The organism is Mesorhizobium sp. M0862 (assembly GCF_040319795.1).
GTDB lineage: Bacteria > Pseudomonadota > Alphaproteobacteria > Rhizobiales > Rhizobiaceae > Mesorhizobium.
Map to the genome: position 1 here is coordinate 225,544 of NZ_JAMYOJ010000006.1, position 57,671 is coordinate 283,214.

Consider the following 57,671-nt stretch of genomic DNA (forward strand, 5'->3'; position numbering starts at 1 on the left):
CGCCCGGTACGGGGATCGTTATGCTGTCGACCGCGCCGGTTAGCTTGCCGGTGGTGGTGTCGAAGGTCAGGTTGGCCGTGGCCAGCGCGCCGCCCGTATAGGGGAAGGATGTGCCCGGCGTCGCCTGGGACTGGTCGAACACAGAGACCGACCAGGCGCCGGTGCCGGTGTTGGTGAAATAGACGTCGAGCAGCTTCTTGTTGCCGAGATTGTCGTAGGTGACCATCGAGGACTTCGACGTGTATTCGGCGGTCGGGCTGTTGGTGGAAGGCAGCGGACCGGCGGGCGGCGTGGCGCCAGCCGGCAGATTGGCGTTGAAATTGCCTGTGGTGCTGGGCGTCGCCGTCATTTCCTGGTCGGAGATCTGGACCGGAACCAGCCCTTCGAAGCCGTTGGCGGTGGCTGCCGGCGTGCCGTTGGCGTAGCTGTATGCCATCAACTGGTAGCCGGCGGCGTTGACCAGCCTGCCCTGAGCGTCGGGAACGAATGCGCCGGCGCGGGTGAGGAAAGGCGTTCCGCTGGGGTCCTGGACGACGAAGAAACCGTTGCCGTTGACCGCAAGGTCGGAAACCGAGGTCGTGTACTGCAGCACGCCCTGGGCGCTGATGGCCGAGCGGATGGTGGTGTTGACGCCGCCGGAATTATAGGCGCCGCCGACCTGCGGCATGATCAGCGTCGAAAACTCGGCCGAGGATCGCTTGTAGCCGGTGGTGTCGGAATTGGCGATGTTGTCGGCTGTCGCCGACAGGCGGTTGGCCTGGGCGTTCATGCCGGAAACGCCGGTCCGCATCATTCCGTAAAGGCTCATCGAAACGTCTCCTCAATGCCCAAGATCGTTGGGCCTATGTCTGTGGTCGCGAGGATATAATTTTTGTCTTGCGCGAGGCTGGCGCAGACCGGCATCAGAACACCAGCCGGTAGCCGAGGAAGCGCTTGGAATCTATCGGGTCCTGACCAAGCTTTTCGCGCAGTTTCTTGCGCAATTTGGAGATGTGGCTCTCGACGACGTTCTCCTCGACCTCTTCGTCGAAGATGCCGTAGATGGCGTTGAAGACCTGGGTCTTGGTGACGCGGCGTCCGCGGTTGCTCGCCAGATATTCGAGGATGCGGCGTTCGCGGCGCGGCAGAGGCAGCGGCTGGCCATCGATCTCGGGATCGCGGCCATCCATGAAGATGCGCATGGCGCCGATCTCGGTGTAGCTGACGTCCTCATGGGCGCGGCGGCGGATGGCGGTGATGCGGGCCAGGATCTCCCGGATGTGGACCGGCTTGCGGATGACGTCGTCGACACCGCTCTCGAACAGCCGCAGCGTATTCTCGAGCGAGTGCTGTTCGCTCAGCGCAATGACCGGAGCGCCGGTGCGGTCGCGGATCTGGCGTGGCGAGATGGCGCCTTCGCGGCAGTCGCCGATGAGGAAGGCTCGGACCGATCGCAAATCCGTGTCGGCGGCCGATGTCACCCACTCGCCGAATTCACCGGACGCGAAGCCTGCACAGGCGACGCCCTCACGATCGAAAAGTGAATTATAGCCTTCAGTTACGAGCTCACGCTCGTCAACGATTACAATCATCGGTCCCGCCTCCGAATCAGATCATCTGCCCCGTGGGAAGAGCCGTAACCGGTGCCGGGAATCCTGAACAACCATCATTTCTTGTAGCTATTTTCTTGGGAGTTATTTCGAGTTTCGAAATAACCGCAATCAGGAGGTTGTATCGTTGGTTGCCGAACGGGTGACGTAGCACGTCACCCGCCGGGCGTGGATTTGCAGCCGTTCGCAAGAGCTGATTCACCTAAGGATTGCAAAAGTTGCGGGCATTCGGGGTCCATTTGCCGAAGCCGGTGGCGACCATATTGGCGATGACGCGGCAGACATAGAATTTCTGCGCGGGATCATTGTCGGGGCCGGCGTGGTAGCGGGCGACGGCCATCGACCAGCTGACATGATGCGCATGCAGGCTGGCCAGGAAGCGTGCGGCATAGTCGACATTCTGGCGCGGGTCGAGCATGTCGTCGACGCTGCGGAAATGCGCGGCGTGATAGTGATGGTTGATCTGCATGCAGCCGAGATCGATGAGTGTCTTGCCCTCGCGCCGGGCTGCTTCGAAGGTGGCCAGGGCCTCGGTTCGGTTCCTTGGAAATACCGCTTTCCCCTCTATATTCAACGCGTTAGGTTGCAAGCTACCCTTCTTGCCGGTCTCGGTCAGCCCGACCGCATAGAGGATGCCGGCGGGCACGCCATAGCGGTCGGCGGCACGCAAAATCTCGGGCTCGCAAGGGTTGGTGGCGGCGGTGGCCGGCTTGGTGGCGAGGCTAGATAAACATATCGTCGCCAGCGCGCTCGCGAGCAGGCGCGCCAGCGCGGCCGAATTCCTGGGCATCGTCATTGCGGTTTCTTCCCGACTGCTGGCCGTCCGAACCCGTATTGTTGCCGCTCGAGTTTCCGGGCTGAAAAGCGGACTGGTCGCGGCCTTGCGGCATTGGATGCGAGTTCGCTGCATCGCTGCGGGCCGCTGCGTGAATCACTATCGAGGGTTGCAGGATGGTGACCTTGTCGACATCGAAGCCGAGCCCGCGCAACGACTTCACGATGGCGTCGCTATCGGTGGCGAGACGGCGGTAAGCCTCATGGGTTTCGGGCTTCAATTCTATCGAAAGTTGTTCTCCGGAAAGCCTGAGACTGGCGGTGACCATGCCGAGCTCTGCCGGGTGAAGCTCGATCTTCAATATATGTGTCGGAACGGCAACAGAACCGGCCGTCTGGGCGCTCGTCGACGGCGTCGAAACCGCTTGCCGCAGTCCGTTGTCCGAAGCCAGCACGTCGATAAGCGCCGAAGTCGTCTGGTTCATCGGGTTTTGCGCCGGGGCCGGGAAGCTCTGTTCGGCAACAATGTCGACGCGCGCAGCGAATGGCGGCTGTTTTCCCTGTGTGGACGATGCCGCGGAATGGGCTCCATCGACGGACTTCGCCGACGGCGCGGACCGTTTTGCCGCGGGTGCCGAAACGTCGCTTGCCGTCTGGTCCGCCGGTAGAGGAGGCGTCGGACCATCCTGGTGCGGCAGTTTGCCGGACTGGAGCCCGATCGCGGGCAGCTTTTGCCCCTGATCCTGTGCGGAAACGCTGGTACCGGGCTTGGCCCGTTCCGGTCGCGTCGTCGTGTCGAGTCTGTTGTCAATGCCGGACGCTGCGCGGTGTCTCTTCAGAGGCGACGTCTGTGCAGAAATGGCCTCGCCAGCGGGCGCCGGTTGCCCAGTCTGTCCATTCGTCGCGATGCCGTTCCCGCTTGTCCGGACCATTGAGAAATGCCTGATATCGTGCAACGCCAGCACCAGTGGCAAATGATCCTGCAGCGATCCTGCATCCGCGTCTCGTCCGGCCACCTCAGCGTCCTTGGATGGTTTGTCCGGGCCACTATCGGCATGTTCTTTTGCGGCCTTGCCGGCAGCGGATTTCGTCCCCGTTTTGCCAGACTGGGTGTGTGGGATTTCGCTTTTGCCGGGACCGGCAGGGCTGCGTTTGGCCCAATGCGGCTCGTGCGATGCGGCCTCAATTGCTCCCTGGCCTATCGGTGTCGGCGCATCGTCGTCGCCGCGCACCATGTCGCCGAAGCTTTTGTCGCCGCCCTTGGCGTTTGAGGCCGACTGCTTCGATCCGGCGTGCGCGGGAGCCGGCAGGGCCTGGCCAACATTGGTGGTCATTTCGGGGCTGCTCCAAGCATCTGGTCGATCAAATCGAGCTGGCGACGCGTCCTCGCCATGGCGGCGTCGGTGGGATCGGTAGGCTCTACTGCGGCGGGGGCCGGCACCGATGCCGGCACGACCGGAGCCGCATCGCTGGCCGAGGCGACTGCAGGCGTTTCCGCCGCCTTTGCCTCTGGCGTGCTTGGTGCCTGCGCGGCCGGTTCACTTGCCGCCTTCGGTCGGTCGGTTGCTGCCGGTTCACTCGATGTTGTGACGGCTGGCTGTTCCGGCATCGCGCCTTCGACCGGCGGCAGCTCTGGCTCGTCGGGTTTTTCCACTGCCGCGGTCTTAACCGGCTCCTGCCTGGCCGCGGCAGGTGCGGGCTTTTCGGCAGGCAACGGCGCCGGCGGGGCGATGACTTCACCCGCCACGGCCTGCGCGGCATCGAGCAGGTCGCGGTCGCTTTGCGAAAGCTGGTTGCGATCGATCTTGTCCAGCTTGGCGCGGACCTCGCCGATGGTGCCGGACGTTACCGTGGACAGGCTGGAATAGAGCTGGGCGCGCGGATCGTCCTGATTGTGGATGCCGTCGCGGCCCCGTTCAGCCCTGGCCGAGGCGAAGGCGGAGAGATCGGCAAAGCCGTCGATCGCGGCGCGGCGGGCGATGCGCAGATAGATCACCTTCTCGCGCTCGGGATCCATCATTGCGGTGATGTCGGCGAGCTTGTCCTGGCTGATTGCCATGTGCAGCGTGATGACGCCGGAGACGAATGCGTCGGCGAACTGGCTGGCATAGGGCGAATAGAGGTAGTCTTCGACATATTGGGTTGAGGCAAGCGCGAAACGCGCACCGTCGCCTTGCGCGGCGGCGATGCCGACCGAGCGGCGCAGCGCTGCTTCCTCGACCAGCGTGCCGGGGCTGAGCAGGCGAGCATCGTCGAGCAGCGCAAGCGCGCTGACCGGTTGCTCGGTGGCGAGAAGCGAGCCCTTGACCAGCGCCAGAAAGGCACCGACATCGGGGGGCAGGGTCATCGGATCGATCGGCTTCAGCGCCTCGATCGCAGCCGCCTGCCGGCCGTTCAGATAATCGACAATGCCCTTGGCGATGGTCAGGCTTTGCGGGTCGGTCTTGGCGCGCGACACCGCCGCCTCGACGGTGACGGGGTTGCCGCCACTCATGCCATAGACCAGCAAGGCGCGAAAATTCTTCGGGTCGCTGAAATCATCTGCGTCCGCCGCGCGCAGCCTTGTGTCGGCCATTTCGAGCAGCTTGGCCTGCATCGGCAGCGCGGCGTGATCGCCGGCGGCGATGCGGTCCTGCACAAGCTGCAGCGAGCGCACCAGCTGATAGGGCTGCAAGCCGTCCTCGGCGAAGGCCGATGGCGGATGGACAGCGCTCAGCAGCAGCAGCCCGACGGCGCGGCCGATGATCGCGGCGCGCCTCATCCGTCGGTCGCCATCAGGATTTCGATGCGGCGGTTCGCGGCCGCCATCGGGTCGGCTGCAATTTTCGGCTCGCGATCGGCGAAGCCGGCGACCTCGGTGATGCGGCGCTCGTCGACGCCGCCGCGCACCAGCATGTAATAGGCGGAATGGGCGCGCGCCGTGGACAGCCGCCAATTGTCGTAAGTGTCGCTGCGGAACGGCCGCGCGTCGGTGTGGCCGTTGATGCTGATCGTGCCTTTCTGCTCGTTGACGATGCGGCCGATCTTTTCCATCGCCAGCACCAGTTCACGCCTAGGCACCGCCGATCCGATCTCGAACATGCCGAAATCGAACTGGTCCGTGATCGAAATGACGACACCCTTGTCGGTGGCTTCGACGGAGACGCCATTATGCAATTTGTCGCCTGGCTTGAAGGCCTCGGCCAGTTCCTGCTTGACCTGCGCCGCGGCTCTAACAGTGGCGGCCGTCGGCGCCTTTTCCGCGGCTTCGGGTTTGGGTGCGGGTTGTGCTTCGGCAGCTTCGGCCTTTGCAATCTGGGCCTTCGCTGCTTCAGCCTTGGCCTCTGCCTTGGCTTCAGCCTTGGTCAGTGGCTTATCGGAAACGGATTTCGCCAGCGGCTCGAGCGGCGCCGCGGCCACTGGCGGCGCGGCCGGCACGGCCTTCACCTCCGCCACTTGCGTCTGTGCCGCCTTGTCACCCGGCTTCAGCGGATCGCCTTCGATCTTGCTGCGTTCGGCGGTGGCTTCGGCGCCTGGTGCAGCCACCTGCTGCGACCAGAAATCCGGCGCGAACGGGTCGCGGTAGGATTGGCCACCGGATGCGCCGGTAGCCGGGCCGGACGCCTGCGCGCCGCCATCGCCCTTCTCGCTGACATTTTGCATGACGCCGGTGTCGGTGGCGATTTCCGACAGCACCGCATAGGGATCGGCAAACAGATGCTCGTCGGAAAGATCGGTCTTCGGCGCCGATTCCTTCGATTGCTTCTTGTCCGAGGTGCCGGCGCCGCCGATGCCGTCCTGTCCCGCCTTGCTGGTCTTGTCCCGCGGGTCGTCCGCCGTCAGCCCGACCTTGCTCGGGCCATCGCCGAGGTCTTCGAGGCCCTTGCGGCTGGCGTTGCGATCGACCAGCTTGACCGGATTGAAGTAGCTGGCAACCGCCGCCTTGGTCTGCTCGTTGGCGGCGTTGATCAGCCACATGACGAGGAAGAAGCACATCATGGCGGTCATGAAATCGGCAAAGGCAATCTTCCAGACGCCGCCATGGTGGGCGTCGTCGTGGTCGTCGTGATTGCGCCGCACGATGATGATCTCGTGCCTGGGCTCAGCGGCGTCGGCAACGCTCATGACGTCCACTCGTTCATAAGAGGGCCCTCGCTCATGATAGGGCCTCGGACAAGGCGGCCGACCATTCGGCAATGCGGGTTTCGAACACCGCCTCGTCAATGGCGACGGTAAGGTCGAAGCCGGGTGCCTCGACGAAATCGAGATTGGCCGCGCGTGGGCCGAGCGAAGCCTTCAGCGTCTCGAACAATGACAGCGGTCCGCGCACGGCGATGCGCACCGCCTCGCTGTCGCCGACGGCTTCGCGGATCGTGCCGGCAAGGGCTTCCAGCGAACGCTTCTGCAGATCGTCGCTGACAAGGCCGCCAATGATGCGCGCAATGGTGGCGCCGACGAGGTCGCTGACCTTGGCCTCCATGATCTCGATACGGGCAGTCACGACCGCGCCGACATCGCCGCCGAAAGTTTCCAGAAAGGCCTTTGCTTCATCGGCGTTGGCCTGTCTCTGTGCCTCGAGCGCTGCCTGGTGGGCGATGGCAAGGCGGGCTTCAAGGGCGGCTTCGGCATCGATGACCGCTTCGGCGATCAGCGCGCCGATGTCGGCCTGCGGCGCCGACGTCTCCGGCCTTGGCTCGGCCATGGCCGCGAGCGAGGGCTGGCCGGCACGCTGGCTGCGTGCGCCGAAATCCGGCAAAAGGTCGAAAAGCGCTGCCGAGGCCATGGTCTATACCGCTGCTTCCTGGGCCGCCCATTTGCGCAGGATCTGCGCGGTGCGCTCCTCATTGATGTCGACCATGCGGGCAAGCCGCTCCTGCGGCGCCGGCCTGATCTTCTGACGAAGATCGTCGAGTGGAGTCGGGCCTGGGCGGCTGCCGGGCAAGGCAGCCGGCGCCGGTTCGGCGCCGGCGGCTTCGGGTGTCGGCAGTGAACGCTGGACGTCGTCGAAGCTCGGACCGGCAAGTGCCGGCGTCGGCCGCGCGCTCAGCGCGGTGGCCATTGGCCTCAGGCCGAAGAAGGCGACCAGGAACACCACGACGATGAACGCGCCGGCGTTGATCATCGTACCGGCATGGGTTCCGATCGACGCCATTATGCCCGGCTGTTCGACCGGCTCGCCGTCCAGCCCGTCGATGAACTCGACCGCCGAGACATCAATGATATCGCCGCGCTTGTCGTCGAAGCCGGTGGCCGAGGCCACCATCTTCTGGATGTCGGCAACGCGCTTGGCGATCTGCTCGGGCGTTGCGTCCTTGCCGAGGATGGTCATCAGCCGCTGCTGATTGACGACGACGGCGATCGACATCTTGGTAACGGAATAGCCGTTCGAGACTGTGGCGATCTTCTTGGAGTTGATCTCGTAATTGGTGATCTCCTCCTTGCGGTCGTTCGCCGATGACGTCTGCGGACCATCGGTGCTGGTCGCCTGGGTCTCGGGCAGGTTCTGCTCGACGGTGGCCGGGGTCGAGGCCTGCCTCTGATTGCTGTTTTCGTTGGCGCGCACCGACTGCACGGAACGCTCCACGCGCGACTCCGGATCGAAGATTGTCTCTTCGGTCTGGCGGGTGTCGGTATTGACGTCGGCTTTGACGCTGGCGCGGAAATTGTCGGGGCCGAGATAAGGCGTCAGCGCGCGGCGGATGTTGTCGCCGATCTGCGCCTCGACGGTCTGCTCGACGCCGAGCGTGCGGGCAGCACTTGTGTTGGAGGGATCGTCGCCGGCGGCGAGAAGGTTGCCGTTGGAATCGAGCACGGTAACCTTGTCGGCCGACAGGCCCGGCACGGCGGCGGCGACGAGATGGCGGATCGACATGGCGCTCTTTTCGGCGTCGATGCCGGAATAGCGGATGACCACCGAGGCGGAGGGTTGCTGTTCGTCGCGGCGGAAATTGGCGCGCTCGGACATGACGATGTGAACGCGGGCGGCCTTGATGCCGGATATCGACTGGATGGTGCGGGCGATCTCGCCTTCCAGCGCGCGCACGCGGGTGATCTGCTGCATGAAGGAGGTCAGCCCGAGAGAACCGACATTGTCGAACAGTTCGTAGCCGGCATTGGCGCTGGTCGGCAGGCCCTTTTCGGCAAGCAGCATGCGCGCCTGCGCGGTTGTGCCGGCCGGCACCAGCACGGAGGTGCCGTCGGAGCCGACGTCGAAGCCGATGCCGGCTTCGCCGAGCACCAGGCCGATCTGGTTCACGTCGGAGCGATCGAGCCCGACATAGAGCGTCTCATAGGCCGGGCGGTTGAGATAGACCGAGCCGATGCCGATGACGGCCATCACCAATGCGGCAATGCCGGCCAGCATGGCAAGGCGCCTGACGCCAAATGCCCTGAGATTCGAGATGATGCTCTGGATCTGTTGCGGCACGATTCAAGCGCTCCCAGCATGATATTCCGTGGGAACACTAGACCGCGAAGCTTGTGCGAAGATGATAGAGCATGTCGCCCGGAAGTGTGCAGCGGTTCCGGGTCAACGACATGCGTCAAAACACACCCATACAGGAAAGGGCCGCGCTGTTGGCGCGGCCTATTCAAGGAAGAGAAAGCCGGGTCAGGCTTACTGCTTGAACAGCGCCAGGATCGACTGCGAGTTGCCGTTGGCGATCGACAGCGACTGGATGCCGAGCTGCTGCTGGACCTGGAGGGCCTGCAGCCGCGTGGATTCCTTGTTCATGTCGGCGTCGACCAGCGCGCCGACGCCCTTGTCGATGGAGTCCGAGAGGTTCGACAGGAAGCTCTTCTGGGTGTCGATGCGCGACTTGGCGGCGCCGAGATAGGCGGCACCCGTGGACAGCTTGGCAAGCGCCGTTTCAACGGCGCCGAGTGCGGTGTCGATGGCCGCCGGGAGGACCTGGGTGGTGCTGGGATCGAAGAAGGTCGTCGCCAGCAGAGCGCCGACGATGCCGCCAGTGCCAGGAAGATCGAGAACCTGCGTGTCGGCCGCCTTGACGTCGATGGTGTCGATGGCGACGGTCGTGCCGGTGCGGTTATAGGACGCGACGATCTTCAGGTCGGAGGTCGCAGCAGCGTCGTTCTGCAGCAGGTTCGAGCCGGCATAGGAGGCGTTGGTGACCGACGACTTGATCTGGTCCTGGATGGCCTTGATTTCGGTCGCGATCTTCTGCTGGTCGTCCTTGCTGGCGCTGCGTGCAGTGACCAGCTTGGCCTTGATCAGGTCGACCTGGTCCTTGATGTCGGTGATGGCGGTGTAGGCGGTATCGACCTTGCCGGCGCCGAGGCCAAGCGCGTCCTGAACGGCCGAAAGCGCCTTGTTGTCGGACTTCATCGTGGTGGCGATCGACCAGTAGGCGGCGTTGTCGCTGGCGGTGGCGACGCGGTAGCCGGTCGAAATGCGTGACTGGGTGGTTTCAAGCTGCTTGTTGGTGTTGTTCAGGCTCTGCAGCGCGGTCAGAGCCGAAGCGTTCGTCATGATGCTAGCCAAGATATTTACCCCTTTTCAAACACTGGCGTGTCCCGAACACGCCGGATCAACTTCATCAAGGGGGTAGGCATAAGCCCATCGACCGTATGGTCTGCCCGCCATGGAATGGTTAACCATGACTACCGGGATATGGTTAACGGCCTGTTAAACCAAGCCATTCAGGGCGCTGGCCAAGAGCAAAAATCGGCAGCCATTCAGCAAGACAATCAACAGCCGCAAAAGAAATCGGGCCGCGCTGTTGGCGCGGCCCCACGGATGGTGTCAGTCGTAATGTCGAGAGATCAGCCGCGGAAGAGCGACAGGATCGACTGCGAGTTGCCGTTGGCGATCGACAGCGCCTGGATGCCGAGCTGCTGCTGGACCTGCAGGGCCTGCAGCCGCGTCGATTCCTTGTTCATGTCGGCGTCGACCAGCGCGCCGACGCCCTTGTCGATCGAGTCCGACAGGTTCGACAGGAAGCTCTTCTGGGTGTCAATGCGCGACTTGGCGGCGCCGAGCGAGGCAGCGCCGGTGGACAGCTTGGCAAGCGCGGTTTCAACAGTGCCGAGCGCGGTGTCGATGGCGGCGGGGGTAACCGCCGTGGTGCTCGGGTCGAAGAAGGCAGCGGCGAGCAGGCCGCCGACGATGCCGCCCGTGCCGGCGACATCGAGAACCTGCGTATCGGCTGCCTTGACGTCGATGGTGTCGATGGTGACGGTCGCGCCGGTACGGTTGTAAGCCGCAACGATCTTCAGGTCGGACGCAGCGGCAGCGTCGTTCTGCAGCAGGTTCGAGCCGGCGAAGTTGGCGTTGGCGACCGAGGACTTGATCTGCGCCTGGATGGCGTTGATTTCGGTCGCGATCTTCTGCTGGTCTTCCTTCGAGGCGCTACGGGCAGTGACCAGCTTGGTCTTGATCAGGTCGACCTGGTCCTTGACGTCGTTGATGGCGGTGTAGGCGGTGTCAACCTTGCCGGCGCCGAGGCCGAGGGCGTCCTGCACGGCCGAGTTGGCCTTGTTGTCGGACTTCATCGAGGTCGCGATCGACCAGTAAGCGGCGTTGTCGGAAGCGGTGGCAACGCGGTAGCCGGTCGAGATGCGGGCCTGCGTCTGCTCGAGGGATTTGTTGGTGTTGTTCAGGCTCTGCAGCGCGGTCAGCGCCGAGGCGTTCGTCATGATACTGGACATGGCTACTCGTACCTTGATTTTTACAGGGTGTTTTTGACATACCGGCTTTTCCGGTATGACGGAGCGGCATCATGCCAATGATCGTGAGACCCGATCACCCGCCATCTGCGAGCAATATGCGGGCAAGTCCCTACCAAAGGGCTAAACGGGACGGTTAACCGGAAATATATTGCATAAAACTTTAGCAAGGCGCCAACGGCGCGCGGACGGTCAGGTGAAGGAGCGCACCAGGCTGCCGACAAGCAGGTTCCAGCCGTCGATGAGGACGAAGAACAGGATCTTGAAGGGCAGCGAAACGACGGTCGGCGGCAGCATCATCATGCCCATGGCCATGGTGATGGTGGCGACGATCAGGTCGATGACGAGGAACGGCAGCACGATCAGGAAGCCGATCTCGAAGCCGCGGCGGATTTCGGAGATCATGAAGGCCGGCACCAGGATGCGCAGGTCGACGGTGTCCCTGGCAACGACCTGGCCGCGTTCGCGGGCGAGATCGGCGAACAGGTCGAAGTCCTTGTCGCGGACATTGTGCAGCATGAAGGTGCGGAACGGGTCCGAAATCTTTTCGAACGCCTCGGTCTGGCTGATCTGGTTGTCCATCAGCGGCTTGACGCCGGTGTTCCAGGCCTGGTCGAAGGTCGGCGCCATGACGTAGAAGGTCATGAACAGCGACAGCGAGATCAGGATCAGATTGGCCGGCGTCGACTGCAGGCCGATGCCGGCGCGCAGGATCGAGAAGGCGATGACGAAGCGGGTGAAGCTCGTCACCATGATCAACAGGCCCGGCGCCACCGACAGCACGGTGATCAGACCGAACATCTGGATGATATAGCCGACGGTGGCGCCGTCGGCCTTGCCGATGCCGCCGAGATCGAGCTGCTGGGCGGCGGCGACAGAGGTGGCGGCGACGACGATCGCGGCGGCGAGGACGAGTTTTCTCATTCGAGCAGCAATGTCCTGATCAGAACCTGTTTGGCATGGCCACCGCTGCGGATTGCGGCGCGCTCCTCGAGGTCGGCTTTCAAATGCTGGTAGCCGCTGGCGCCTTCGATCTGATGCATCTTCAGGGTGCGGACCATGGCAAGCAGGTCCTGGTGAATGCTTTCGGTAAGTTCCGGCGGCTGCGGCGCATCGTAGACCACCGACGCTTCCAGCCTTATCCAGGTGTCGGCAGGCGAAGCCAGATTGGTGGTGATCGGCGCCAGCTGGACAAGCGTCGGCCCGGTGCCGGGCGCATGTTCGGCCGCCTTGCTCGGTTGCTCGGCGTTGGACTGGTTCTCGGGCGCGGCGGGCACCGGCACCGGTCCCCCGACGCCCTTCAGATAGCCGCCGGACATCCAGCCCATGCCGATCGCGGCGCCCGTCATCGCCAGCAGCATCGCAAGCTGGATGACAAGCGACGGGCCCTTTTTTTGCTGAACCTGTTCGACATTTGCCACGGCGCCGTTCTCCAGTCCTAAAAGGGGAGGACTTGGTCGAGGATCTGCTGACCGTAAGCGGGCTGCTGGATTTCGCTGACGCGGCCGCGGCCGCCATAGGAGATGCGCGCCTCGGCGATGCGTTCATAAGAGATGGTGTTTTCAGCGCCGATATCGGATGGACGCACCATGCCGGCGATGGTCAGCACCCTGAGCTCGTAATTGACGCGCACCTCCTGTGAGCCCCGGATCATCAGATTGCCGTTGGGCAGGACTTCGGTGACGACGGCGGCGACGTTGAGCTCGAGGTTCTCCGAGCGCTTGATTTCGCCGTCCGCATTGGTTTCGGTGGTGGAGCTCAGCCCCGCGTCGCCCTTGCCGCTGGTGGTGGCACCTTCCCATCCGAGGTTGACGTCATAGCCGAGCTTCCGCCCGGCGGTGCGGCTGCGGTCGTTCTGGTTCTTGAAGTTGGCCTTGTCGTTGAGCTTGATCCTGACGGTGAGGATGTCGCCATCGCGCAGCGCGCGTGGGTCGGTGAACAACCGGCTCTGGCGATCATCCCACAGCGAGAATTTCTTCACTGGCGCGGGTGGCGTTTCGGGATAGGAGTAGGGCGCATTGACGCTGCCGGTAATGCCGGCGCCAACCGGCGACAGCGCCGGCTCCCTGCCGATCTCCCTGGGGTCGGAGGCGCAGCCGGCAAGTGAAGCGGTGGCGACCAGGGCTAGTATATGCGACTTCATGACGGGTCTACCCTTCGCGCCGCGCTGGCCATAATGCCGGTGAGCGTGGCTGCCGCCTTCTGGTCCATTTCGTTGAGAATGACGCCGGCCTTGCGCGAATCGAGTTTCATCAGGATGGCGGCGGCGAGATCGGTGTTGACCATGGCCAGGCGCTCGGCCGCGGCATCCGGTTTCATGCCGGCATAGATCTTGACGACGCCATCCTCGGCGCGGGCCAGGAAAACTTCACGCCGCTTCAGCCATTGCTCGTATTCGGCGCGCTTGTCGTCCAGCGCCTTCATGCGCTGGTCGATGCCAGCCTGCAACTGCTTCAACTCTTCGGCCTGCAGCGCGTAACGGCGGTCGCGGGCGGCGTCGGCGATGTTGGAGCAGAAGCGCTGGATCTCGCTTTCATCGGGCACCTTCTCGCGGACCAGCTGCTGCACTGCCGCCGGCTGTTGCCCGCCAGGAAGAACCTGCCGCACCGCTTCTTCCGCGCGAACAGTGCCGCCGGCAAGGACGGTGGCGGCGATGACGCAAGCTGCCAAGGCTGCGCTTCGGCGGTGCTGCTTTTGGGAAAAGAAATCGATCATCGGCATGGCCTATTGGAGAACCAGATCGGCCTGCAAAGCGCCGGCCGACTTGATGCCTTGCAAAATGGCAATGATGCCGTCCGGCTTGACGCCGAGACGGTTGAGGCCCGACACCAGCGTTTCGAGGTTCGGTCCGTCGAGCACATTGACGCGGGCGTCAGGCCGCGTGGCATCGATGGTGGTGAAGGGTTCCTCCGCTGTCACGCCCTTGGAGAACGGTTCCGGCTGGACGATCTTCGGCTGTTCGGTGATGCGCACGGTGAGCGTGCCGTGGCTGATCGCCACCCGCGAGATCTTGACCTCGTTGCCGATGACGATGGTGCCGGTGCGTTCGTCGATGACGACGCGTGCCGGCGTGTCGGTCTCGACCACCAAATTCTCGATCTCGGCGTAGAAGCGCGCCGCCGAAACATTCTTCGGCCGCCTGATCTGCACGGTACGTGCATCGCGCTCCGCCGCCACGCGCATGCCGAAGCGTTGCGAGGTGTAGCCGTTGATGGCGTCGGCGATGCGAACGGCAGTGGAGAAATCGGGGTTGCGCAATTGCAAGGTGAGCAGCGCCTGGTCCTCGAATTCGGCGCGCACCGTGCGCTCGACGATGGCGCCGTTGGGCACGCGGCCGGCCGTCGGCACGCCCTGCGTCAGCTTTTCGGCATCGCCTTGGGCAGTGAAGCCGGAAACGATGACCGAGCCTTGCCCGACAGCATAGATCTCGCCATCGGCCGCCTTCAGTGGCGTCATTATCAGCGTGCCGCCGGCAAGCGATGTGGCGTCGCCCATGGAGGAGACGTCGATGTCGATGCGGGCGCCCGACTGCACGTAAGGCGGCATGTTGGCGGTGACGATGACGGCGGCGACGTTCTTGGCCCGCGCGCTGCCACCTTCGGTGGCGATGCCGAGATTTTCGAGCATGGCGCGGATCGACTGTTCGGTGAAGGGCGAATTGCGCAGGCTGTCGCCCGATCCGGCGAGGCCGATGACGAGGCCGTAGCCGACGAGCTGGTTGTCGCGCGAAGCCTGCAGCTGCGCAATGTCCTTGATGCGCGATGCGACCTGGCCGGGTGGCAGAGAGCTTGGGCCGTTGGAGACCCTGAACATGCGGTTGGTGGTGGCCGGATCGTATTCGGGATCGACAAAGGCGCCGCCATTCTGGCCGGCAAGATCGCGCTTTTGCTTCGGCGTAAGACCGTCGGCCAGCGCCGGCTGCAGGCCGACAACGGTCGCGAGCAGAAGGGCAGCTCCGCGTCTCATGACGCGCTGACCCGGATGGTGCCGTCAGCCATCACCGTGCCGGAAAAGATCTTGCCGCTGTCTGTGTTGCGGACCTTTATCAAATCGCCGGCGGCACCCGGCTGCAGCGACACCGCCGTGGCCGAAATGGTGAGGTCGCCGGCGATGAAATAGACCTGCACGTCGGCGCCCTGTTCGACCAGCCAGGCGTCGCGGATGGCGGCGACCGGGATATAGCGGCCGGGCAGCAGCGTGCGCTTGGCGACCTTGCCCTGGAGTTCCATGGCCCGCGTGGCGACCGCATCTGGCCTGTGCTTGCCGGGGAGCAGCGTCACCGGTTTCAGCACGCCGGTGTCGATCATCTCGCCGGGATAAATGACCCGGTTGGGGATCAGAACGATCTCGCCCGTTGCCTGACTGCTCGCGACCTGAGTGGTGGTCTGCTGGTCTGCGCTCTCCTGGGCAAACGCCGGCACACCGCCGGCCACCAGCGCCAGGATCAGCGCGGTGCGGCAAAGCGCGGAGCGGAAGGCCGGAGAGACCATCAAATCTTACCTGATGTTCTTGGACACGACGGAGGCCATGTCGTCGGCGGCCTGGATGACCTTGGAGTTCATCTCATAGGCGCGCTGCGCCGAGATCAGCTCGGTGATTTCCTTGACCGGATCGACGTTGGAGGCCTCGAGATAACCCTGCTCGACCGAGGCGAAGCCGGGATCGCCGGGCACGCCGACATTGGCCGGGCCGGAGGCCGGCGTCTCCTGGAACAGATTGTCGCCGAGCGGCGCGAGGCCTGCTTCATTGGCGAAGTTGGCGAGCTGCAGCTGGCCCAGCAGCTGGAGGTCGGTCTGGCCGTCGATGCGGGCAAAGACCTGGCCGGTCTTGTTGACGACAACTTCGATGGCATCGGTCGGCACGGTGATGGCCGGGATGACATTGGCGCCGTCGACGGTCACCAGCTGGCCGGTGGCGTTGGTGTTGAAGGCGCCGGCGCGGCTGTAGAGCGTGCCGCCGTCGCCGCCCTCGATCTGGAACCAGCCTCGGCCGGTCAGCGCCATGTCGAAACTGTTGCCGGTCGAGGTCAGTTCGCCCTGGGTATGGACGTTGCGCACCGCCGTCGTCTTGACGCCAAGGCCAATCGACACGCCTTCCGGCACAAGCGATGAATTGGAGCGGTTGGGCACGCCCTGTGTGCGGTCGACCTGGTAGAGCAGGTCGGAGAATTCGGCGCGCGCGCGCTTGTAGCCGGTGGTGTTGATGTTGGCGATGTTGTTGGCGATCACTTCCAGATTGGTCTGCTGGGCATTCATGCCGGTCGCTGCGATGGCGAGTGCTTTCACGGCAAGTCTCCTCAGATGCCCATACGGCTGATTTCGAGATAGGCGGAGACGACCTTGTCGCGGATGGCGATCGTGGTCTGCAGGGCCTGCTGGGCGCTCATGACGGCGTCGACGACCTGACGGGTATCGGCGTGGCCCTTGAGCGCCTGGATCGAGACCTGCTCGGCGTTCTGCAAGGTGTTGACGGTCTTTGAAGTAGCCTGGCTCAGCGCTTCGGCGAAGGTGGCGCCGATTTCGCTGCCGGCCATCGGCGCCCTGGTGCCCTGGAACAGGTCGGTCGTGGTATCGGCGCCACCGATCTCCGGCTTGAGGGGAAGCGATCCGATACCGCCAATGCCGCTGATCATTACTGGTTCCTCATCAGGTCGATGGTCATGGAGATCAGATCACGCGCCTGCTTGATGACCTGAAGGTTGGCTTCGTAGGAGCGGTTGGCCTCGCTCATGTCGGCCATCTCGACCAGCACGTTGACATTGGGCATCTTGACGTAGCCCTTGTCGTCGGCGGCCTCGTTGCCGGGCTGGAATTCGACGGGAAAGTCGCTGGGGTCGCGGTCGATGGAGTTGACCTCAACTGTCGTGCCACCCGAGGCACGGTCGAGTTCCGAGACGAAACTGATGGTCTTGCGGCGATAGGGGTCAGCGCCCGGGGTGTTGCCGGTCGACTGCGCGTTGGCGAGATTTTCCGAGACGACGCGCAAGCGGTCCGACTGGGCGCTGAGGCCGGACGCGGCGATCTTGAGGGCTGAGGTCAAGGGGTCCATTGTCAGCTCTTCACCGCCATCATCATCATCGAATGGAAGGCCTTGACGATCGCGGTGTTGAGCTCGAAGGAGCGGCGGACCTCGCCGGCCTTCATCAGTTCGTTCTCGACCACCACCGTGTTCTTCGAGGGCATGATGGCGCCGGTCGTCTCTTCTGGCTTGACCGTGAAGCCGGCATTGGTGGCGGCAGTGCCGAGGTGGCCTGCCTGGGTGGCGGTCAGCGACACTGCCGTGCGGTCGAGCACCTTCTCGAACGGCTCGACATCGCCGGCGGTGTAGCCGGGCGTGTTGACGTTGGCGATGTTGCCGGCAATGGCAGACTGGCGCACCGACAGCCATTGCGACTGTTTGGCGGCGAGATCGAAAAGATTGACGGGCTCCATGGGGATCTCCGGGCTGGTACGAACAAGACTAGGCTGCCAGTCTTGCGCGGACCTTGCGCGGCTCGGGGGTGAATCCGGTGTGCCGCTATTTGGAGAGTTCGATCACCTGGTCGGTGCTGGTGACCATGACCCACTTGCCGCCCCGTTGCTCGATCGACGAGACGACGCTGGAGTCGGGCAGCTTCGAGCCGCGCTGGACGATCCACAGGCCGGCATCGTCCTCGATCATGGCGCGGCCATTGGCGACATGAACCATGCGAAATTTGGGATCCGCCGGGAAGGGCTGCTCGTCGACGCCGGAAGGCTGGGTCCTATCCTCGGGATCCTGCAGCGTGCCGGTGGCGAACAGGTCGACATCGGGAACATCGTTTGCCGTCAGCGGCTGACCGCTGTTTTCCATCTGCGAACCGCCGCTGACCCGCCCTGCATTGGTGCCGCTGCCGCCGAACTTGATCGCCTGCACGCCGAACTGGTCCTGATTGAAGAAGATATACCAGGGAAACAGCGCGCAGATCAGGCCGAGCGTGATGCCGAGCGCGGCAAAGACGATATCGCTGCGGCGGTCGGATTTCTTGTCGAGCCTGGGATATTGCGGCCTTGGCGGCTGCGGCCATTCGGTGACCGGGAACAGCCCGTCAAGAAGCGAGTCACGACTGGTCTCGATCGCTTCTTTGGGGCCGGCGCGAGAGGTCCTTGGCAATGCAGGCTTGACGACGCTGGGCAAGGCAGGCTCGGCCAAGCGAGGCACAGTGGACTCGACTACGCTGACTACCCTGGGCAAGAATGGCCTGGCGGCCCTGGCCAGAATGGCCTCAGCCTTGGTGGCCTTGTCGAGATCGGCCTTTGCCCTGACAGCTCTCGCTTCGTTGGCCCGGGCTTCCTCGGCGGCACTGGCCTGTGCGATCATCTCGCGCAAAAGCCGCTCGGTGTACTGAAGCTCAGTCTCCTGCATCGACACTTTGCTTGCCTTTCAGATGACGGGCGAGGTCGGAGAATGCGTCGCTCGAGGCGCGATCCCTGGGCGACTGCGTCAGCGCCTCGTAGATCAGCGGCACCTGGCGCACGGCAATATCGAGCTCGGCATCGGCGCCGCCCTGATAGGCGCCGAGCAGGCGGATGTCGCGCGTGTCCTCGAAGCGCGAGATCATCGATTTCAGCCTGGTCACCAGCATGCGTTGCTCGGGGCTCCATGCCTTGTCGGCGAGGCGCGAGATCGACGACAGCGGATTGACCGGGGGGTAGCGGCCCTGTTCGGCAATGGCGCGGTCGAGCACGACATGGCCGTCGAGGATGCCGCGTACCGAATCGGCGACCGGGTCGTTGTGGTCGTCGCCGTCGACCAGCACCGAGATGATGGCAGTGATTGATCCCTGTCCTTTGACACCGGGGCCTTCAGCGCCCGGGCCAGCGCGTTCGAGCAGCTTGGGCAGATCGGTGAAAACCGAAGCGGGATAGCCGCGGGCGACCGGCGGCTCGCCGGTGCCGGTCGCTACCTCGCGCAGCGCATGGGCAAAGCGGGTAATCGAATCCAGCACCAGCAGCACGCGATGGCCCTGGTCGCGAAAATGTTCGGCAACGCGCATGGCGGTATCCGGCGCGCGCCGGCGCATCATGGCGCTCTCGTCACTGGTGGCGACGACGGCGACCGTCTTGGCCATGCTCTCTGCGCCGATCGTGTCTTCGAGGAATTCGCGTACCTCGCGGCCGCGCTCGCCGATCAGCGCCACGACCACGGTGTCGAAGGCGTCGGCGCCGGCCAGCATGGCGAGCAGCGTCGACTTGCCGACGCCGGAACCGGCAAAGACGCCGAGGCGCTGGCCGAGGCAGAGCGGCGTGAAGATGTCGATGACCTTGACCCCGGTCGTGAAGGCGGTGCCGACGCGCTGCCGCGCCATGGCGCCGGGCGTTGTGCCGTCGCCGCTCGCAGCCTCGCCGATCCTGATCAGCGGCGGGCCGCCGTCGATGACGCGGGTCAGCGCGTCGATGGCGCGCCCACGCCACGAAGCATGCGGCGTTACCGTCAGCGGGCCGCGGCGAAACACGGCGTCGCCGATGCCGGCGTCGGCGCTGCGTTCGAAAGGGGCGATGACGACTTCGTCGCGGCCGATCCTGACGATCTCGCCGCGGCGCGTGCCGGCATTGCCGCGCTGTTCGACGAGGTCGCCAAGCCTGGCGACTTCAGACAGGCCGCGCACCTTGTAATGCGTTGGCGAAACCTCCGAAACACGGCCGCCGCGCCGCAGCAACGTCTCGGTGTCATCGAAGCGGCGCCAGATCCGCTCCAGCGCAGCCAGCCGGTTTTCCGGTGCTGTCTCCGGTTGCCGTTCAAGCGCGCGTATCGATGATTTGCTGCTCGACATGCTGCTACGACTTGGAGCCGAGCGTCTTGATGGCGTCGTCGGTCGAGGCATCGGTCTGGCGCATCAGCGCCGCCGTGTTCTCGAAGGCGCGCTGGACCATGATCAGGCGCGTCATCTCCAGCACCGGATTGACGTTGGATTCCTCGACATAGCCCTGCGCGACGCCGAGATCGGAACGGTCGGTGACCGGCTCCGGCGCACGCGCGGGCACGATGCCAGAATTGCCGTAGCGGACGAAATTCGGGCCGGGATCGAAATTGAACAGGCCGATGGCGCCGACGAGCTTGTCGCCCTGGCGCAGCGAGCCGTCGGCGCCCGCCTTGGGTGGGCCGTCGCGCGGGTCGAGCTGGATCGGCGCACCGCCGGCGTCGAGCACCGGATGGCCTTCGAGCGACATCAACTCGCCGTTCTCGTTCATCGAAAAGCGTCCGTCGCGCGTCATCACGGTGCCGGCCGGGGTGTCGATGCCGAACCAGGCATCGCCCTGGACGGCGAAGTCGAACGGGTTGCCGGTCTGCGTCATCGCGCCATGCGCGCCGGACAAATAGGACTTGCCGGAGGAGGCGAAGGACACCGATTTGGGGCCGCTGCCGGAGACGACATCCTCGAACTTCACGCCGGTGGCGCGAAAGCCGATGGTCGAGGCGTTGGCGACATTATCGGCGATGGTGTCGAGACGGCGCTCAAGCGCGATCTGCGAGGAAAGGGCGACGTAAAGGCTGTCCTGCATGGTGTTCTCAGAATCTCAGTTTCTGCATGGCCATCATCAGATCGGTCGAGATGCCGACGGTGGTCGGCTGCGCAAACAGCACACCGATCGATGTCTGGGCGGTCGAGGTCGGATGATTGATTTCCCAAAGGCTGGTGAAGCGGGTGAGGAATTTCTCGAGCTTGGCCGGGTCGGTGAAATCGGTGAGGTCGAGCTTTGCCTCGAAGGCCTGCGCCTGCTTGTCGATATCTGCGGCAGCGAAGGAATCGGGCAGGCCGATGGCGGTGCGTACCACGCTGGCCAGGGCCGTGTCGGCCAGCACGTCGTACCAGTTGGTGATGGTCGAGGCCTTGCGCTCGAAATAGAGCGCCAACCGCACGCCCTCATTGGTCTTGCCGGCGTCTTCTTCCAGGGTCTGGCGCATGTATTTGTCGACCACCGGCTGCTGCGACGGGCTGCGGGTCGTTGCCGCTTCACCGTAGGCCTCGAAATTCAACGAGGTGGCGAGCCTGGCATAGGCCTTGTTGGAGAGCTTGTTGGCGACACTGGCGGGATCGCGGACACCGCCCTCAAGGACATCACGGACGAGATCCTTGTTGGTGGTCGCCGGATCGAGCCTGCTTGCGGACAGAGCATAGTTATAAAGGCGGCTGTCGGCCATCAGGTCGTCGACCGATTTCACCTTGGTGATGTTGGCGAGGTAGTAGCTGGTCTCGGCCTGGACGGCGTCCGCATTCGGCTTGATGAGGCCAAGACTGGACTCGGTCGTGTAGAGCTTCGGCGTGGTCTTCAGCACCGCGTCGCGCGTGGTCGTCTGATCGCCATACTGGGCAAAATCAAAGGCGCTGACGAAGTTGGCGTAGCTCTTGTCGGTCAACAGGTTGGCGGGACTCAACGGATCGGTGACGCCGCCATTGACCATGGTGCGGATCTGCTTCGTCGTCTGGGTCGATGCATCAAGCCCATAGGCAGCCATGGCGAAGGTCAGCAGGCGCTTGTCCTTCAGCAGGTCTTCGATGGACTTCACCTTGGAGATGTTGGCTGCGTAGTAGTCGGCCTCGCCCTTGATGTATTGCGCGGTCGGCTTGACGAGCAACAGTCCGGTTCCGCCGATCACAGCCTTCGGCACCGCCTGCTGGACGGCGTCGCGCGCCGTAGCCTGGTCGCCATATTGGGCAAAGTCGAAAGCCGCGACGAAAGCCGCATAGCCCTTGTTTGTCGACGTGTTTGCGGGGCTGTTCGGGTCGGTGACGCCGCCTTCCAGCATGGCCCGCACGGTCGCAGCCGGCTCGGCGTCGGCGTCCAGGCCGAACGCGGCCATCGCATAGGTGAGCAGGCGATCGTTGCCCATCAGGTCGTCGATCGATTTTACGTTGGAAATGTTGCTCAGGTAGTACGAGGTTTCGCCCTTGTAATAGGTGAAGCCGTTCTGCGAAGGGCCGACCGAGACCTGGAGACCATAATTGTTGGTCACGCCCTGCTGCGCCGAATTGTAGCTCGTGGCATTAGGGCCCAGGGCGGCGAAATTGAAGGCCGACACGAACTCGGCATAACGCTTGTCGCTCAGTTTGTTGGCGAAGCTGTCGGAATCCGACACCCCTTCCTTCAGGGCTTTGACCATGAAGGCCTTGGCGTAAGCCATGTCGCCGAGACCGAAGGCCTTCATGGCATATTTGAACAGCCGGTCGTTCTTTACGAAATCGTCGATCGATTTCACGCTGCCGATGTTGGCGAGATAGTAGTCGGTGTCGCGCTTGGTGATCGGCTCCGCCTCGATGCGGTCGATCGCCTTGGGGATGTCCCTGGCGATGAGCTGGTAGCTGGTAAAAGTGCTCAACACGACATGCCTCCGGTCGCAGCTTCAAAAGCAAGAGTATGCGGACTTGCTTGCGCGAGGCTGAATCGCCTCACCTTGCATGATTCAAGCCTCACACAAGGCACGGGGGCTATCGGTTAGGCCTGACGTGATGCGGAAGGATCTGGCGTGGGCATTCTGATCGGACTTGTGGTGACGCTCGGCTGTGTTCTCGGCGGCTTCATGGCCATGGGCGGCCATCTGCATGTGCTGATGCAGCCTTGGGAAGCGGTGGTCATCTGTGGCGCCGCACTTGGCACCTTTCTCGTCGCCAACCCGATGAAGACGGTCAAGGACACCGGCAGGGGTATCCTCGAAGCGTTCAAGCAGGCGGTACCGAAAGAACGCGACTATCTGGAGACGCTGGGCGTGCTGCACAGCCTGATGCGCGAACTGCGCTCGAAGTCGCGCAGCGAGGTCGAGGCGCACATCGACAATCCGGAGGAGTCGGCGATCTTCCAGGCGTTCCCGACCGTGCTGAAGAACCACGACCTGACGAATTTCATCTGCGACTACTGCCGCATCATCATCATCGGCAATGCCCGCTCGCATGAGATCGAGGCGCTGATGGACGAGGAAATCCAGACCATCAAGTCCGACAAGATGAAGGCCTACCATGCGCTGGTGGCGGTGGGCGACGGTCTGCCTGCGCTCGGCATCGTCGCCGCCGTGCTCGGCGTGGTCAAAGCGATGGGCGCGCTCGACCAGTCGCCCGAAATCCTCGGCGGCCTGATCGGCGCCGCCCTTGTCGGAACCTTCCTCGGCATCTTCCTGTCTTATGCGGTGGTCGGACCGGTTGCCACCAAGATCAAGACGGTGCGCGAGAAGAAGAATCGCCTCTATATCATCGTCAAGCAGACGCTGCTTGCCTATATGAACGGCGCTCTGCCGCAGGTGGCGATCGAGTTCGGCCGCAAGACCATCTCGTCCTATGAGCGGCCGACGATCGATGCCGTCGAGCAAAGCACGATGAACACAGCTTCCGCCGAGAAGAAAGCGGCTTGAGCCATGCATGAAGACAGACAGGACCGCACGCCGTCATGACAAGTCCTGGCAGCCCCTCGCAAGCCCGCTCGCTGATCATCGAGCGTCTGGTCGGTGAAAGCGGTGAGGCCGCTCACGTCATCGGCACCGGGCGCTCGATGGGGGAGCGCGCACTGCCGCTGCTGCAGAAGAGCCTGGCCGGCGAGCTCGGTGCACCGGTCACCGTCGACCTGCGCACGGTCGAGATCAGCCGTGTTCCCGATGCCCGCACGAATGCCGGCGATGCCTTTGCCATGGCCATCATAGCATCGCCGACGTCTTCGGATGCGATGACGCTGGTGGCTGATGCGCCGGCCATCGCCGTGATGGTGTGCGCGCTGTTCGGCGGCGATCCGGATCAGCCGGTTTCGCCGATCGAGCGCGCTCTGTCGCAGATCGAGACCGATGTCGCGACCACGGTCTTCCAGGAAGTTGCGCAGGCGTTGAACGGATCAGGCCGGCGCTCGCTCGAGCTGCGGCTGCCGGTGCCGCGGGCACTTTCGGGCAGCGAAGCCAAGCGCCGCGTGCTGCGCGATGGCGCGGCGGTGCGCATCGTCTTCGGCATCTCGACGCCGACCGACAGCGGAACGGTCACGGTGATGATCCCGCAGCGCATCCTGCTGGCCACACGCGGTATCGCCGATGTCCACGACAGCGAAGGCACGACCTCCGACTGGCGGGCACGTTTTTCCGAAGAGGTGATGCGCTCGACGGTGACGCTCGAAGCGACCATGCCGTTGGCACGCCTGACGCTCGGCGACCTCGCCGGCTTCGAGCCGGGCCAGATCATCGAGTTCGAGGCAACCGCGCAGTCGCAGGCCAAGCTGAGCGCGCGCGACAAGACGCTGTTTGTCTGCGAGTTCGGTAAACTCGGGCAGAACTACACCGTCCGGATCAGGCATCCTTACGATGCCGGTCAGGATTTTATCGATGGGCTCATGCCGGGCTGACGCCGGGCAAGCCCAAGCATTTGGAGACGACTGATGGCCAAGACCAAGGTGGAAGCCAATATCGACCAGCCGGACGAACAGCTCGACCGCGCCATCGAGGAATTGCGCGGTGTCCTCCAGGAGGAGGAAAAGCGGCCCGACGCCGCCTTGCGGGCTGCCACGTCCGGCGCCAATTCCAACATCATCATGAGCATCCCGGTCGATGTGCAGATCATCCTCGGCAGTACGGAAATGCCGGTGTCGGACCTGATGGCGCTGCAGAAGGGCTCGACGGTGGCGCTCAACCGGCGCATCGGCGAACCGGTCGATGTCGTGGTCAACGGCCGCAAGATCGCGCGCGGCGAGATCACCGTGCTGGAAAGCGATCCGTCGCGCTTCGGCATCAGGCTGACCGAAATTATCGCGGCGACCAAGGGCGCTTGAGCAATGAATGACATGCGGTCTCAGCAGGAGCGGATGCCATGACGACGCCGGTGACGCTCACGCGCCCGCAAAAGGCCGCCGCCATCCTGGTGGCGATGGGCAAACCTTCGGCCAGCCGGCTGCTGAAATTCTTCAAGCAGGAAGAACTGAAGGCACTGATCGAAGGGGCGCGGCTGCTGCGCACCATTCCGCAAAGCGATCTTGAACGCATCGTCGCCGAATTCGAGGCCGAGTTCACCGAAGGCGCGGGCCTGCTCGATTCCGCCGACCGGATGGACACGATCCTCAATGAATCGCTGTCGCCCGAAGAGATGAGCGCCATCATGGGCGACAAGCGCTTCGAGGTTGCGCCGGAAGGACCACCGCCGATCTGGCCGCAGCTGGAAAAGCTCGAACCGACGCGTCTGGGCGCGTTCCTTGCCACCGAGCATCCACAGACCGCGGCCATGGTGCTGTCGAAGCTTGCGCCGCAGGCCGCCGCCAACATTTTGCTGACCATGGAAAAGCCGATGCGCAGCGAGATCATCAAGCGCATGGTGACGATGGCGACCATTCCGGACGCGGCGACCAGGATCATCGAGAACCAGCTGCGCGCCAGCGTGCTGGCGCAGACAGCGACCAAGGATATCTCGGCCGGACAGGCGCGCGTCGCCAGTGTGCTCAACGAAATGGACAAGCCGCAGCTGGAAGAGGTCATGCAGGATCTGGAAGAGGCCGGCACGCCGGACCTCGGCGGTGTCCGCTCCAGGTTGTTTGCCTTCGACGATCTGCCGCTTTTGACGCAGAAGGCGCGGGTGCTTCTGTTCGACGGGCTGTCGACCGAACTGATTACGCTGGCGCTGCGCGGTGCACCACCCGCATTGACGGTATCGGCGCTCTCGGCGATCGGCGCACGGTCGCGGCGCATGATCGAGTCCGAGCTCGGACAGGGCTCGGAAGGCATTCAGCTTGCCGATATCATGACGGCGCGCAAGAACATCGCGGTGGCGACAATCCGGCTTTCGCGCGAGGGGGCTTTCGAACTGCCCTCGTCGCAGCAGAGCGAAGCGGCTTAACGCCGAGAGCTGAATGGCTGAAGCGGCGGACAAAGACTCCAAAACCGAAGACGCGACCGAAAAGAAGATCCGCGACACCATCGAACAGGGCAAGCTGCCCCATTCCAGGGAGGCCGCACTTCTGGCGTCCTTCATCGCCATACTGGTGTTCACCGTCTTCTACGCCAAGGACGCGGTCGTCAATCTCGGCATGTTCCTGTCGATGTTCCTGGAAAAGCCCGAGGCGTGGCCGATGGACACCGAGACCGACGTCATCGCGCTCTACAAGACCGTGATGATGGAAATAGGCAACGCCGCCGTCAGCCTGCTGGTCCTGCTGGTGGTGGCCGGCATCGGCGCCTCGGTGCTGCAGAACATGCCGCAAGTCGTCGGCGAGCGGATCCGGCCGCAACTGTCGCGCATCTCGATAGCCAAGGGCTGGACCAGGATGTTCGGTATTCAGGGCTGGGTAGAATTCCTGAAATCGCTGGGCAAGCTCGGCTTCGCCAGTATCGTGCTCTACTTCACGCTGTCGCAGGACTACCGCCAGCTCCTGGCCGGCATGATCACCAACCCCGTCGCTTTCGGCCTCGTCATCAAAAGCATCACCGTCGACATATTGGTGGCGATCGTCTTCGTCATGGGGCTGATCGCGGCGGTCGACGTCGTCTGGTCGCGCTTCCATTGGAAGCAGGATCTGCGGATGACCAAGCAGGAGGTCAAGGACGAGTTCAAACAGTCCGAGGGCGACCCGATCATCAAGTCCCGGCTGCGCTCGCTGGCGCGCGACCGGGCGCGCAAGCGGATGATGACGGCGGTGCCGCGCGCGACGCTGATCATTGCCAATCCGACGCACTTTTCCATCGCGCTCAGATATGTCCGCGACGAGGATTCAGCACCCCTGGTGCTGGCCAAGGGCCAGGACCTGGTTGCGCTCAAGATTCGCGAGATCGCCAAGGAGCACAACATCCCGATCTTCGAGGACGTGGCGCTCGCCCGCTCCATGTACAAGCAAGTTTCGGTTGATAGCGTGATCCCGTCGCAATTCTACCAGGCCGTCGCCGAACTGGTGCGGATCGTCTACTCCAAAAAGGCTGAGCGGAGACAAATTTCATGAACCGCCAACCGCACGCAAAATCCCGCGAACTCATTGTCGCCAAGGCCATCGAGCAGGTGGTCGACGAGTTGCGGCTGATCGATGTCGCCGACTACATCGCTTTCATCCGGCTCGAGCATTTCGCTTGCCTGTCGGATCTGGTGGATTCGGCGGTGGAGCTGTTCTTCCTGCCGGGCACGCTCAGGCTCGGCCATGGCGGAGAGGCACATGTCGACTGGAGCGGCAGCCCGCGCATCGTGCTCGATCTCGAGCTTCGGCCGCCGGGCGTCACCGTCTATTTCCAGCTGACGCTGAGCGAGGAGAGGTCTTCGGTCGCGGTCAACTATGTGTCGTTCGAGAAGCCCGGCGAAGACCCCGAGCACAACACCGCCTTGCTGGAGACGGTGATCGAAGAGGCGCGCATTCGCCGGACCGAGCCGCTCGCCTATCGCTGATTTTCTTTCGCAAGCCGAATCGCTGGACGCTGACTACTCGATCAGCCCCAGCCGCAGCGCCTTGGCCACCGCCTGGTTGCGGTTGACCGCGTTAAGCTTCTGCGTCGACTGGGTGAGATACTGGTTGGCGGTGTGGACCGACAGCTTCAGCAGCCTGGCGATCTCTTCGCTGGTGTTGCCGTTGGCGGTCAGCTTCAGGCACTCCAGTTCACGCTTGGAGATCGACCGCATCCGGCCGGCATCGTTCGGACGAATTCGGGCGACGGCGGCGAACAGCGAAAAACAGCGGGCGTGGATTTCGTAGAGCGTGTCCTCCGGCAAAGCGATCGTCGAGCCGAGGAACACCACCAGCCCGCAATGGCCCCGATCGGCATGGACGGGAAAGGCAATGCCGTTGGTGCCCGGCGCCAGCGGCGCCGTCCGCTCCGCCCAGGCGAGGTTCTGGAAGACGGCGTCCGAGCCGGCGATGCCGTCGTCCGCCCACCAGCGCGGCGCTGTCGAGGCGCCGCTGTGGTGCACCATCTCCTCGCCATTGGCGCCGGCGATGAACTTGGTTGTCACCGCGGTGGCGGGATAGTCGGAATCGAAGCTCGGCACCAGGCGCGCCCGTTCCGGCGAGGGGCTGACGAAGTAGAGGCCGAAGGCCGACGCGTTGATGTCGACGGCGATCCAGCGGCAGCGGCGCACCGCGTCCGGGATGGTAACGGCATGGTGCGTCTCGGAACCGATGGAGAAGGCGCCGAACGGATTGCGCTGCTCGTTGAAAAGGGCTTCGGCCGCCGCCTTGATGTCAGCGTGTTTCAAATGATGCCGCTCCTGATCGCCGTGGCGATGGCCATCGCGCGGTTCGAGGCCGCGAATTTCTGGATGGCGTGGGTGATGTAGCTGTTGACGGTGTTGGACGAGACCCCGAGGATCACCGCGACCTCATCGGTGGTCTTGCCTTCAGACACCCAGAACAGGCATTCGCGCTCACGGTCGGACAGCGGGTCCTGCATGGCGGCGGCGGCGATCAATTGCGGGATAGCGGACAGCGCGTAGCAGCACTTCAACTGAGCCTTCATCAGCGCCGGCTGGTCGATACTGCCGGCCTCGGCCGCCGAGAAAAGCGCAAACAGCCGCTGGCGACCGACATTGAGCCGCAGTGAATAGACTTCGGCATGGCCAAGCACGTCGAGCAGGCGCGCCTCTTCGCCGGTGAGCAGTCCGCCGGCGTCGGGCGCCGCGGCGGCGACCAGTGGCCTCGGGCGGATGCCAGGTGCAACGGTCAGCGGTCCCTGGGCAAGGCCGGCGATCAGCCGCTTGCCGATCAGTTCGATGGCGTCGAAGATCCAGTTGGATGAGACGATGCGGGCGTCGTTGCGATCTTGGTCGTGGACGATGGCGACGAGCATGTAGCTGTCGGCGCCGATCTCGGCGGCAAGCTGCATGAAAAAGGAGGTGAGATCGCCGCGCGATTCAAGGCGCGAGCCTAACGTATCGGATTGGAGAAGCGCGGCGGAACTGCTCATTGGATGCTTTGGTTGTATGTCATGGCCGGAGTCTTTTCTTGAGCCCGGACGCTGGGGCTAGCAGCGGCCGAACTTGAAGACGCATCACGTTTACGAAGCACTCACACGGCGCGGCGGTCGCGCTGATCGCCGAATCCATTCAGGGAACGCGAAGCCGTCCGCGTCTGGTGCCGGTCATTTGCCGGAACTTGAGACTTTGGGTGGTCGCCGCGCCCCCAAGGACCGGCTGATTCGGGTCTAATCTACCCGCAGATGAATCCGACATCAAACGCGATTTGACAAAATCAATATTATTGGACTCAAGCGACTCAGGGGCGGCTTCCGCGGCCTTTTCCGCCGCAAAAGGCCTGAAACGCCGACACGAAAAAGCCAGAGGGTGTTGCGATACTGCGTATCGAGGGCCGATCGATTCCGATAGGGTCTCGGCAGCCGGCAGGGGTGGGCATCCCTTCGGTCATACGGCGGATTTGGCGGCGCTTGCTCGCGGCCATCAGCATCGGGGGTCATGATGAAGCAGGTTTTCCTGGCGTTCACGGTGGTGCTTGCGGTTCTTGCCGGTATGGAAGCGCCCGCCAAGGCTGAGCCGACCGTTACCTATGCGCTCGACAACGGGCTGCAGGTGGTGCTGGTGCCCGACCATCGCGTGCCGAAGGTGGTGATGAACCTGCGCTACCGCGTCGGGTCGATGAATGAACCCGCGGGACGCTCGGGCTTTGCGCATCTGTTCGAACATCTGATGTTTTCCGGCACGCCGGCCTGGCCGAACGTGTTCGGCGCGCACGCCGCGCTCGGCAACGAGATCAATGCCTGGACCACCGAAGACGGCACCGTTTATTATGTCGACGGGCTGTCGTCGTCACTGCCGATGATCCTGTCGCTGGAGGCCGACCGCATGGCCAATCTCGGCCGTTCGGTGACTCAGGCCAAGCTCGATCTGCAGCGCTCGGTGGTCAAGAACGAGATGCGCCAGAACGTGCTCGACAAGGCCGGCGCATCCGGCTGGGAAGCTTTCTGGTCCGGGCTGTTCCCGAAGCCGCATCCCTATAGCCGCATGGTCATCGGCTCGGTCGCCGATCTTGATGCGGCGACGCTCGACGATGTCAGGGGTTTCTTCAACAGCTACTATCTGCCCAACAATGCGGTGCTGGTGCTGGTCGGCGACTTGGAGATCGACGACACCAAGGCGCTGATTGCCGACACGTTCGGCCGCGTGGCGCGCGGCGCCGATGTGGCGCGGCCCGCCGTGCCGGCACCGACGCAGGCCCGGCTCAAGCTGGTGCTCGAGGATCGTGTACCAAGCCCCATCGTCGTGGTCGGCTTCAGTGGCCCGGTGGCGCAGTCGCCCGACAATGGTGCGCTCAGCATTGCCGCCGAACTGCTCGGCAACGGCGAATATGGATTTTTGCGCAACCGGCTGGTTTCGCAGTTGGGCATTGCCACCTATGCCAGCGCGAGCTGGACCGGCGGTCTGCTCGGTGGCCGCTTTACCTTCGAGGCGGGTGCCGCCGAAGGTGTGGCGCCGGAAGCGCTGGAAAGCGCGATGAAAACGGCGTTCGCGGATTTCCTGAAGACCCCGCTCGATCCGGTCGATGTCGAGCGTGCGCGCACGGGCATCTTGCAGGCAGCGCGGCTCGGCAGCGAAGCACTGAAGGATCGCGCCGGCGTCGTCTCCTACAATGCCGACGTGCTCGGCGATGCGCAGAGCGCGCTGGTCGACGACCCGCGGGTGAAGGACGCCAGCGTGGCGGATGTCGAGGCCACGATGAAGCGGCTGTTGAAACCGGAAGACGCCAGCGTGCTGGTGCTGAAGCCCGGACCGCGCGGCGGCTATCCCGATGCACTGATCGGCTCGTCCGGCACACCGCAGCCGTTCACCGCGCCGGAGCGAGCGGCGATCGACATTCCGAAGCATGCGGCCGGGCAAGCGCCTTCGGCAACACTGCCCGCCATGGAAACGGCGACGCTCTCGAATGGCATCAAACTCGTCCACTACACAATGCCGGAAGCGCCGATGGTCTATGTCGCGGCCAGTGCCGCCGGCGGCTGGAACAGCGTGCCGGAAGGCAAGGAGGGATTGCTGGAGCTTGCAGCAAGCATGGCGACACGCGGGGCCGCCGATCGCGGCTCGGCTGATTTCGCCAAGGCGGCCAGCGACATCGGCGCCGGCGTCGGCCACCAGGCCGGAACGCTGACCACGATGATGACGCTCGGCGTGCCGCCGGAAAAGCTCGACCAGGGTATTGGCCTGCTCGCCGACGCGGTGCTGAAGCCTCGTTTCGACAAGACCGAATGGACGGTGCTGATGGCGCAGACAGTCGACTGGCTAAACGGCCGCGAGGCGGATCTGCCCGGCGTTGCCGGCCGCATGGCAAAGGCGACGCTGATCCCGCAGGTGCCGGGCAAGGCAGCGGTGGACTGGTCGGCAAAGGCGCTGGCCTCGATCTCGCTCGACGAGGCGAGGGACGCATTCAAGGCGGAGTTCACGCCGAAGGCGGTGACCTTCTACAGCGTCGGCCCGATGCCGGTCGCGACCGTCGCCGCCAGCCTTGAAAAAGCATTTGGCGCGTGGACAAGCGACACCGCCGGCTATGCCGTCGAGCCGTCGCCGGCGGCGCATTTCAACGGGGGACAGAAAGTGCTGCTGGTGCCCGAACCCGGCGCCAGCCAGTCGGCGCTGTTCGTGGCGCGGCCGGCGCCCGGCACCGACGAGAGCGAGCGCGCTGAATCGACCGCGGTCTCCAACCTGCTTGGCGCCGATTTCTCCAGCCGGCTGAATTCGGTGATCCGCGAGGAGAAGGGCTACTCCTATGGCGTGTCGAGCTATCTGATGAGCCCGATGAAGGCCGGCTCGGGATTGGTCGTGGCAACCACCGTCGAGCGCGCCAACACCGGGCCGGCGATTACCGAAATCCTGAAAGGATTTGCCGGCCTGACCACCTTGCCGGTGGCGCAGGACGAGGTCGACCGCACGGTGACTGTCTATCGCCGGGCGCTGGCTGGATCGGCCGAGACGTCGGCTGGTCTGTTCTCCTCGCTGATTGGCGCGGTCGGCAGCGGATCGACGCTGGAGGACCAGCAAACCCGCATGGCGGCGCGCACAAAGCTGACGCTCGATGCGGTTCAGAAACAGGCGCTGGCCCTGGCGTCGCTCGATCCGTCGCTGATCGTGGTGGCGGGCGACCCCGATGTGGTGATGCCGCAGCTTGCCGCTATCGGTTTCAAGGACGTCGAGATCGTCAAGCGTGACGAGGTCGGCGATGAGACGGCGATGCGGGCGCTCGATCTTCTCGGGGGCAATCGCCAGGCGCCGCTCTCCGCATCGCCATGGCGGGTCGGCGATGGCGGCACGACACGGGCGGTGCATTCCTGTACAGGCGATAGGGACTGCGGCGCGCAGATCCACGCCGACTGATCGATACGAGGCGGCCGCCGGCCGCGTTTAAATCTTGGGCAACTTTGTTTCGGGGGAAACGATGAGCGATTCATTTCGGGAAGTCACATCCGTCTCGTGGTTCGGGCGGATCAAGCGCGCGGTCGGCGGGGTCATCTTCGGCCTTATCCTGATCGTGCTGATGGTGATCGGGCTGTTCTGGAACGAAGGCCGCGCCGTGCAGACGGCGCGCTCGCTGGCCGAAGGTTCTGGAGCGGTGGTTTCGGTCGGCGCCGACAGCGTCGATACCGCCAATGACGGCAAGCTGGTTCATGTCAGCGGACTGGTGACGGCGGACAGCGGCCTGGCGGATCCGGATTTCGGCATCGCCACGCAAGGGCTGCGGCTGTCGCGCAGTGTCGAGATGTATCAGTGGAAGGAAGAGTCCAAGTCGGAGACGACCAAGAAGCTCGGCGGTGGCGAAGAGACGGTGACCACCTACAGCTATTCCAAGGTGTGGAACGACAGCCAGATCGACTCGTCGGACTTCAAGAAGCCGGACGGCCACCAGAATCCGCCGATGGAAATCCCCGGCGGGACCTTCCAGATTCCTGAGGGCAAGCTTGTCGCCTTCGATCTCGATACGCCAGTGCTGGACCGTATCGAGGGTGACAAGGACTATTCGCTCTCAGCCGACCAGTCGGCGGCGATAAAGGCTGCCTATACCGGAACGAAACCGCTCAGCATCGTCGATGGCAAGATTTATCTCGGCAATGACAACACGAAGCCCGCTTTGGGCGACTATCGCATCGGCTACGAACTGGCGCCGCTGGGCGTGATCAGCATCATCGCGCGCCAGGCCGGCAGCCGCTTCGAGCCCTACCAGACGCAAGCCGGCGATGCGCTGCTGATGGTCGATACCGGCAACGTCCCGGCCGAAAAGATGTTCGCCGACGCGGTCAGCGCCAACACGCTGATCACCTGGCTGCTGCGCGGCGCCGGCTTGCTGTTGCTGACCATAGGCTTTGCGCTGTTCCTCAGCCCGATCGGGGTGATCCTCGACGTCATACCCTTCCTCGGCAGCATGGCGCGGATGGGCACCGGCATCATCGCCTTCGTCCTGGCGATCCTGGTCGGCACGGTGACGATTGCGATTGCCTGGTTCTGGTACCGGCCGTTGCTGGCGGTGGCCATCCTGGCGACAGGCGTGATTGCGGCGGTGATTGTCTACCGCATCGGCCGGTCGCGAAGGCCAGCCGTTCCGGTGGTTGCACCCAACCCGGCTGCGGCCGCCTAGATGGTCGGGGCGGCCGGAGCCGCCCCATATCTCCTTGGCGCAATTCCGGCCGGAAAACCGCCTCACACTTATCCTGGAATCGCTTTCCTATTTGTCCTCGAAGCCGGTCAGCACGCCGACGGCGTTGATGCCGATCTCCTCGACGGCATAGCCACCTTCCATCACGAACAGCGTCGGCAGGCCGAGCTTGGCGATGCGCCGGCCGATCTTCGGATAGTCCGGGCTTTTCAGCTTGAACTGGCTGATCGGGTCCTTCTCGAAGGTGTCGACGCCGAGCGACACGATGACGATATCGGGGGCGTAGGCGGCGAGCTTGGCGCAAGCGTCCTCCAGCGAGGCGTTCCAGGCGTCCCAATTGGTGCCGAAGGGCATGGGATAATTGACGTTGAAACCTTCGCCGGCGCTGGCGCCGCGTTCATCGGCATGGCCGAGGAAGAACGGATACTCCACCATGGGATCGCCATGCAGGTTGAGAACCTGCACGTCGGCGCGTTCATAGAAGATCTCCTGCGTGCCATTGCCGTGGTGATAGTCGACGTCGAGGATCGAGACGCGTTTTGCGCCCTGATCGAGGAACCACTGCGCGGCGACCGCGGCATTGTTGATGTAGCAGTAGCCGCCCATGAACCCGGCACCGGCGTGATGGCCGGGCGGGCGGCAGAGCGCAAAGGCCGACCGCTCGCCACCCTTGACCAAGGCCGCCGCCGTCAGCGCCACGTCATAGGACGATTTGATCGCGGTCCATGTGCCTTCGACGAAGGTGGCGCCGGCGTCGAAGGAATAGTAGCCGAGCAAGGCGTCGACGCGCTTGGGTGGCACGTCGCCGCGCAGGCCGCGCGTCGGCCAGGTGAAGGGCATCGCCGTGCCCTCGAAGCCGGCGGCCTTCCACGCCGGCCAGACGGTCGGCAGGAAGTCGATATAGTCGGCCTTGTGGATGCGCTTGGCGGCTGTGAGATCGTGCTCGACCGGTCCGATGATCGGCCCCAGCTTCTCGCTCTCGACCCGCGCCTTGATGAACTCGGCCCGCGACGGCTTTTCGAAACCCGGCACGATTGCCGACGTGACCAGTTCCATCTGGCCGGCATGGCCGGCATGAAGCGGCGAATAGACAGTCTTCATGAATTTCCTCTCGAAATAGCGAAATCAGTCAAGGTTGAGATAGGGGGTGACCAGAGCGAGCCACATTCTTTCCACATCGTCCTCGATGAGGTCGTATGTCTTGCGATCCCGCTTCAACCCCACAAGCCGGCAGGCGTGCCCGACATCCATCATCAGCACGCCGAGCCGGCTGGCGATCTTGTCTTCAAGGGCCGGGTTCACATGCTGCAGCCACGCGGCGTAAAGCGCGATGATCTGCTCGTCATATCCGTCTTGGATCGGCCTGAGGTCGGCATTGCCGGATATCGCCTCGATCACCGGCATCAGGGTGGCGTTTTCGAGATATATTCTGGAGGTATCGATGAAGAGCTTGCGCACCTCCTGCCGAAACTCGTCGCGGTTGGTGGGTGGGGTGACCTCGATGCGCCTGGCGATCACCTCGGGAAACGACGACAGCCAGCGCCGGGCGAGGTCGAGGAGAATGGCTTCCTTGTTGGGAAAGTACTGGTAGACCGAACCGACCGACAGGCCCGCGCGCCGGGCAATGGCGAGCGTCGTCGGCGTCTTGGTTCCTTGCTCCCGCGTCAGGGTCAGCGCAGCGTCGAGTATCCTGTCGACCACCTTGCTCGACCGTTCCTGCCGCGGCTGCTTGCGCGGTTCGAGCGCCATCCTGGTTTCGCGGCTGAGACTGCGCTTCACGGATTGATGCCTTCGTTCCCTGCCGGTTTCAACACAGGTCCCGGTCTCAACATTGGCGTGGTGTGTTGTCCACAATACATTCGAAATTCGGCACGTTGACAAACGCGACTAATTAGTCGCATTCTTTTATCCACGCTGTTTCGAGAGATCACAAGGGGAATTTCGAAACAGCGCACTGGCATCAGTTTTCGTCCGATAAAGCCGCTCCGGCGGAGTGGCAGCTTGTCGGACTAGAGGGTTGTCGGTCTCAGCCAGTCGTCAAAAGCGCGGAGTCGCGATGTCTGTCACGGGTGCGGGTCAAAATGCTGATCTGATCGTCATCAATGGTCGCGTGCGGACCATGGACGATGACAATCCCGCCGCCGAGGCGATTGCCGTCAAGGACGGCGCCATCATCGCCATCGGCAACCACGCCGCCATCGAAAAACTCAAGGGAACGACCACAGAGGTGATCGACGCCAAGGGCGGTTCGGTCCTGCCCGGTTTCATCGAAGCCCACATGCATCTGTTCTCGGGAGGGGCCGAGCTCGCGCATCTTCAACTCGGCGGTATCCATGGCTTCGAGGCGCTTCAAAGCGCCATCCGCGACTACGCAACGACGCGGCCCGAGGCGAAAATGCTTGTGGGCCAGGGCGTCGACTACACCGTGCTCGGCGACGAGCGGGTGACACGCCATCATCTCGACGCCATCCTGCCCGACCGCCCCTTCTGCATGGCGGCGCCCGACCACCATACGATGTGGGCCAACACCAAGGCGTTGGAGATGGCCGGCATCCTGAAGGGACGCACGCTCGGCCCGGGCAACGAGATCGTGATGGGTGACGACGGCCTGGCCGCGGGCGAATTGCGCGAGGGCGAGGCCTTCGGTCCGGTGCTCGACCTTGCCGGCGAAAGCCGGGTGCGGTTGGGGCTGTCGACCGGCGGCGAGCCGGACCCAATGCCGTCGGCCGCCGAGCGGGCCGCTGACCGTGACATCATGCGGCGCGGGCTTGCATGGTGCGCGCGCCACGGCATCACCTCGATCCAGAACATGGACGGCAATCTCTACGAACTCGAACTGCTTTCCGAGATCGAGGCCGAGGAGGGATTGCCCTGCCGCGTCAAGATCCCGTTCCACTACAAGAACTTCATGACGCTCGACATGCTCGAGAAGGCGTCCGTCATGGCCGAGCGCTACGACGGCGAGTGGCTGTCATCGGGCATGGTCAAGGTGTTCTATGACGGCGTGCTCGATTCCTGGACCGCTGTTATGGTCGAACCTTATGCGGATCGTCCCGACTGGGTCGGCGAGCCGCTGTTCACGCCGCAGCAATTTATCGATCTCGCCGTGGCTATCGACAAACGCGGGCTGCAGATCGCCGTGCACTCGATCGGTGACGGCGCGGTGCGCGCGGTGCTCGACGGTTACGAGGCGGCGCGGAAGGTCAATGGCAAGCGCGACAGCCGGCACAGGGTTGAGCACATCGAGGTCACCACAGCAGCCGACGTGCCGCGTTTTGCCGAACTCGGCGTCATCGCCTCGATGCAGCCGTCGCATCCGCCCGGAGCCATGGATTTTCCTCTGGAGCCGACGGTGTCACGCATCGGGCCGGCCCGCTGGCCGCTGAGCTATGCCTGGCGCGCCCTGAAAAGCGCCGGCGCCCATGTCGTGTTCGCCTCGGACTGGCCGGTGGCGGCGATCGACCCGATCCTGAGCATTCAGGCGGCAGTGCAGCGCAAACCATGGGCAGAAGGCGATCCTGACCAGAGTTTCTCGCTGCAGGAAGCGATTGCCGCCTACACGGTCGAGGGCGCCTATGCCGAATTCGCCGAGCATCGCAAAGGCGTTCTGAAACCCGGCTACATGGCGGATCTGGTGGTTTTGTCGGCCGATATCGAGAAGACGGCGCCGGCCGATCTGCACAAGCTGCGGCCGGTGACGACGGTCTGCGGTGGCAAGGTCACCTACCAGGCCTGACAATGGCATGCGGCTTGCACAGCTTGCCGCTTGCAAGACGAAATGACCGACTGAACTGTGATTCAATGCCGGACTTGCCAACCTACCGGCCGTGTGGTCACATCGAACAGGGGAAAAGCTCCGCCAGCAAGAGCGGGGTGAACAGTGAGGCGTATCGTGCCGGAAAAACCGGATCGGAATGCAATTGAAGTCGTAAACGTCAGTAAAATTTTCGGATCGGGTGAGGGGCAGGTCGCTGCCCTCGATACGGTCTCGGTATCCATCCGCGAGAATGAGTTCTTCACCCTGCTGGGACCATCCGGCTGCGGCAAGACCACGTTGCTGCGGCTGATTGCCGGCTTCGACTTTCCAACCGCCGGCGAAATCCTCCTCTACGGTCAGGACATCGCGCCGTTGCCGCCCTTCAAGCGGCCGGTCAACACCGTCTTCCAATCCTACGCGCTGTTCCCGCATATGACGGTCGCCGACAATATCGGCTTTGGCCTGGAAATGCTGGGCAAGCCGAAGGCCGAGATCAAGGCGCGCGTCGCCGGGATGCTGAAACTGGTGAAGATGGAGGCGCTGGCGGGTCGCCGAACCAGCCAGATCTCCGGCGGCCAGCAGCAGCGCGTGGCGCTCGCCCGGGCGCTGGCGCCGCAGCCCAAGGTGCTCCTGCTCGACGAACCGCTCTCGGCGCTCGACTACAAGCTGCGCAAGGAAATGCAGATCGAATTGAAGCGGCTGCAGCACGAGACCGGAATTACCTTCATCTTCGTCACCCACGACCAGGAGGAAGCGCTGACCATGTCGGACCGCATCGCGGTGATGTCGTCGGGCAAAATCCTGCAGGTCGGCTCGCCGCGCGACATCTACGACCGGCCGGCCGAGCGTTTCGTCGCCGACTTCATCGGCGAGTCGAACTTCCTCAAGGCGGATGTGGTTAGCGCGACTGGTGGCCGGGCGACGGTGAAGCTGCCGTCTGGTGTGGAAATCCCAGCCTCGCTGCCGGAAGGCTTCAGCCCCAGCGGCAAGGTCACCATCGTCGTGCGTCCAGAGCATGCGCAGTTGGGCACGGCCAGCCCGAGCGCTTCGCTGTCCGGCACCGTCGAAAACATCGTCTATCTCGGCACCGACACGCACTTCCATCTGCGCCTTGCCGGTGGCGAGCCGTTCATCGTGCGGCGTCAGAACAGCCGCGGCGCCGGTGACGGCTTCGTGCAGGGCGGCCAGATCGGCATCATGATCGGCAACGACGCCGCGCAAGTGCTGAAGGACTGATCATGGCGACCGCGGAACAAGTCGCCAAGGCAGCGGAGCGACGCGATGTGCGCGACCGGTGGCTGCTGTCAGCGCCAGCCTTGCTGGTGATCTTCCTCGCCGCGACCGGCCCCTTGCTGATCGTGCTGATCTACTCGTTCCTGACGCCTGGCCCCTATGGCGATGTGAAGTGGCAGTTTTCGCCCGATGCCTGGCTGTCGGTGTTCATGGAACGCGACATTTTCGACGATACGCTTTCGCTTGCGGCAGCGCATGTCACCATCTTCTGGCGCTCGATCAAGCTGGCGGTGATAACGACGATCGCCACTTTGGCATTGGGGTTTCCAACCGCCTATTTCATGGCGACGCGCAGCGAGAAAACCAGGGATCTCTGGCTGTTCCTGATCACCATTCCGTTCTGGACCAACCTTCTGATCCGCACCTTCGCCGTGCTGCAGATCATCCGCAACGAAGGCATCATCAACACCATCCTTATCAAGCTTGGTATCGTCTCAGCGCCGGTGCAGATCCTCTTCACCGACACGGCGATTCTGATCGGCATGGCCTATGTCTATCTGCCGCTGATGGTGCTGCCGATCTATGCCAGCATGGAGAAGCTTGATTTTCGCCTCGTCGAGGCGGGCTACGACCTCTACGCGACCCGATTCAAGGTATTGCGGAAGATCATTTTCCCGCTGGTCAAACCCGGCGTCATTGCCGGCTCCATCCTGGTCTTCATTCCAGCCCTTGGCGCCTATGTGACGCCGAGCGTGCTTGGCGGCGGCAAGAATATGATGCTGTCCAACCTGATCGAATTGCAGTTCGGCCAAGGCCGCAACTGGCCGCTCGGCTCGGCGCTGTCGATCACGGTGATGATCATCGTCATGGTGGCGCTGCTTGCCTATGTGCGCAATGCCGGCAAGTCGGGGACGCGGCATGGCTAAGAACTTTTCCATCAAGCACCAGACCGGCTTCACGGTGATCGCTGCGACCTGTTTTATCGTGCTCTATCTGCCGATCATCGTGCTGGTCGCCTATGCCTTCAACGCGGCGAACTCGACGTCCGAATGGGGCGGCTTTTCGATGCGCTGGTTCCAGTCGGCTTGGCAGAACGTGCAAGTTATCGACGCGACGCTACGCTCGTTCCAGATCGGCGCCGTCGCTGCGGTGCTGTCGACAATCTTTGCCACCATGGCCGCGCTCGCCACCACGCGCACCGCGTCCTATCCGGGCCTCACCTTCAAATATGCGGCGATCAACCAGCCGCTGATGGTGCCCGAGATCGTCACGGGCGTGGCGCTGCTGATCTTCTTCTCGCGCATCAAGATCTTCACCGGCTATTCCGGCATTGGCTATCTGATCGCCGCGCACACGGCGTTCTGCATCCCGTTTGCCTATCTGCCGATCCGGGCGCGGCTGGAAAACATGGACCTGACGCTGGAGCGCGCGGCCGCCGATCTGTACGCGACGCCTTGGAAGACCTTCCGCCGCATCACGCTGCCGCTTTTGTGGCCCGGCATACTGGCCGGACTGATGCTGGCCTTCGTCATCTCGCTCGATGACGTCGTCATCACCGAGTTTGTCAAATCGGGCGGCCAGGATACGCTGCCCACCTACATGCTCGGCCAGATCCGCCGCGGCATCACGCCTGAGATCAACGCGATATCGACCGCCTTCCTGCTGCTTTCGGTCGCGATCGTCACGTTGTTTTTCTTCGTCAGCAGGAAAAGAGACTGAACCGACAAATGGGAGCTAAAACCATGAACTGGAAAACAACGACAGCCGCCATGGGGTTGGCGCTGCTCGCAACGACGAGCCTGGCCCGCGCCGATGGCGAGCTGAACATCTACAATTGGGGCAACTATACCAGCCCCGACGTGATCAAAAAGTTCGAAGCCAAATACAACGTCAAGGTGACCATCACCGATTACGATTCCAACGATACGGCGCTCGCCAAGGTACGCCAGGGCGGCACCGGCTTCGACATCGCCGTTCCGTCGCAAACCTACGTGCCGATCTGGATCAAGGAGGGCCTCGTGCAGGAGACCGATCCGGGCAAGATGGAGAACTTCAAGAACGTGGCGCCGGAATGGGCCAATCCAGACTTCGACCCCGGCCGCAAATATTCCGTGCCGTGGGCGCTGGGCACCGTCGGCGTCGTCGTCAACACCGATGCCTACAAGGGACCAGCCGACAGCTGGGGCATCATCTTCAACACGCCGGACGAGCTGAAGGGCAAGACCAATGTCGTTCCCGAGATGAATGACGTTATCTTCGCGGCGATCAAATATGTCGGCGGCCAGCAGTGCACCGACGACAAGACGGTGCTGAAGAAGGTGCGCGACACGCTTGTCGCGGCCAAGCCGAACTGGATCGCCATGGAATACAACACCATCGAAAAGATGGGCGCCGGCGACTTCAAGGCGACCAGCGACTGGAACGGTTCGGCGCTGCGTCAGCGGCTGGCCAATCCGGCCATCCATTACAATTATCCGAAGGAAGGCTACGGCCTGTGGAGCGATAACGTCGTCGTTCTCAAGGAAGCCAAAAATGTCGAGAACGCCAAGCTGTTCCAGAACTTCATCATGGATCCGGAAAACGCGGCCGGCCTCTCGGCCTTCCACCGTTACGCAAACGCCATTACCGGCTCGGACAGATACATGCCGGCCGATATGAAGGATGCCCCGGAAGTCGTCATTCCGGAGGCTGCGAAGGCACAAGGCGAATTCCAGAAGATGTGCGCGCCTGAGATCCAGGACATCTACACCAAGATCTGGACCGAACTGCAGAAATAACCGCAGTCTGACAGACCCGGCGGCATGCGCCGCCGGGTCTTTTCTTTTCCGGAATGGCTTTCATGGACTCCTATCGCAACAGCGATCCGCGGCCGTCGATCATGCAGGGCTCGCCGCCTCAAATGGTGCTGCCGAAGCTCGACTGGGACCGGCCGCCATGGAATCGCTGGGCCTTCCAACACATCCGCGAATTCCTGCCGACCATCGAGGTCTGGCGCGGTAATGGCCATCGCCATCGTCTTGAGCGCGCAGAGACCGATCTCGACGCGCTGCCGGTGGAAGACAGCAAGGGCCGTCCGACGACGCTCGTTGGCCTGCTCGACGAGACCTACACGGACGGCTTCCTGGTGCTCAAAGACGGCAAGGTCGCCTATGAGCGCTATTTCAACGGCATGGCCGAGCGCACGCTGCATCTGTCGCAGTCGATGGCGAAGTCGGTAACAGGCACCGTGTTCGGTATTCTGGTTGGGCGCGGCTTGATCGACCCGGCCAAACCGGTGAGCGCCTATCTGCCGGAGCTCGGCGCGACCGGCTGGGACGGCGCCAGCGTGCAGCATGTGCTGGATATGACCACCGGCGTGCGGTTTTCCGAGGAATACACCGACCGTTACTCCGACATCGGCCAGGTTGATGTCGCCACGGGCTGGAAGCCGGTGCCGCCGGACAGCGATCCGGATTTCCAATGGCCGCCGCATCTGTTCGAGTTGATCCTGCAGCTGAAGGACAAGGTGCGGCCGCATGGCGCCGCGTTCGAGTACCGCTCGATCGAGACCGACGTGCTTGCCTTCATCATGGAGCGGGTCACCGGTAAACGTCTGGCGCAGCTGGTGTCCGAGGAGCTGTGGCAGAAGCTCGGCGCCGACGAAAGCGCTTGCTTCACGGTCGACAGCGCCGGCTATGCGCTGGCCGATGGCGGCTTCAACGCGACGCTGCGCGATTACGCCCGCTTCGGCCAGCTGATCCTCGACAAGGGCCGCGGCATCGTGCCGGCCGACTGGATCGAGGCGACGCGCAACGGCAAGCATGGGCCGGACTTCAATCCGAGCCTGCCGGAGGGCAGCTATCGCAACCAGTTCTGGATCGAGAATCCGCGCACGCGCGCTTTGATGTGCCGAGGCGTGTTCGGGCAGATGATCCATATCGACTGGGACACCGGCATGGTCGTGGTCAAGCTTTCAAGCTATCCGGATTTCAGCAATGTCGCCTATTCGGTGGCAACGCTGAAGGCGGTGCACGCCATCGCCAAGGCGCTTGGTTGACCCACAACAAACCATCCCTCTGAGGAAACGTTCATGACCGGCAAGACTGCGTTCGAGACCCGCTACGGCTTTGCCCGCAATGAGGTGCTGCTCTCCAACTGGCGCGAAAGCCCGTTCAACCGCTGGTCGTTCCAGAACCTTGGCGAGCTGGTGCCGACCGCTCCCGTGGCGCCGACGCCGGGAAGCGTCGAAGCGCCGGTGCGGGACCTGAGCGGCCTGCTCGGCGAAAAGGTTTCGATCGCCAGCGCCCCGGAAACGGTGGCCGAATTCCTCACACGTTCGAGCAGCGACGCGCTGACGGTGATGAAGGCTGGCAAGGTCATCGGCGACTGGTTCGCGCCCAATATGGATTTCGGCGCCCGTCACATCATCTTTTCGATCAGCAAATCGGTCACCGCGATCATCGCCGGAATACTGGAAGGCGAGGGCGTGTTCGACCCGGAAGCGCCGGTGACCCAGTACATTCCGGAAGCCGCCGGTTCGGCCTATGCCGATGCAAGCTGCCGGCATGTGCTCGATATGAGCGTCAGCCTCGACTTCGAGGAGGCCTATCTCGATCCCGAAAGCGCCTTTGCCCGTTACCGTCGCGCTACGCTGTGGAATCCGGGCGGCGGCACTGAAAGCTTGCGCGAATTCATTCTGACCTTGCAGCGGCTCGAAGAACCGCACGGCAAAACCTTCCGCTACCGTTCGCCCAATTCCGATCTGCTCGGCCTGTTGCTCGAACGAGCTTCCGGCCAGCGCTTCCCGGACCTCATGCGCGAGAAACTGTGGCTACCGCTGGGTGCTGTCAGCGAGGCTTCGATCGGCGTCGACATGGAAGGTACGGCGCGCACCGCCGGCGGCATTTCGGTGACGCCGCGCGACCTGGCGCGTATCGGCGAGATGATGCGGCAGGGCGGCACGGCCAATGGCCGCGGCATCGTGCCAGAAGGCTGGGTGCGCGATACGACCGTTGCCGGCGGCAGCGCGGAGGCCTGGCAGCGCGGCACAATGGTGCATCTGTTCCCAAAGGGCCGTTACCGTAACAAATGGTACCAGACGGGGGCGGCAAACGGCGCCTTCTGCGGCATCGGCATCCACGGCCAATGGCTCTACGTCAACCCGAAGACGGAAGTGGTGATTGCAAAAATGGGGTCGCAGCCGGTGCCTGAAGATTATCCGCTCGAACGCGAGATCGTTGCCTTTTTCGAGGCGCTGAGCGGGATGGTCTGAGGACGAGCCAAAGCAAGGCGCTTTCCTGTGGACCTCTTTGACGCTTGAGAACACTGCGGTTGGCGGGACGGACATCAGCGCCTATGGTCGCCGCTCTTTGCGACAGGGACCAGCATGGCAGCAGACAGCAAACGCATCGCATCCATCATCGCGGCAGAGATCGGGGCGCGGTCGGAGCAGGCATCGGCAGCTATAGGGCTGCTCGATGAGGGCGCGACGGTGCCGTTCGTGGCGCGCTACCGCAAGGAGGTCACCGGCGGGCTCGACGACACGCAATTGCGCGACCTTGCCGAGCGGCTGGCCTATCTGCGCGAGCTCGATGCGCGGCGCGATACGATCCTTGGTTCGATTCGCGAGCAGGGCAAGCTGACCGACGAACTTGAGGCCAAAATTGTGGCTGCCGCCACCAAGGCTGAACTGGAAGACATCTACCTGCCCTACAAGCCCAAGCGCCGCACCAAGGCCGAGATCGCCCGGGAGCGCAGGCTGGGGCCATTGGCGGAGGCTATTTTGGCCAACCGGTCGTTGGTGCCCGCCGAGGCGGCGCTGGCTTATGTGACCGAGGATGTGGCCGACGCCAAGGCCGCACTGGAAGGCGCACGCGACATCCTGTCGGAACAGTTTGCGGAAAATGCCGATCTGGTCGGCAAATTGCGAACCTACATGAAGGAGCGCGCTTTCATGCGTGCCCGTGTCGTCGACGGCAAGCAGGAGGCCGGGGCGAAATTCTCCGACTATTTCGACCATGTCGAGCGTTGGGCAAATGTTCCGAGCCACCGTGCGCTGGCCATGCTGCGCGGCCGCAACGAAGAGGTGTTGTCGCTCGACATCGAGGTCGATGCCGACCATGCCTCGCCGGTGAAGCCGGTCGAGCGGATGATCGCCAATGCCTACGCCATCGGCGGCAGCCTGCCGGGCGACCGCTGGCTGATGGAAGTCGCCGGCTGGACCTGGCGGATCAAGCTTTCGCTGCACCTGACGCTCGATTTGATGCGTGACCTGCGCGAGCGGGCGGAGGAAGAGGCGATCCATGTCTTTGCACGCAACCTCAAGGATTTGCTGCTGGCAGCGCCCGCAGGATCGCGTCCGACCATGGGGCTCGATCCCGGCATCCGCACCGGCGTCAAGGTCGCGGTGGTAGATGGCACCGGCAAGGTGCTGGCGACGACGACGGTCTATCCATTTCCGCCGCGGAACGATGTGCGCGGCACACAGGCGGAGCTCGCCAAGCTCATCCGCCTGCACAAGGTCGAGCTGATCTCGATTGGCAACGGCACCGGCAGCCGCGAGACTGAAAAGCTGGTCGCCGACATGCTGTCCGACATGCCTTCAGATGGTGGGCCAAAGCCGCTCAAGGTGATCGTCAGCGAAGCCGGCGCCTCGGTCTATTCGGCCTCCGCGACAGCGGCGGCTGAGTTTCCCGGGCTCGACGTGTCGCTGCGCGGTGCGGTGTCGATCGCCAGGCGCCTGCAGGACCCGCTCGCCGAACTGGTCAAGATCGAGCCGAAATCGATCGGCGTTGGCCAGTACCAGCATGATGTCGACCAGTACCGGCTTGGCCGCTCGCTGGAGGCGGTGGTGGAGGACGCGGTGAATGCTGTCGGCGTCGATCTCAACACCGCCTCGGCGCCGCTCTTGGCCCGCGTGTCAGGCCTGGGCGCGTCGCTTGCCGATGCCATTGTCGCGCATCGCGATGCGACCGGGCCGTTCGCCAGCCGCAAGGAACTGCTCAAGGTAGCGCGGCTCGGCCCGCGCGCGTTCGAACAGTCCGCAGGGTTCCTCCGCATTGCCAATGGCAGCGAGCCGCTCGACGCCTCGTCCGTCCATCCGGAAGCCTATGGCGTGGCCAAGAAGATCGTCGCTGCCTGCGGTCGCGATGTGCGCTCGCTGATGGGAGACAGTGCCGCGCTCAAGGCGCTCGATCCGCGCGTCTTCGTTGACGAACGGTTCGGCCTGCCGACGGTGCGCGACATCATTGCGGAGCTGGAAAAGCCCGGCCGCGACCCGCGCCCCGGCTTCAAGACGGCGACCTTTGCCGACGGCGTCGACGATATCAAGGATCTGAAGCCCGGCATGCTTCTCGAAGGCACCGTCACCAATGTCGCGGCCTTCGGCGCCTTCGTCGATATCGGCGTGCACCAGGACGGGCTGGTGCATGTCTCGCAACTGGCCGATCGTTTCATCAAGGACGCGCATGAGGTGGTGAAGGCGGGCGATGTGGTGAAGGTGCGGGTCGTCGATGTCGACATCAAGCGCAAGCGCATCGCGTTGTCCATGCGCAAGGACGGCGGCGAGGGCGGGACGCCGAAGGGGCCGCGCGACAATGGCGGCGGCAAGCCGGCGCAACCTTCGCCGATGCCGCAGCGTCAGCCGGAACGATCGGCACAGCAAGGCGCGTTTGGTGCGGCGCTGGCCGATGCCTTGAAGCGGAAGTAGCCTCGGATGGTTCCTTGCAATCGCTAGAGCGTTATCTACCATCCTTGTGTGGAGATACGCGCGATATGGCAAGTTTCGAGAAAGTGAGTGTCCAAGAGTTGGGGCGTCTTTGGGACGAGGGCATGGCGAGTGGCAGTTCGGTCGATGGAGACCAGGCTTTCGCCCGGATCAAAAGCAAGCTCGATGCGAAAGTTGCCGAACGCAAGTCGCAAAAACGCTGCGCTTCCAGCCGGAAACCGTGCCGATGAAGCGGAAGTAGCTACCAGGCCAGAACGGCCGGTTCCTTTTCAACCTGGCCCAGCAGCCAGTCGCGAAAGCTGACGACGGGCGGGTGGCCGCGCTTGTCGTTCGGGACGACGAGGTAGTAGGCGCTGCGGCTTTGCATCGGCTGTCCCGGCGCCGGCACGAGCTGACCGCGCTGCAATTCGCCGGCGATAAGAACTTGAGGCAGGAGCGCGACGCCAAGCCCCGCCATGCAGGCTTGGGCAACGGTGCCGAATTGCTCGAACTGCATGCCGGGTCCGATCGGTGCGCTCAAGCCCTGTTCCTCGAACCATTCGCCCCAGGCCCCGGGACGCGTCGCCATGTGCAGCAGCGGCAGGCGGCTGATGTCGGCCGCCGTGGTGATATCGCGGCTGGCAAGGAAGTCGGGCGAAACCACCGGCATCACGGTTTCGCGCATCAACAATGTGGAATCGGCGTCCGGCCAGTCGGGCTGGCCATGATGGATGGCGGCGTCGAGCCGCTCGCGGGCGAAGTCGAAGCGGCCGATGCGGGTGACAAAGTTGATGGTGATGTCAGGGTTTTCTGCGACGAAATCCGGGATCAGAGGCATCAGCCAGCGCGTGCCGAAGGTCGGCAGTATGGCGAGGTTCAGCATGCCGCTATGCCGATTGCTCATCAATCCGAGCGCGGCGTCGCGCAATTGCCCCAGTGCCGCCCGCACGGCTTCGGCATAGATTTCGCCCGCCGTGGACAGCCGAACATTGCGGCTGTCGCGCTCGAACAGCCGGCGGCCGAACTGTTCCTCCAGAAGGGCTATCTGGCGGCTGACGGCCCCTTGGGTCAAATCGAGTTCCTGGGCGGCAGCGGTGAAGGAGCCAAGGCGGGCCACGGCCTCGAAGGCGGCAAGGGCGCTGGTGCTGGGCAAAAGCCGGCGTTGGACGTTCATGATCCATTACTAAACCTCATTGATCGGTGATGCAATTTTGTTTGATTTTTCCGAAGCGAAGGCGGATAAGCCCGAGCACTTCAAGATTTTGGGAGAGAGCGAAGCCATGGCCGCCGACAAGAACGCGTTCGTTTGGGAAGACCCCTTCCTGATCGAGAACCAGCTTTCCGAGGATGAGCGCATGGTGCGCGATGGCGCGGCCGCCTTTGCCGCAGACAAGCTCGCGCCGCGCATCGAGGAGGCCTATCTCGAGGAAAAGACCGATGCCGGCATCTTTCGCGAGATGGGCGAGGCCGGCCTGCTCGGCATCACCGTCCCTGAGGAATATGGCGGGCTCGGCGCCAATTACGTCACCTACGGGTTGGTGGCGCGCGAGGTCGAGCGGGTCGATTCCGGCTACCGCTCGATGATGTCGGTGCAATCGTCGCTGGTGATGTACCCCATCCATGCCTATGGCACGGAAGAGCAGCGCAAGAGATACCTGCCGAAGCTGGCTTCGGGCGAATGGATCGGCTGTTTCGGCCTGACCGAGCCGGATGCCGGTTCCGATCCGGGCGGCATGAAGACGCGGGCCGAGAAGACGGCGAACGGCTACAAGATTTCCGGCTCGAAAATGTGGATATCCAACGCGCCGATCGCCGACGTGTTCGTGGTCTGGGCGAAGCTGAAGGGCGACAACGGCAAGGACGAAATCCGCGGTTTCGTGCTGGAGAAGGGCATGAAGGGGCTGTCGGCGCCGAAGATCGGCGGCAAGCTCAGCCTTAGGGCCTCGATCACCGGCGAGGTGGTGATGGAAGGCGTCGAGGTTGGCGAAGACGCGCTGCTGCCCAACGCCAGGGGCCTCGGCGGCCCATTCGGCTGCCTCAACCGGGCCCGCTACGGCATTTCCTGGGGCGCGATGGGCGCCGCCGAGGATTGCTGGCACCGGGCCCGGCAGTATGGACTCGACCGCAAGCAGTTCGGCAAGCCGCTCGCCGGCACGCAGCTGTTCCAGAAAAAGCTCGCCGACATGCAGACCGAGATCGCGCTGGGCCTGCAGGGCTCGCTGCGCGTCGGGCGGCTGATGGATGAAGGCAAGATGGCCCCGGAAATGATCTCGATCGTCAAGCGCAACAATTGCGGCAAGGCGCTCGACATCGCCCGCCAGGCCCGCGACATGCATGGCGGCAACGGCATCCAGATCGGCTACCACGTCATGCGCCACGCGCAGAACCTGGAGACGGTCAACACCTATGAAGGCACGCATGACGTGCATGCGCTGATCCTTGGCAGGGCTCAGACGGGGATACAGGCGTTTTTCTAAGCTGTGCCGAATTCAAGTGAGGCCGGCCTGCAAATGGCCGATACCTGCGCTTCCGGTGCTCGCGTACCAAAAGTACGCTCTGCTCCGGTTCTCGGTATCAGCCATTTTCGACTCGGCCTGACCTGAATCTCGACACAGCGTAGCCGGCTTCGGCTGCTTAATTTAGGTGCAGCGCAACATCTCTGCTTGGAGAATGGCCAATAGATGTGTCAGGGTTCGGCTGAAGAAACGCCGATCTCCGGGGCCCCATGGCAATACTGGCAGCCGTCTACCACCTGACCCATTACAAATACGACCGGCCGGTGGTTCTCGGGCCCCAGGTCATCAGGCTGCAGCCGGCACCGCATTCCCGCACCAAGGTGCTCAGCCATTCGCTGAAGGTCGGGCCGGCGAACCACTTCGTCAATCTGCAGCAGGACCCCTACGGCAATTTCCTGGCCCGCTTCGTCTTCCCGGAACCGGTGACGGAATTGAAGATCGAGGTCGACCTCGTCGCCGACATGACGGTCTACAATCCGTTCGATTTCTTCGTCGAGCCATCGGCCGAGACCTTCCCGTTCGAGTACCCCGAAGACATCAGGGACGATCTCGCCATCTACCGCACGCCGGAGCCGGCGGGGCCGCTGCTGTCTGCTTTCCTCGCAACCATCGACCGTAGCGCCACCAACACCGTCAATTTCGTCGTCGACCTCAATGCGCGGCTGCAGCGGGAGATCGCTTATATCGTGCGGATGGAAACCGGCGTGTTCTCGCCGGAGGAAACGCTGGCCGCGAAAAAGGGATCGTGCCGGGATTCGAGCTGGCTGCTGGTGCAAATTCTCAGGAATCTCGGCCTCGCCGCGCGTTTCGTCTCAGGCTATCTGATCCAGCTGAAGCCCGATCTGGTCGCGCTCGATGGCCCAGCCGGAACCGCCGTCGACTTCACCGACCTGCACGCCTGGTGCGAGGTCTATCTGCCGGGCGCCGGCTGGATCGGCTTCGATCCGACGTCGGGCCTGCTCACCGGCGAAAGCCATGTGCCGCTGGCGGCCACGCCGCATTTCCGCAACGCCGCACCCATTTCCGGCATGGCGAGCTTCGCCAATGTCGAATTCGGCTTCGACATGCGTGTCGACCGCATCGCCGAACATCCGCGCATCACCAAGCCATTCTCGGACGAAAGCTGGCAGGCGCTGGATGCGCTGGGCAACAAGGTCGACGCCGCACTTCAAGCGGGCGACGTCAGGCTGACCATGGGCGGCGAGCCGACCTTTGTCTCCATCGACGATTTCGAGTCCGCCGAGTGGAACACCGCCGCCGTCGGCCCGACCAAGCGCGAAAAGGCCGATGCGCTGATCCGTAAATTGCGCGAACGCTTCGCGCCGGGCGGCTTCCTCCACTACGGCCAGGGCAAATGGTATCCGGGCGAAAGCCTGCCGCGCTGGACCTTTTCGCTCTATTGGCGCACCGACGGCCAGCCGGTGTGGAGCGATCCGTCGCTGATCGCACGCGAAAAGAGCGACGCAAAGGTGGGGCCGCAGCAGGCCGAGAGCTTGCTGACGGCAATCGCCGGCGAACTCGGCATCGACAAGGCGATGGTCAGCGAGGCCTATGAGGACCCGGCCGAATGGCTGCTGAAAGAAGGCAAGCTGCCCGACAATGTCGATCCGTCCAACTCCAAGCTGGAAGACCCGGAAGAGCGCAGCCGCATGGCGAAAGTGTTCGAGCGCGGGCTGACCAAGCCGTCGGGCTACGTGCTGCCGGTGCAGCGCTGGAACAGCCAGGCTTCGGACCCGCGCTGGCGCTCGGAGAAGTGGAAGACCCGGCGCGGGCGGCTGTTCCTGGTGCCGGGCGATTCCCCTGTCGGTTACCGCCTGCCGCTGGGCACGCTGCCCTATGTGCCGCCGGCGCAGTTCCCCTATATTGTGCCGGTCGATCCGTCGCTGCCGCGTGGACCGCTGCCGGCGCGGGAAGCCATACTGCCAGAACCGGCTCCGGCCGAGCTGGAAGGCGCCGACGAGATGGCACGACGCCAGCAGGCGATTTCTTTCACGGCGACGACCGGCCAGCAGGATAGGGTCGAACAGGAGATCACCGAGATCGGCGGCGCGGTGCGTACAGCACTTTCGGTCGAGCCACGCGACGGGCGGCTGTGCGTGTTCATGCCGCCGGTCGAGGCGCTGGAAGACTATCTCGAACTCGTCGCAGCCGCCGAAAACGCGGCCAAGGCGATCGGCCTTCCCGTCCATATCGAAGGCTATGGACCGCCGCACGATCCGCGCCTCAACGTCATCAGGGTGGCACCCGATCCCGGCGTCATCGAGGTCAACATCCATCCGGCTGCCAACTGGCAGGACTGCGTGGCGACGACGACGGCGATCTACGAGGAAGCACGGCAGACGCGGCTTGGCGCCGACAAGTTCATGATCGACGGCCGCCACACCGGTACCGGCGGGGGCAACCATGTCGTCGTCGGCGGCGCGACGCCCAATGACAGCCCGTTCCTGCGCCGGCCCGATCTGTTGAAGAGCCTGGTGCTGCAATGGCAGCGGCGCCCGTCGCTGTCCTATCTATTCTCCGGCCTGTTCATCGGCCCGACCAGCCAGGCGCCGCGCTTCGACGAGGCGCGGCACGATTCGCTTTACGAACTCGAGATCGCGATGGCGCAGGTGCCGCACCCGGGCCAGGGCAACCCACCGCTGCCTTGGCTGGTCGACCGACTGTTTCGCAACCTGTTGACCGATGTCACCGGCAATACGCACCGCTCGGAAATCTGCATCGACAAGCTGTTTTCGCCCGATGGCCCGACCGGCCGGCTTGGGCTTGTTGAGTTCCGCGGTTTCGAGATGCCGCCCAATGCGCGCATGTCGCTGGCGCAGCAATTGCTGGTACGCGCCATCATCGCCCGTGCGTGGAACAACCCGCTTGATGGCCGCTTCGTGCGCTGGGGCACCTCGCTCCATGACCGTTTCATGCTGCCGCATTATGTCTGGGCGGATTTCCTCGACATGCTCGACGACCTCAAGCTCAACGGTTTCGAATTCCGGCCGGAATGGTTCGATGCCCAGCTGGAGTTCCGCTTTCCGTTCTGCGGCGAAGTCCAGCATGCCGGCATCAAGCTGGAACTGCGGCAGGCGCTGGAGCCGTGGCATGTGATGGGTGAGCAAGGCGCCATCGGCGGCACCGTGCGCTTCGTCGATTCCTCGGTCGAACGGCTGCAGGTCAGGACCGAAGGCCTCAACCCGGAACGTCATGCCATTGTCTGCAATGGCCGAATCGTGCCGATGAAGGTCACCGACAATCGCGAGGTCGCGGTGGCCGGTGTGCGCTTCAAGGCCTGGCAGCCTTCGTCGGGCCTGCATCCGGCGCTGCCGGTCAACACGCCTTTGGTCTTCGACATTTACGACCGTTGGTCGGGGCGGGCGGTGGGCGGCTGCGTCTACCATGTCGCGCATCCAGGTGGGCGCAGCTACGACACGTTCCCGGTCAACGGCAATGAGGCCGAGGCGAGGCGTCTCGCCCGCTTCGAGCCGCGCGGCCATACGCCGTCGGCCTATGTGCTGCGCAATGAAGAAGCCTCTGAAGACTTCCCCATGACCCTTGACCTCAGGCGGCCAGCAAGACTCTGATCAGCGATGGCAAAGGGGAATCAGAAAAAGGTCCGCGGCAAGCCGCTGAGGCACAGTCTGCTGGAGCACTACCAGCCGATTGACGGCGTCGTCGACGAGATGGTCGATGCTTCGGGCCATCCGCGTCCGGCCTGGGCGCCCTTCATCGAGGCGCTGGAGGAGCTGGGTCCCGAAAAGCTGGGCCAGCGCTTTGCCCGCGCCGACCAGTATCTGCGCGACGCCGGCGTTTATTATCGCGTCTACGACAAGGCCGGCGCCAACGAGCGCGAATGGCCACTGGCGCATATCCCGCTGCTGATCGAAGACAAGGAATGGGCCGGGATCAGCGCCGGTCTCGTCCAGCGCGCCGAGCTTTTCGAGGAGATAGTCGCTGATATTTACGGGCCGAACCGGCTGACCGAGAAGGGAATCCTGCCGGCAGGCCTGATTGCGGCGAGCCCCGAATATTTGCGCCCCGTCGTCGGCACCATGCCGGCCAGCGGTCATTTCCTGCATTTTTGCGCCTTCGAGCTCGGCCGTGGACCGGATGGAAGCTGGTGGGTGCTGGGCGACCGCACGCAGGCGCCGTCGGGCGCCGGCTTTGCGCTGGAAAACCGAGTCGCCACGACGCGGGCTTTGTCCGACATCTATGGCGAGATGCATGTGCACCGTCTCGCCGGTTTCTTCCGTCGCTTTCGCGATGCTCTGATCGGCATGGCGAAGGAGAATGACGGCCGCGTCGCCATTCTGACGCCGGGGCCGCTCAACGAGACCTATTACGAGCACGCCTATATCGCCCGCTATCTCGGCATCATGCTGCTCGAGGGCGAGGATCTGACCGTCGCCGGCGGCAAGCTTATGGTGCGCACGGTTTCGGGGCTGATGCCGATCAGCGTGCTGTGGCGGCGGCTCGATGCCGCCTTCGCCGATCCGCTGGAACTGCGGCCAGACTCGCATATCGGCACCCCGGGGCTGGTCGAGGCGATCCGCCGCGGCACGGTTTCGACGGTCAATGCGCTGGGTTCGGGCTTGATGGAAACCCGGGCGCTGCTCGCCTTCCTGCCGAAGATTTCGCGCGCATTGCGCGGCGAAGAACTTCTGTTGCCAAGCGTCGCCACCTGGTGGTGCGGGCAAGCAACCGAACGGGCCCATGTGCTTGCCAATATCGATCGCATGGTGATCGGTCCGGCGCTGTCGACGCGGCTGGCCTTCGAGGATGACGGCCAGACCAGGCTCGGTTCGGCACTGACGCCGGAGGAACGCATCGCGCTGATCGCGCGCATCGAGAGCGATGGCAGCGGTTTCGTCGGCCAGGAAGCGGTGACGCTGTCGACGACGCCGGTCTATGTCGGCGGCTGGCTGGAACCGCGACCGGCAAGCCTGCGCGTTTATCTGGCGCGTACGCCCGATGGCTGGACGGTAATGCCGGGCGGTTTCGCCCGTGTCGGCCTTTCGCTCGACCCGACGGCCATCGCCATGCAGCGCGGCGGCCAGGCGGCCGACGTCTGGGTGGTCAGCGACCGGTCGGTCGAGCGCGAGACACTGCTGCCCCAGGAGCATGACAGCTTCGTCCGCACCATGCCGGGCAGCCTGCCCAGCCGCGCGGCGGAAAACCTGACCTGGCTCGGCCGCTATATCGAGCGCTCGGAGGATACGGTTCGCATCCTGCGCGCCTATCATGTGCGGCTGGCCGAGACGTCCGATCCTGACATGCTGCTGCTCGCCGATATAAGGGACTATCTCGAACCCTTCGGCATCGATCTCGAAGCGGCCATTCCGCCCGGATTGATCGGCACGCTGGACAGCGCCGTCTACAGCGCCGGACAGATCCGCGACCGCTTTTCGCCCGATGGCTGGCTGGCGCTGAAGGACCTGTCGAAGACCATTCATCAGTTCGCCACCACGGTGGCGACGGGTGACGACGCGACACGGGCGATGACGGTCATGCTGCGCAAGCTCGCCGGTTTCTCTGGCCTGTTGCACGAGAATATGTACCGTTTCACCGGCTGGCGTTTCCTCGAGATCGGCCGGCGGATCGAGCGCGGCATCCAGATCGCCCGTACGCTAGCCCGACTGACAAGGTCCGGTGCGCCGGACGGCTCGCTCGACATGATGCTGGAGATCGGCGACAGCGTCATGACCCACCGCCGGCAATATCCGGTGCGGGCCGGACGGCGCACGGTGATCGACCTCTTGGCGCTCGACCCACTCAACCCGCGCTCGATCCTGTTCCAGCTCGAACGGCTGAAGGCGGAGATCGGCCTGTTGCCATCGGTTGGGCCGGAGGGGCATATGTCGGTCGCGGCCAAGGAAATCCTGCAGCTCAACACGGCAATTGCCGTCATGGAGCCATCGGAGATGTCGGCGGAGGTGCTGGACGATCTCGCAACTGAGATCGGCAACCTCTATAGCAGCCTGGCTAAAGCGTATTTCGGTTAACATGCTGTACGATATCAGGCTTCATCTCAGCTACGATTATGACGCCGCGGCCGGCGGCAGCCGGCATCAGGTGCGTGTATTGCCGCCGACCATTGCCGGCGTGCAGCGCGTGATCGCGGCCTCGCTTTCGTTTGTGCCGACCCCATCTGAGCGCACGGATTTTGCCGATTTCTTCGGCAACAATGTCACCGCGATCGCCTTTCGCGACGTCCATGACGGGCTCGACATCAGAATGAGCGCGCGCGTGTCGGTGTCACGGCCGGAGCCTGGGCTCGACGTGTCGCCCGATCTGCAGCGCCTGCGGGAAGAACTCGGCGCCGTACGGTCACTGGCGCCGGATGCACCGCATCACTTTCTCGCCGCCAGCGATCATGCCGGCATCGATGCGGCGATCACCGCCTATGCCCGCGACAGCGCCGGCGGCTCGACGGTCGGCATGGCCATCGATCTGTGCAACCGCATCCACCGCGATTTCACCTATGACGGGGAAGCGACCACGGTGCGTACCGGGGCCAGCGATGCCTTCGGTTTGAAGCGGGGCGTCTGCCAGGACTTCTCCCACATCATGATCGCCGGCCTGCGCGGGCTAGGTATTCCTGCGGGTTATGTCAGCGGCTTCCTGCGCACCATTCCACCGAAAGGGAAGCCGCGGCTCGAAGGCGCCGATGCCATGCATGCCTGGGTCAAGGTGTGGTGTGGGCGCGATGCCGGCTGGCAGGAATTCGACCCGACCAATGGCATGCGGGCCAGCAACGACCACATCACCGTTGGCTATGGCCGCGACTATTCCGACGTGGCTCCGATCGTCGGCGTGCTGAAAACCACCGGCGGCCAGGTCGGCGACCAGGCCGTCGACGTCATTCCGGTCGCGCTTGAGAAGGCCTGACAGCCTCGAAGCACAGCTTCTCAACTACGGCGATGCCCGTTATGCTCGGTTGAAACTTCGGGGAGGATCGGTCGGCAGGCATGCTGATGCGGAGTTCGGTATTGACGGCAATCAGTGTCATCATCCCGGCGCACAATGCGGCGGCAACCATAGCGGCCACGCTGGCCTCGCTTCGTTCCGAAGCCGAGGTTATCGGCGAGGTGCTGCTGGTCGACGATTCCTCCTCGGACGGGACGGCAGAAGCCGCGCTGAATGCCGCCACGCAATTCTCGTTGCCGTTGCGCGTGCTCATGAGCAACTGCCGGGACGCGGGCGGCTCCCGCAATGTGGCGCTGGCGCAGGCGCAATGCTCCTGGATCTACCTGATCGACGCCGACGACTTGCATCTGGAGGGCGGGCTGCGGTCGATGCTGGTCCGGGCGGGGGCGCAGCCGGCCGCCGACATGGTGATCGGCGCCTACCGTCGGCGCACCGATGGCGAGAACCGGAACCTCAAGCTTCCAGCCGGCTACATAGAAGACGGTATAGCCAATGCCTCGGCCTATCTGGAAGGTCACATTCGCTCGATCGCCGTGGGCAGTGCGCTGGTTTCCCGGCGCGTCGTCGGCGACACGCGCTTCCCGACCGGGCTTGCCTATGACGAGGACACGCTGTTCTGGTCCAGGCTGATGGGCAGGGCGTCGCTTGCCCTGATCGTGCATCCCGTCATGATCTACCACGTTTCGGCAGTGCGTTCCGATGATCGCTTCATCACCAGGCCGGTGCGCCGCTTTCTCGACTGGCGGCTGGCGCTGCGCGAGCTGACTGACTGTGGCATCCCACTGTCGTCGCTAAAGACCAGGGAGGGGCTGGTCGCCCTCAAGATCGCCCGGGTTCACTATGCGCGCGGCGATCTGGAGACGGCGGCGCGGTTCCTGAGGATCGCGGCGGCGGCGCCGAAGGTGCGGTCGAACACCTGGCGTTGCAGGCGCTACCAGCTGAAGCTGGCGCTGCGGGCGCTGGTTTTCCTCTCCGCGCGTCCAGTTGCAACGTGCCTGAATCAGCCCCGCCGCAGCTTGCCGTCATTGTCATCGGCTATCGCGCGCCGGCTCAAATCGTCGAGGCGGTGACATCCCTGCTGGATCAGGATGAGCCGCTCGAGATCATAGTGGTCAACTCGGGCGGAGGCGAGGTCCTGGCGCTGCTGACCGGCGCCGGGGTCAAGGTGCCAGTGATCGAGGTCGGTCGAAGGCTGTTTGTAGGCGCAGCCCGCAATCTCGGCATTGCGGCCACCAAAGCGCCTTTCGTTGCCTTTCTTGCCGATGATTGCCTCGCCTGTTCGGGCTGGGCCGAGGCACGGATGCAGCGGCATCTGGCTGGCGACCGCGCCGTGGCGAGCGCGATGGTGAATAGCCATCCGCGCAATCTGATCGCCTGTGCGGCTCATCTGATCATGTTCATGCGACGGCTTCCCGGTCTGCCGTCGGGTCGTGCGCTGCGTTACGGCGTGTCGTTCGATCGGCGGCTGTTCGATGAATTTGGCTTGTTCGATGAAACCATGCCTGCTGCCGAAGACACCGAATTTCTGGGGCGGCTGCCGCAGGAACTGCAGCCGGTCTGGGAGCCTAAGGTGCAAACCGTTCATCGCAACGAAACCCGGCTGTCCAGATTGCTTGCCGATCAGTACAGGCGCGGCTGTCGCCGCGGCGATTACCTCGCAGCGTCCGCCCTGAACACTCCGTTTCGGTGTTTTCGCGACACGTTTCGCGATCGGCGGAATGCCCGCAAGCTGGCGAAGATCGGGCTTTCCGATCGGGATCGAACTTTCGCGATGATGTCGATGCCAATTGTCTGGCTTGCCCTGCTGGTCAAATCCGTGGGTGTCTATATTGGCGTGCGAAATCGCGTGAAAGCGGCAACAAGAAAATGATAACGAGCCAAATCAAGCCTCGACGCTGGCGACGGAGCCGACTGTTCTGGACGCGCCAGAGAACGGTCGCAGTTTTCAGCTATCGTTATGACGCGCATCTGGTTGCCGATCTGATCACCAATATCGATCCGGTCGTTGAC

At 63.7% G+C, this 57,671-nt stretch carries 53 protein-coding genes (2 of these 53 only partly in view); 24 read left to right on the forward strand and 29 right to left on the reverse strand.

What is annotated here, in order from left to right; translation table 11 throughout:
- The 24 genes from NKI15_RS11920 to NKI15_RS12035 form a co-directional block, all read right to left on the reverse strand.
- Window positions 1-808 carry the 5' portion of a flagellar hook protein FlgE gene (locus NKI15_RS11920; protein WP_023671890.1) on the reverse strand. Its footprint begins 446 nt before the window's first position, so 808 of the gene's 1,254 nt are visible here — the first part of the coding sequence; the start codon lies at window positions 806-808; the stop codon falls past the left edge of the window.
- Between the two features lie 94 nt (window positions 809-902).
- Entirely contained in the window at window positions 903-1,571 is a 669-nt protein-coding gene (locus NKI15_RS11925; protein ID WP_023683295.1) for a response regulator transcription factor, read from the reverse strand.
- Window positions 1,572-1,791: 220 nt separating this feature from the next.
- On the reverse strand, window positions 1,792-2,379 hold the full coding sequence (locus NKI15_RS11930; RefSeq protein ID WP_023747162.1) for a transglycosylase SLT domain-containing protein: 588 nt from the start codon (window positions 2,377-2,379) through the stop codon (window positions 1,792-1,794).
- On the reverse strand, window positions 2,312-3,697 hold the full coding sequence (gene fliK, locus NKI15_RS11935; RefSeq protein WP_352513982.1) for a flagellar hook-length control protein FliK: 1,386 nt from the start codon (window positions 3,695-3,697) through the stop codon (window positions 2,312-2,314). Before fliK ends, NKI15_RS11930 begins: the two co-directional genes overlap by 68 nt.
- Window positions 3,694-5,124, reverse strand: coding sequence for a MotC family chemotaxis protein (locus tag NKI15_RS11940; protein ID WP_023740986.1), 1,431 nt, complete (start codon window positions 5,122-5,124; stop codon window positions 3,694-3,696). Before NKI15_RS11940 ends, fliK begins: the two co-directional genes overlap by 4 nt.
- Window positions 5,121-6,467, reverse strand: coding sequence for a MotB family protein (locus NKI15_RS11945; RefSeq protein ID WP_023740987.1), 1,347 nt, complete (start codon window positions 6,465-6,467; stop codon window positions 5,121-5,123). Before NKI15_RS11945 ends, NKI15_RS11940 begins: the two co-directional genes overlap by 4 nt.
- A gap of 31 nt (window positions 6,468-6,498) precedes the next feature.
- Window positions 6,499-7,125 carry a hypothetical protein gene (locus NKI15_RS11950; protein ID WP_023701073.1) on the reverse strand — a complete coding sequence of 209 codons (627 nt, stop codon included), beginning with the start codon at window positions 7,123-7,125 and terminating at the stop codon, window positions 6,499-6,501.
- Window positions 7,126-7,128: 3 nt separating this feature from the next.
- Window positions 7,129-8,769, reverse strand: coding sequence for a flagellar basal-body MS-ring/collar protein FliF (fliF, locus tag NKI15_RS11955; protein ID WP_023740988.1), 1,641 nt, complete (start codon window positions 8,767-8,769; stop codon window positions 7,129-7,131).
- Between the two features lie 189 nt (window positions 8,770-8,958).
- A complete protein-coding gene (locus NKI15_RS11960; RefSeq protein WP_023683302.1) occupies window positions 8,959-9,843 on the reverse strand; it encodes a flagellin N-terminal helical domain-containing protein in 885 nt (294 codons plus the stop codon).
- 281 nt (window positions 9,844-10,124) lie between these two features.
- Window positions 10,125-11,009, reverse strand: coding sequence for a flagellin N-terminal helical domain-containing protein (locus NKI15_RS11965; RefSeq protein WP_023683303.1), 885 nt, complete (start codon window positions 11,007-11,009; stop codon window positions 10,125-10,127).
- Between the two features lie 210 nt (window positions 11,010-11,219).
- Complete coding sequence (gene fliP / locus NKI15_RS11970; protein ID WP_023686348.1) at window positions 11,220-11,951, reverse strand: flagellar type III secretion system pore protein FliP; 732 nt, start codon at window positions 11,949-11,951, stop codon at window positions 11,220-11,222.
- On the reverse strand, window positions 11,948-12,448 hold the full coding sequence (locus NKI15_RS11975; RefSeq protein ID WP_023686347.1) for a flagellar basal body-associated FliL family protein: 501 nt from the start codon (window positions 12,446-12,448) through the stop codon (window positions 11,948-11,950). The genes fliP and NKI15_RS11975 overlap by 4 nt, the downstream gene beginning before the upstream one ends.
- A 17-nt stretch (window positions 12,449-12,465) precedes the next feature.
- Entirely contained in the window at window positions 12,466-13,170 is a 705-nt protein-coding gene (gene flgH / locus NKI15_RS11980; RefSeq protein WP_023686346.1) for a flagellar basal body L-ring protein FlgH, read from the reverse strand.
- The gene (locus NKI15_RS11985) at window positions 13,167-13,748 is read right to left on the reverse strand and encodes a MotE family protein (RefSeq protein WP_023673653.1); all 582 of its coding nucleotides are present in this window, start codon (window positions 13,746-13,748) and stop codon (window positions 13,167-13,169) included. The genes flgH and NKI15_RS11985 overlap by 4 nt, the downstream gene beginning before the upstream one ends.
- Before the next feature lie 3 nt (window positions 13,749-13,751).
- The gene (locus tag NKI15_RS11990) at window positions 13,752-14,993 is read right to left on the reverse strand and encodes a flagellar basal body P-ring protein FlgI (RefSeq protein WP_023683306.1); all 1,242 of its coding nucleotides are present in this window, start codon (window positions 14,991-14,993) and stop codon (window positions 13,752-13,754) included.
- Window positions 14,990-15,517: a flagellar basal body P-ring formation chaperone FlgA gene (gene flgA, locus NKI15_RS11995; protein ID WP_023714018.1), complete on the reverse strand. Its 528-nt coding sequence runs from the start codon at window positions 15,515-15,517 to the stop codon at window positions 14,990-14,992. The genes NKI15_RS11990 and flgA overlap by 4 nt, the downstream gene beginning before the upstream one ends.
- 6 nt (window positions 15,518-15,523) lie before the next feature.
- On the reverse strand, window positions 15,524-16,312 hold the full coding sequence (gene flgG, locus NKI15_RS12000; RefSeq protein ID WP_023673650.1) for a flagellar basal-body rod protein FlgG: 789 nt from the start codon (window positions 16,310-16,312) through the stop codon (window positions 15,524-15,526).
- A gap of 11 nt (window positions 16,313-16,323) precedes the next feature.
- A complete protein-coding gene (gene fliE / locus NKI15_RS12005; protein WP_023683308.1) occupies window positions 16,324-16,659 on the reverse strand; it encodes a flagellar hook-basal body complex protein FliE in 336 nt (111 codons plus the stop codon).
- Window positions 16,659-17,075 carry a flagellar basal body rod protein FlgC gene (gene flgC, locus NKI15_RS12010; RefSeq protein ID WP_023683309.1) on the reverse strand — a complete coding sequence of 139 codons (417 nt, stop codon included), beginning with the start codon at window positions 17,073-17,075 and terminating at the stop codon, window positions 16,659-16,661. The genes fliE and flgC overlap by 1 nt, the downstream gene beginning before the upstream one ends.
- 2 nt (window positions 17,076-17,077) lie before the next feature.
- Window positions 17,078-17,458, reverse strand: coding sequence for a flagellar basal body rod protein FlgB (gene flgB, locus NKI15_RS12015; RefSeq protein WP_023683310.1), 381 nt, complete (start codon window positions 17,456-17,458; stop codon window positions 17,078-17,080).
- Window positions 17,459-17,543: 85 nt separating this feature from the next.
- Window positions 17,544-18,410, reverse strand: coding sequence for a hypothetical protein (locus NKI15_RS12020; RefSeq protein ID WP_031242748.1), 867 nt, complete (start codon window positions 18,408-18,410; stop codon window positions 17,544-17,546).
- The gene (gene fliI, locus NKI15_RS12025) at window positions 18,397-19,818 is read right to left on the reverse strand and encodes a flagellar protein export ATPase FliI (RefSeq protein WP_023686339.1); all 1,422 of its coding nucleotides are present in this window, start codon (window positions 19,816-19,818) and stop codon (window positions 18,397-18,399) included. Before fliI ends, NKI15_RS12020 begins: the two co-directional genes overlap by 14 nt.
- A 4-nt stretch (window positions 19,819-19,822) precedes the next feature.
- Window positions 19,823-20,548 (reverse strand): flagellar basal-body rod protein FlgF, encoded by a 726-nt coding sequence (flgF, locus tag NKI15_RS12030; RefSeq protein WP_352886120.1) that lies wholly within the window; start codon window positions 20,546-20,548, stop codon window positions 19,823-19,825.
- Window positions 20,549-20,555: 7 nt separating this feature from the next.
- Window positions 20,556-22,367 carry a DUF1217 domain-containing protein gene (locus NKI15_RS12035; protein ID WP_023747164.1) on the reverse strand — a complete coding sequence of 604 codons (1,812 nt, stop codon included), beginning with the start codon at window positions 22,365-22,367 and terminating at the stop codon, window positions 20,556-20,558.
- A 144-nt stretch (window positions 22,368-22,511) separates the two neighbouring features.
- Between NKI15_RS12035 and motA the strand changes: the two genes are divergently transcribed.
- From motA to NKI15_RS12065, 6 genes are read left to right on the forward strand one after another with little or no spacing between them, the layout of a single operon-like run.
- On the forward strand, window positions 22,512-23,387 hold the full coding sequence (gene motA, locus NKI15_RS12040) for a flagellar motor stator protein MotA (protein WP_023671751.1): 876 nt from the start codon (window positions 22,512-22,514) through the stop codon (window positions 23,385-23,387).
- A 35-nt stretch (window positions 23,388-23,422) separates the two neighbouring features.
- Window positions 23,423-24,355, forward strand: coding sequence for a FliM/FliN family flagellar motor switch protein (locus tag NKI15_RS12045; protein WP_023747165.1), 933 nt, complete (start codon window positions 23,423-23,425; stop codon window positions 24,353-24,355).
- A 33-nt stretch (window positions 24,356-24,388) separates the two neighbouring features.
- Window positions 24,389-24,778 (forward strand): flagellar motor switch protein FliN, encoded by a 390-nt coding sequence (gene fliN, locus NKI15_RS12050; protein WP_023683477.1) that lies wholly within the window; start codon window positions 24,389-24,391, stop codon window positions 24,776-24,778.
- Window positions 24,779-24,816: 38 nt separating this feature from the next.
- Window positions 24,817-25,833 carry a flagellar motor switch protein FliG gene (locus tag NKI15_RS12055; protein WP_352513981.1) on the forward strand — a complete coding sequence of 339 codons (1,017 nt, stop codon included), beginning with the start codon at window positions 24,817-24,819 and terminating at the stop codon, window positions 25,831-25,833.
- Window positions 25,834-25,846: 13 nt separating this feature from the next.
- Window positions 25,847-26,929, forward strand: a complete 1,083-nt coding sequence (flhB, locus tag NKI15_RS12060) for a flagellar biosynthesis protein FlhB (protein WP_023747168.1) — start codon at window positions 25,847-25,849, stop codon at window positions 26,927-26,929.
- Window positions 26,926-27,363 (forward strand): BspJ family T4SS effector nucleomodulin, encoded by a 438-nt coding sequence (locus tag NKI15_RS12065; protein ID WP_023671756.1) that lies wholly within the window; start codon window positions 26,926-26,928, stop codon window positions 27,361-27,363. The genes flhB and NKI15_RS12065 overlap by 4 nt, the downstream gene beginning before the upstream one ends.
- 33 nt (window positions 27,364-27,396) lie before the next feature.
- Here the strand turns inward: NKI15_RS12065 and NKI15_RS12070 are convergent, their stop codons facing one another.
- Window positions 27,397-28,167: a helix-turn-helix transcriptional regulator gene (locus tag NKI15_RS12070; RefSeq protein WP_023747169.1), complete on the reverse strand. Its 771-nt coding sequence runs from the start codon at window positions 28,165-28,167 to the stop codon at window positions 27,397-27,399.
- On the reverse strand, window positions 28,164-28,874 hold the full coding sequence (locus tag NKI15_RS12075) for a helix-turn-helix transcriptional regulator (RefSeq protein ID WP_023671758.1): 711 nt from the start codon (window positions 28,872-28,874) through the stop codon (window positions 28,164-28,166). Before NKI15_RS12075 ends, NKI15_RS12070 begins: the two co-directional genes overlap by 4 nt.
- A gap of 505 nt (window positions 28,875-29,379) precedes the next feature.
- On the opposite strand from NKI15_RS12075, the gene NKI15_RS12080 reads away from it, so the two are divergent.
- Window positions 29,380-32,286, forward strand: coding sequence for a M16 family metallopeptidase (locus NKI15_RS12080; RefSeq protein WP_286439808.1), 2,907 nt, complete (start codon window positions 29,380-29,382; stop codon window positions 32,284-32,286).
- Between the two features lie 61 nt (window positions 32,287-32,347).
- Window positions 32,348-33,541, forward strand: a complete 1,194-nt coding sequence (locus tag NKI15_RS12085; protein WP_023703967.1) for a TMEM43 family protein — start codon at window positions 32,348-32,350, stop codon at window positions 33,539-33,541.
- Window positions 33,542-33,628: 87 nt separating this feature from the next.
- Here NKI15_RS12085 and NKI15_RS12090 read toward each other — a convergent pair whose 3' ends face one another.
- Window positions 33,629-34,660 (reverse strand): histone deacetylase family protein, encoded by a 1,032-nt coding sequence (locus tag NKI15_RS12090; RefSeq protein ID WP_023728364.1) that lies wholly within the window; start codon window positions 34,658-34,660, stop codon window positions 33,629-33,631.
- A 24-nt stretch (window positions 34,661-34,684) separates the two neighbouring features.
- Window positions 34,685-35,338 (reverse strand): TetR/AcrR family transcriptional regulator, encoded by a 654-nt coding sequence (locus NKI15_RS12095; protein WP_023703965.1) that lies wholly within the window; start codon window positions 35,336-35,338, stop codon window positions 34,685-34,687.
- Window positions 35,339-35,615: 277 nt separating this feature from the next.
- Here NKI15_RS12095 and NKI15_RS12100 point away from each other — a divergent pair, with 277 nt between their 5' ends.
- The 9 genes from NKI15_RS12100 to NKI15_RS12140 all read left to right on the forward strand — a co-directional run bounded on the left by NKI15_RS12100 (window position 35,616) and on the right by NKI15_RS12140 (window position 46,484).
- Complete coding sequence (locus NKI15_RS12100) at window positions 35,616-37,295, forward strand: amidohydrolase (RefSeq protein WP_023703964.1); 1,680 nt, start codon at window positions 35,616-35,618, stop codon at window positions 37,293-37,295.
- A 156-nt stretch (window positions 37,296-37,451) separates the two neighbouring features.
- Window positions 37,452-38,552, forward strand: a complete 1,101-nt coding sequence (locus NKI15_RS12105) for an ABC transporter ATP-binding protein (protein ID WP_023703963.1) — start codon at window positions 37,452-37,454, stop codon at window positions 38,550-38,552.
- Between the two features lie 2 nt (window positions 38,553-38,554).
- Window positions 38,555-39,475 carry an ABC transporter permease gene (locus NKI15_RS12110; protein WP_023703962.1) on the forward strand — a complete coding sequence of 307 codons (921 nt, stop codon included), beginning with the start codon at window positions 38,555-38,557 and terminating at the stop codon, window positions 39,473-39,475.
- Window positions 39,468-40,268 (forward strand): ABC transporter permease, encoded by an 801-nt coding sequence (locus NKI15_RS12115; RefSeq protein ID WP_023671766.1) that lies wholly within the window; start codon window positions 39,468-39,470, stop codon window positions 40,266-40,268. Before NKI15_RS12110 ends, NKI15_RS12115 begins: the two co-directional genes overlap by 8 nt.
- Window positions 40,269-40,291: 23 nt before the next feature.
- Window positions 40,292-41,326, forward strand: coding sequence for an ABC transporter substrate-binding protein (locus tag NKI15_RS12120; protein WP_023703961.1), 1,035 nt, complete (start codon window positions 40,292-40,294; stop codon window positions 41,324-41,326).
- Window positions 41,327-41,388: 62 nt separating this feature from the next.
- A complete protein-coding gene (locus tag NKI15_RS12125; RefSeq protein ID WP_023691711.1) occupies window positions 41,389-42,585 on the forward strand; it encodes a serine hydrolase domain-containing protein in 1,197 nt (398 codons plus the stop codon).
- Between the two features lie 33 nt (window positions 42,586-42,618).
- The gene (locus NKI15_RS12130) at window positions 42,619-43,800 is read left to right on the forward strand and encodes a serine hydrolase domain-containing protein (RefSeq protein ID WP_352513980.1); all 1,182 of its coding nucleotides are present in this window, start codon (window positions 42,619-42,621) and stop codon (window positions 43,798-43,800) included.
- A 114-nt stretch (window positions 43,801-43,914) separates the two neighbouring features.
- Window positions 43,915-46,236 (forward strand): Tex family protein, encoded by a 2,322-nt coding sequence (locus tag NKI15_RS12135; RefSeq protein WP_023747174.1) that lies wholly within the window; start codon window positions 43,915-43,917, stop codon window positions 46,234-46,236.
- 65 nt (window positions 46,237-46,301) lie between these two features.
- Entirely contained in the window at window positions 46,302-46,484 is a 183-nt protein-coding gene (locus tag NKI15_RS12140; protein ID WP_023820690.1) for a hypothetical protein, read from the forward strand.
- 11 nt (window positions 46,485-46,495) lie between these two features.
- Here the strand turns inward: NKI15_RS12140 and NKI15_RS12145 are convergent, their stop codons facing one another.
- Window positions 46,496-47,407 (reverse strand): LysR family transcriptional regulator, encoded by a 912-nt coding sequence (locus NKI15_RS12145; protein ID WP_023686321.1) that lies wholly within the window; start codon window positions 47,405-47,407, stop codon window positions 46,496-46,498.
- Window positions 47,408-47,513: 106 nt separating this feature from the next.
- On the opposite strand from NKI15_RS12145, the gene NKI15_RS12150 reads away from it, so the two are divergent.
- The 7 genes from NKI15_RS12150 to NKI15_RS12180 all read left to right on the forward strand — a co-directional run.
- Window positions 47,514-48,710 (forward strand): acyl-CoA dehydrogenase, encoded by a 1,197-nt coding sequence (locus NKI15_RS12150; RefSeq protein WP_352513979.1) that lies wholly within the window; start codon window positions 47,514-47,516, stop codon window positions 48,708-48,710.
- A 248-nt stretch (window positions 48,711-48,958) separates the two neighbouring features.
- Complete coding sequence (locus NKI15_RS12155) at window positions 48,959-52,318, forward strand: transglutaminase family protein (protein WP_023747176.1); 3,360 nt, start codon at window positions 48,959-48,961, stop codon at window positions 52,316-52,318.
- 6 nt (window positions 52,319-52,324) lie between these two features.
- Window positions 52,325-54,736 (forward strand): circularly permuted type 2 ATP-grasp protein, encoded by a 2,412-nt coding sequence (locus NKI15_RS12160; protein ID WP_352513978.1) that lies wholly within the window; start codon window positions 52,325-52,327, stop codon window positions 54,734-54,736.
- Between the two features lies 1 nt (window position 54,737).
- Window positions 54,738-55,622, forward strand: coding sequence for a transglutaminase family protein (locus NKI15_RS12165; RefSeq protein ID WP_352513977.1), 885 nt, complete (start codon window positions 54,738-54,740; stop codon window positions 55,620-55,622).
- Between the two features lie 101 nt (window positions 55,623-55,723).
- Complete coding sequence (locus tag NKI15_RS12170) at window positions 55,724-56,731, forward strand: glycosyltransferase family 2 protein (protein WP_352886123.1); 1,008 nt, start codon at window positions 55,724-55,726, stop codon at window positions 56,729-56,731.
- Window positions 56,728-57,531: a glycosyltransferase family 2 protein gene (locus NKI15_RS12175; protein WP_352886125.1), complete on the forward strand. Its 804-nt coding sequence runs from the start codon at window positions 56,728-56,730 to the stop codon at window positions 57,529-57,531. Before NKI15_RS12170 ends, NKI15_RS12175 begins: the two co-directional genes overlap by 4 nt.
- Window positions 57,528-57,671: the 5' end (the start) of a hypothetical protein gene (locus NKI15_RS12180; protein WP_352513975.1), read on the forward strand. The gene runs 618 nt beyond the window's last position; the window shows 144 of its 762 coding nt (coding positions 1-144); the start codon lies at window positions 57,528-57,530; its stop codon lies off the right edge, out of view. The genes NKI15_RS12175 and NKI15_RS12180 overlap by 4 nt, the downstream gene beginning before the upstream one ends.

Bases quoted from the DNA above. Each gene is read 5' to 3' on its own strand.
- NKI15_RS11925 (WP_023683295.1), bottom strand. From the start codon at position 1,571: ATGATTGTAATCGTTGACGAGCGTGAGCTCGTAACTGAAGGCTATAAT.
- NKI15_RS11930 (WP_023747162.1), bottom strand. From the start codon at position 2,379: ATGCCCAGGAATTCGGCCGCGCTGGCGCGCCTGCTCGCGAGCGCGCTG.
- fliK (WP_352513982.1), bottom strand. From the start codon at position 3,697: ATGACCACCAATGTTGGCCAGGCCCTGCCGGCTCCCGCGCACGCCGGA.
- NKI15_RS11940 (WP_023740986.1), bottom strand. From the start codon at position 5,124: ATGAGGCGCGCCGCGATCATCGGCCGCGCCGTCGGGCTGCTGCTGCTG.
- NKI15_RS11945 (WP_023740987.1), bottom strand. From the start codon at position 6,467: ATGAGCGTTGCCGACGCCGCTGAGCCCAGGCACGAGATCATCATCGTG.
- NKI15_RS11950 (WP_023701073.1), bottom strand. From the start codon at position 7,125: ATGGCCTCGGCAGCGCTTTTCGACCTTTTGCCGGATTTCGGCGCACGC.
- NKI15_RS11965 (WP_023683303.1), bottom strand. From the start codon at position 11,009: ATGTCCAGTATCATGACGAACGCCTCGGCGCTGACCGCGCTGCAGAGC.
- fliP (WP_023686348.1), bottom strand. From the start codon at position 11,951: ATGAGAAAACTCGTCCTCGCCGCCGCGATCGTCGTCGCCGCCACCTCT.
- flgH (WP_023686346.1), bottom strand. From the start codon at position 13,170: ATGAAGTCGCATATACTAGCCCTGGTCGCCACCGCTTCACTTGCCGGC.
- NKI15_RS11985 (WP_023673653.1), bottom strand. From the start codon at position 13,748: ATGCCGATGATCGATTTCTTTTCCCAAAAGCAGCACCGCCGAAGCGCA.
- NKI15_RS11990 (WP_023683306.1), bottom strand. From the start codon at position 14,993: ATGAGACGCGGAGCTGCCCTTCTGCTCGCGACCGTTGTCGGCCTGCAG.
- flgA (WP_023714018.1), bottom strand. From the start codon at position 15,517: ATGGTCTCTCCGGCCTTCCGCTCCGCGCTTTGCCGCACCGCGCTGATC.
- fliE (WP_023683308.1), bottom strand. From the start codon at position 16,659: ATGATCAGCGGCATTGGCGGTATCGGATCGCTTCCCCTCAAGCCGGAG.
- flgC (WP_023683309.1), bottom strand. From the start codon at position 17,075: ATGGACCCCTTGACCTCAGCCCTCAAGATCGCCGCGTCCGGCCTCAGC.
- flgB (WP_023683310.1), bottom strand. From the start codon at position 17,458: ATGGAGCCCGTCAATCTTTTCGATCTCGCCGCCAAACAGTCGCAATGG.
- NKI15_RS12020 (WP_031242748.1), bottom strand. From the start codon at position 18,410: ATGCAGGAGACTGAGCTTCAGTACACCGAGCGGCTTTTGCGCGAGATG.
- fliI (WP_023686339.1), bottom strand. From the start codon at position 19,818: ATGTCGAGCAGCAAATCATCGATACGCGCGCTTGAACGGCAACCGGAG.
- flgF (WP_352886120.1), bottom strand. From the start codon at position 20,548: ATGCAGGACAGCCTTTACGTCGCCCTTTCCTCGCAGATCGCGCTTGAG.
- NKI15_RS12045 (WP_023747165.1), top strand. From the start codon at position 23,423: ATGACAAGTCCTGGCAGCCCCTCGCAAGCCCGCTCGCTGATCATCGAG.
- fliN (WP_023683477.1), top strand. From the start codon at position 24,389: ATGGCCAAGACCAAGGTGGAAGCCAATATCGACCAGCCGGACGAACAG.
- NKI15_RS12055 (WP_352513981.1), top strand. From the start codon at position 24,817: ATGACGACGCCGGTGACGCTCACGCGCCCGCAAAAGGCCGCCGCCATC.
- flhB (WP_023747168.1), top strand. From the start codon at position 25,847: ATGGCTGAAGCGGCGGACAAAGACTCCAAAACCGAAGACGCGACCGAA.
- NKI15_RS12065 (WP_023671756.1), top strand. From the start codon at position 26,926: ATGAACCGCCAACCGCACGCAAAATCCCGCGAACTCATTGTCGCCAAG.
- NKI15_RS12075 (WP_023671758.1), bottom strand. From the start codon at position 28,874: ATGAGCAGTTCCGCCGCGCTTCTCCAATCCGATACGTTAGGCTCGCGC.
- NKI15_RS12080 (WP_286439808.1), top strand. From the start codon at position 29,380: ATGATGAAGCAGGTTTTCCTGGCGTTCACGGTGGTGCTTGCGGTTCTT.
- NKI15_RS12085 (WP_023703967.1), top strand. From the start codon at position 32,348: ATGAGCGATTCATTTCGGGAAGTCACATCCGTCTCGTGGTTCGGGCGG.
- NKI15_RS12090 (WP_023728364.1), bottom strand. From the start codon at position 34,660: ATGAAGACTGTCTATTCGCCGCTTCATGCCGGCCATGCCGGCCAGATG.
- NKI15_RS12100 (WP_023703964.1), top strand. From the start codon at position 35,616: ATGTCTGTCACGGGTGCGGGTCAAAATGCTGATCTGATCGTCATCAAT.
- NKI15_RS12110 (WP_023703962.1), top strand. From the start codon at position 38,555: ATGGCGACCGCGGAACAAGTCGCCAAGGCAGCGGAGCGACGCGATGTG.
- NKI15_RS12115 (WP_023671766.1), top strand. From the start codon at position 39,468: ATGGCTAAGAACTTTTCCATCAAGCACCAGACCGGCTTCACGGTGATC.
- NKI15_RS12120 (WP_023703961.1), top strand. From the start codon at position 40,292: ATGAACTGGAAAACAACGACAGCCGCCATGGGGTTGGCGCTGCTCGCA.
- NKI15_RS12125 (WP_023691711.1), top strand. From the start codon at position 41,389: ATGGACTCCTATCGCAACAGCGATCCGCGGCCGTCGATCATGCAGGGC.
- NKI15_RS12130 (WP_352513980.1), top strand. From the start codon at position 42,619: ATGACCGGCAAGACTGCGTTCGAGACCCGCTACGGCTTTGCCCGCAAT.
- NKI15_RS12135 (WP_023747174.1), top strand. From the start codon at position 43,915: ATGGCAGCAGACAGCAAACGCATCGCATCCATCATCGCGGCAGAGATC.
- NKI15_RS12140 (WP_023820690.1), top strand. From the start codon at position 46,302: ATGGCAAGTTTCGAGAAAGTGAGTGTCCAAGAGTTGGGGCGTCTTTGG.
- NKI15_RS12145 (WP_023686321.1), bottom strand. From the start codon at position 47,407: ATGAACGTCCAACGCCGGCTTTTGCCCAGCACCAGCGCCCTTGCCGCC.
- NKI15_RS12150 (WP_352513979.1), top strand. From the start codon at position 47,514: ATGGCCGCCGACAAGAACGCGTTCGTTTGGGAAGACCCCTTCCTGATC.
- NKI15_RS12155 (WP_023747176.1), top strand. From the start codon at position 48,959: ATGGCAATACTGGCAGCCGTCTACCACCTGACCCATTACAAATACGAC.
- NKI15_RS12160 (WP_352513978.1), top strand. From the start codon at position 52,325: ATGGCAAAGGGGAATCAGAAAAAGGTCCGCGGCAAGCCGCTGAGGCAC.
- NKI15_RS12165 (WP_352513977.1), top strand. From the start codon at position 54,738: ATGCTGTACGATATCAGGCTTCATCTCAGCTACGATTATGACGCCGCG.